General features: G+C 58.2%; 35 protein-coding genes and 2 pseudogenes. 16 read left to right on the top strand and 21 right to left on the bottom strand.

The window, feature by feature from the left end:
• The first annotated feature begins 176 nt into the window (after positions 1-176).
• A complete protein-coding gene (locus ACVWXE_RS08645) occupies positions 177-713 on the top strand; it encodes a hypothetical protein (RefSeq protein WP_457490092.1) in 537 nt (178 codons plus the stop codon).
• 187 nt (positions 714-900) lie between these two features.
• Positions 901-3480: pseudogene (locus ACVWXE_RS08650) on the top strand (plasmid replication protein, CyRepA1 family); the annotation flags it as partial.
• A gap of 300 nt (positions 3481-3780) precedes the next feature.
• Here ACVWXE_RS08650 and pth read toward each other — a convergent pair.
• Complete coding sequence (gene pth, locus ACVWXE_RS08655) at positions 3781-4455, bottom strand: aminoacyl-tRNA hydrolase (RefSeq protein ID WP_457490093.1); 675 nt, start codon at positions 4453-4455, stop codon at positions 3781-3783.
• 215 nt (positions 4456-4670) lie between these two features.
• Between pth and ACVWXE_RS08660 the strand changes: the two genes are divergently transcribed.
• Positions 4671-5888 (top strand): HD domain-containing phosphohydrolase, encoded by a 1218-nt coding sequence (locus tag ACVWXE_RS08660; protein WP_457490094.1) that lies wholly within the window; start codon positions 4671-4673, stop codon positions 5886-5888.
• Between the two features lie 237 nt (positions 5889-6125).
• Entirely contained in the window at positions 6126-7247 is a 1122-nt protein-coding gene (locus ACVWXE_RS08665) for a methyl-accepting chemotaxis protein (protein ID WP_457490095.1), read from the top strand.
• A 60-nt stretch (positions 7248-7307) separates the two neighbouring features.
• On the opposite strand, the gene ACVWXE_RS08670 is transcribed toward ACVWXE_RS08665, so the two are convergent.
• Positions 7308-7631, bottom strand: coding sequence for a DUF4359 domain-containing protein (locus ACVWXE_RS08670; RefSeq protein WP_457490096.1), 324 nt, complete (start codon positions 7629-7631; stop codon positions 7308-7310).
• Positions 7632-8245: 614 nt separating this feature from the next.
• On the opposite strand from ACVWXE_RS08670, the gene prfB reads away from it, so the two are divergent.
• A protein-coding gene (gene prfB / locus ACVWXE_RS08675) for a peptide chain release factor 2 (RefSeq protein WP_414406725.1) occupies positions 8246-9377 on the top strand; the annotation gives its coding sequence in 2 pieces (ribosomal slippage) (positions 8246-8317 and positions 8319-9377; 1131 coding nt in all).
• Here the strand turns inward: prfB and ACVWXE_RS08680 are convergent.
• A complete protein-coding gene (locus tag ACVWXE_RS08680; protein WP_457490097.1) occupies positions 9374-10492 on the bottom strand; it encodes an o-succinylbenzoate synthase in 1119 nt (372 codons plus the stop codon). The genes prfB and ACVWXE_RS08680 overlap by 4 nt on opposite strands.
• Positions 10493-10634: 142 nt before the next feature.
• Between ACVWXE_RS08680 and ACVWXE_RS08685 the strand changes: the two genes are divergently transcribed.
• Positions 10635-11828, top strand: coding sequence for an RNA-guided endonuclease InsQ/TnpB family protein (locus tag ACVWXE_RS08685; RefSeq protein WP_457490111.1), 1194 nt, complete (start codon positions 10635-10637; stop codon positions 11826-11828).
• A gap of 6 nt (positions 11829-11834) precedes the next feature.
• On the opposite strand, the gene ACVWXE_RS08690 is transcribed toward ACVWXE_RS08685, so the two are convergent.
• The 3 genes from ACVWXE_RS08690 to ACVWXE_RS08700 all read right to left on the bottom strand — a co-directional run bounded on the left by ACVWXE_RS08690 (position 11835) and on the right by ACVWXE_RS08700 (position 16153).
• Positions 11835-13124, bottom strand: a complete 1290-nt coding sequence (locus tag ACVWXE_RS08690) for a M16 family metallopeptidase (RefSeq protein ID WP_457490098.1) — start codon at positions 13122-13124, stop codon at positions 11835-11837.
• Positions 13125-13184: 60 nt separating this feature from the next.
• Positions 13185-14489 (bottom strand): M16 family metallopeptidase, encoded by a 1305-nt coding sequence (locus ACVWXE_RS08695; RefSeq protein ID WP_457490099.1) that lies wholly within the window; start codon positions 14487-14489, stop codon positions 13185-13187.
• A 503-nt stretch (positions 14490-14992) separates the two neighbouring features.
• A complete protein-coding gene (locus ACVWXE_RS08700) occupies positions 14993-16153 on the bottom strand; it encodes a site-2 protease family protein (protein ID WP_457490100.1) in 1161 nt (386 codons plus the stop codon).
• Positions 16154-16475: 322 nt separating this feature from the next.
• On the opposite strand from ACVWXE_RS08700, the gene nrdJ reads away from it, so the two are divergent.
• From nrdJ to ACVWXE_RS08715, 3 genes are all read left to right on the top strand, one after another.
• Complete coding sequence (gene nrdJ / locus ACVWXE_RS08705) at positions 16476-19931, top strand: ribonucleoside-triphosphate reductase, adenosylcobalamin-dependent (RefSeq protein WP_457490101.1); 3456 nt, start codon at positions 16476-16478, stop codon at positions 19929-19931.
• Positions 19932-20064: 133 nt separating this feature from the next.
• Positions 20065-21066: a phenylalanine--tRNA ligase subunit alpha gene (pheS, locus tag ACVWXE_RS08710; protein WP_011432376.1), complete on the top strand. Its 1002-nt coding sequence runs from the start codon at positions 20065-20067 to the stop codon at positions 21064-21066.
• Between the two features lie 130 nt (positions 21067-21196).
• A complete protein-coding gene (locus ACVWXE_RS08715; RefSeq protein ID WP_457490102.1) occupies positions 21197-22414 on the top strand; it encodes an RNA-guided endonuclease InsQ/TnpB family protein in 1218 nt (405 codons plus the stop codon).
• Between the two features lies 1 nt (position 22415).
• Here the strand turns inward: ACVWXE_RS08715 and ACVWXE_RS08720 are convergent, their stop codons facing one another.
• The 13 genes from ACVWXE_RS08720 to ACVWXE_RS08780 all read right to left on the bottom strand — a co-directional run bounded on the left by ACVWXE_RS08720 (position 22416) and on the right by ACVWXE_RS08780 (position 34414).
• Positions 22416-22712 (bottom strand): PipX family protein, encoded by a 297-nt coding sequence (locus ACVWXE_RS08720; protein ID WP_011432377.1) that lies wholly within the window; start codon positions 22710-22712, stop codon positions 22416-22418.
• A gap of 210 nt (positions 22713-22922) precedes the next feature.
• Complete coding sequence (locus ACVWXE_RS08725) at positions 22923-23498, bottom strand: TIGR04376 family protein (RefSeq protein ID WP_457490103.1); 576 nt, start codon at positions 23496-23498, stop codon at positions 22923-22925.
• 202 nt (positions 23499-23700) lie between these two features.
• A complete protein-coding gene (locus ACVWXE_RS08730) occupies positions 23701-24456 on the bottom strand; it encodes an ABC transporter ATP-binding protein (RefSeq protein WP_457490104.1) in 756 nt (251 codons plus the stop codon).
• 54 nt (positions 24457-24510) lie between these two features.
• Entirely contained in the window at positions 24511-26286 is a 1776-nt protein-coding gene (locus ACVWXE_RS08735) for an MBL fold metallo-hydrolase (protein ID WP_457490105.1), read from the bottom strand.
• A gap of 256 nt (positions 26287-26542) precedes the next feature.
• Positions 26543-28033 carry a cellulose synthase gene (locus ACVWXE_RS08740; protein WP_457490106.1) on the bottom strand — a complete coding sequence of 497 codons (1491 nt, stop codon included), beginning with the start codon at positions 28031-28033 and terminating at the stop codon, positions 26543-26545.
• 505 nt (positions 28034-28538) lie between these two features.
• A complete protein-coding gene (gene rpmA, locus ACVWXE_RS08745; protein WP_011432382.1) occupies positions 28539-28808 on the bottom strand; it encodes a 50S ribosomal protein L27 in 270 nt (89 codons plus the stop codon).
• Between the two features lie 76 nt (positions 28809-28884).
• Positions 28885-29310 carry a 50S ribosomal protein L21 gene (gene rplU / locus ACVWXE_RS08750; protein ID WP_011432383.1) on the bottom strand — a complete coding sequence of 142 codons (426 nt, stop codon included), beginning with the start codon at positions 29308-29310 and terminating at the stop codon, positions 28885-28887.
• Between the two features lie 285 nt (positions 29311-29595).
• Positions 29596-30345: a PRC-barrel domain-containing protein gene (locus tag ACVWXE_RS08755; protein WP_457384160.1), complete on the bottom strand. Its 750-nt coding sequence runs from the start codon at positions 30343-30345 to the stop codon at positions 29596-29598.
• A gap of 45 nt (positions 30346-30390) precedes the next feature.
• Positions 30391-30672, bottom strand: a complete 282-nt coding sequence (locus ACVWXE_RS08760) for a chaperone modulator CbpM (RefSeq protein ID WP_011432385.1) — start codon at positions 30670-30672, stop codon at positions 30391-30393.
• Positions 30669-31604, bottom strand: a complete 936-nt coding sequence (locus tag ACVWXE_RS08765; RefSeq protein WP_011432386.1) for a DnaJ C-terminal domain-containing protein — start codon at positions 31602-31604, stop codon at positions 30669-30671. The genes ACVWXE_RS08760 and ACVWXE_RS08765 overlap by 4 nt, the downstream gene beginning before the upstream one ends.
• Before the next feature lie 156 nt (positions 31605-31760).
• Positions 31761-32522 (bottom strand): ChaB family protein, encoded by a 762-nt coding sequence (locus tag ACVWXE_RS08770; protein WP_414342452.1) that lies wholly within the window; start codon positions 32520-32522, stop codon positions 31761-31763.
• 258 nt (positions 32523-32780) lie between these two features.
• The gene (locus ACVWXE_RS08775; protein ID WP_457490107.1) at positions 32781-33635 is read right to left on the bottom strand and encodes a M28 family peptidase; all 855 of its coding nucleotides are present in this window, start codon (positions 33633-33635) and stop codon (positions 32781-32783) included.
• Positions 33635-34414, bottom strand: a complete 780-nt coding sequence (locus ACVWXE_RS08780) for an HAD family hydrolase (RefSeq protein WP_457490108.1) — start codon at positions 34412-34414, stop codon at positions 33635-33637. The genes ACVWXE_RS08775 and ACVWXE_RS08780 overlap by 1 nt, the downstream gene beginning before the upstream one ends.
• A 125-nt stretch (positions 34415-34539) precedes the next feature.
• On the opposite strand from ACVWXE_RS08780, the gene lpdA reads away from it, so the two are divergent.
• The 5 genes from lpdA to ACVWXE_RS08805 all read left to right on the top strand — a co-directional run bounded on the left by lpdA (position 34540) and on the right by ACVWXE_RS08805 (position 39320).
• On the top strand, positions 34540-35922 hold the full coding sequence (lpdA, locus tag ACVWXE_RS08785) for a dihydrolipoyl dehydrogenase (protein ID WP_457490112.1): 1383 nt from the start codon (positions 34540-34542) through the stop codon (positions 35920-35922).
• Between the two features lie 163 nt (positions 35923-36085).
• Positions 36086-37414 carry a class I SAM-dependent methyltransferase gene (locus ACVWXE_RS08790; protein ID WP_457444321.1) on the top strand — a complete coding sequence of 443 codons (1329 nt, stop codon included), beginning with the start codon at positions 36086-36088 and terminating at the stop codon, positions 37412-37414.
• A 233-nt stretch (positions 37415-37647) separates the two neighbouring features.
• Entirely contained in the window at positions 37648-37785 is a 138-nt protein-coding gene (locus tag ACVWXE_RS08795) for a hypothetical protein (protein ID WP_011432392.1), read from the top strand.
• A 94-nt stretch (positions 37786-37879) separates the two neighbouring features.
• Complete coding sequence (gene mutY, locus ACVWXE_RS08800) at positions 37880-38944, top strand: A/G-specific adenine glycosylase (RefSeq protein WP_457490109.1); 1065 nt, start codon at positions 37880-37882, stop codon at positions 38942-38944.
• Positions 38945-39044: 100 nt separating this feature from the next.
• Positions 39045-39320: a hypothetical protein gene (locus tag ACVWXE_RS08805; protein ID WP_099812344.1), complete on the top strand. Its 276-nt coding sequence runs from the start codon at positions 39045-39047 to the stop codon at positions 39318-39320.
• Between the two features lie 325 nt (positions 39321-39645).
• Here ACVWXE_RS08805 and ACVWXE_RS08810 read toward each other — a convergent pair whose 3' ends face one another.
• On the bottom strand, positions 39646-39978 hold the full coding sequence (locus ACVWXE_RS08810; RefSeq protein ID WP_457444323.1) for a hypothetical protein: 333 nt from the start codon (positions 39976-39978) through the stop codon (positions 39646-39648).
• A gap of 153 nt (positions 39979-40131) precedes the next feature.
• On the opposite strand from ACVWXE_RS08810, the gene rnc reads away from it, so the two are divergent.
• Both rnc and ACVWXE_RS08820 read left to right on the top strand, forming a co-directional pair.
• Positions 40132-40854: a ribonuclease III gene (gene rnc / locus ACVWXE_RS08815; RefSeq protein WP_011432396.1), complete on the top strand. Its 723-nt coding sequence runs from the start codon at positions 40132-40134 to the stop codon at positions 40852-40854.
• Entirely contained in the window at positions 40851-41078 is a 228-nt protein-coding gene (locus tag ACVWXE_RS08820) for a hypothetical protein (protein WP_457490110.1), read from the top strand. Before rnc ends, ACVWXE_RS08820 begins: the two co-directional genes overlap by 4 nt.
• Positions 41079-41151: 73 nt before the next feature.
• Here ACVWXE_RS08820 and ACVWXE_RS08825 read toward each other — a convergent pair.
• Positions 41152-42147: pseudogene (locus tag ACVWXE_RS08825) on the bottom strand (AI-2E family transporter); the annotation flags it as partial.
• Positions 42148-42238: the final 91 nt, after the last annotated feature.

Below are 42238 nucleotides of genomic sequence, written 5' to 3' on the forward strand. Positions count from 1 at the left end.
TTCTCGTTTTGACAAATTGGCCAGGAACTTCTTGAGTTTTCTCTATCTCGTCAGTGCTCTCTTTTGGCTCAAATGAAAGATCAACACAACCTAGTACACCTCTATCCCTACTGTTTTTGCTGTTGGGCTGGCGCCAGGGGGTTCGCTATGAGAAGGTGCGGCGGCTCGTAGAGTTGATGAAGGAGTTGGATGAGGCGTTCAAAGGTCAAGGGCTAGAAATGACTGCCCTGGTAGAACATCCCACTAACGAGCCAGTGGATCTTTTGTTGCGGTTTCCCGGCAAGCACTTCTTTTTGCTTGGCATCCGTTCTTATGGGGATGCGGAGGTGGTTTTTAATGAAAAGCGGCAAAGATTCTTCCAAAAAAAGCCCGATGACAAGGGTTTACGCTCAATTCTTTTAGACCCGGTTGACACTTTAATGCAACACGTTGTCTGGTTGCAAAAACACTACCGCCCATTTTTCGGCGGGACTTCCCGCGCTGCCAAACGACCTTTGCCCCGCATCCTGGTGATCTGGAAGCCCAGCCGTTTAGCACAACATCGGGAGGAATTGTATGAAACCTTTGGGTCAGTGAGGGTCTTGTCAGCTCGCTATGAAAAAGGTGGTAGTCTTTTTGCGGTGAACCGGGAGGATGTGATAATGTTTGTCAAAGAATATTTAGCATTTCGTATCAACAAGGAGCGAGGCGATGAAAAGATTTCTTTGAAATAGGGGGAAGAGATTAGGTCTGGTACAGACACTCTCTCCCACTGAAGTCGCGCCCACTACGACAAGGGCTTGCTAACGAAACACCGACCTCTTAGCGGGGGTTTTAGGTGTTAGCCCAAATATAGCATAAGCAAGCATCTTTTCGCAGTGGTGACGTGACGCAGGCAAAAATCCTGACCAGTCACCAGTGATGCTAGCTTCCAGAACTGTTCCCCAAACCATAGAGAGTGTTGTCGCACCTGCCCTACCCGAGCCGGTACTGCGGGAGTTTCGGGCATCCGCCATCCCCGATGACCTGACCCTCGCCAATATCGAGATACTCAGCGGGACAGCTTTATTAGAGGAATTGACGGGGCCTGCCCTCAGCCAGTTGGGCGGTCACAGCCAGCAGTATTGCACCCAGGCAGTCAAGAAAATCCTCGCCAAATATGAAACGGTAGCGGCGGGGGGTGCTTGGGTCTGCTACGGGCAGACGCTCGACGGGGAGAAGGGGAGCATCCCGGTCATCAAACCCTTTCGCCCCCGCAGGGTCACCCAGGGCACCGGCATTAGCCAAAAACAGAAGGTCATCAAGTATGAAACGCCCGTCGGTGCCAAAGGCACGCCCATCCTACCCGTCGTCCCAGAAAAATACATCCAACTCATTGAACAGCGATTTGGGGTGAGCATTCGCCGGGATATACCCTTCTGGCAGGCAGTTTTAGCCAATCCCGCCATCCCCTTGTCCATTCACGAGGGACCCAAAAAAGCCCTAACCGCCATTGCCCAAGGTCTGCCTGCCATTGCCATCCGGGGGGTGACCATGTGGCGGTTAAAAGGTACAGATGAGCTTTCAGCGGAGTTATTGCCCTTTGCCCAGAAGGGACGCCGGATTTTCCTGTTTTTTGACCAGGACAGCGCCCCCAAGACCCGTAGAAATGTGTTCAAGCAGGCGGTGAAACTGGGGCAAGCCTTCACCCGCCACGGTTGTGATTTCCGTGCCGTCACCTGGGAACCAACCCTCGGCAAAGGCATTGATGATGTACTGTTCACGATTGCCCCGGAACACCGCTGGGAGTGGTTGGGCACCCTGTTGGACAACACCCGCAACATCCGCCAACTCAACCGGGAACAGGCGGTGGAAACAGCTTTGACCCGCCTGGAATCTTTACAAAAATTAACCTATCCGGTGGAACGGCATACGGAGGGTGCCTATCTGCCGGAATTGCCCGCTTTGTCGAGTCATGCCATTCACGGGCTATGCGCCCCCATGAATAGTGGCAAGACCTATCGCATTGGTCAGGATTGGGTCTCCGCCTGGAAAGCCCAACGGGAGCATTTTGTGATTGTGCTGACTCCTTTGAACAGTTTGGGGGAACAAACGGCAAAGCACTGGGGCTTGCCCCACATCCACAGCTTTCCCAACAGTGAGGCGGGGCAAAAAGGGTTGGAAGCCTGTATGCGTCATGCAGGGGGGTTGGTGTTGTGCCCCGATTCCCTGCACCGGCTCCCGGAGTGGGTCTGGCGACAGCAAATCTTATTGGTGCTGGACGAGGCTAACCAGGTTTTGGAACACCTGGTGCGGGGGCAAACCTTGGGCAAGCGTTGGTCGTGGATTAATTGTCGGTTTGTCGAACTAGCGCAGAGTGCCCAAGCCATCGTCGCTTCCGAAGCCAATTTGCCCGACCGTGCCCTCGACCTGCTCAAAGTGCTGAGCAAAAAAGAGACGGTGCGGCTGTTTACGCATAGGAAACACCAACAACCCTGGCAGGTCACCTTGTACACCGGTTGTAGCCAGCACAAGTCTGGGTTTTTCGCCGAATTGCTTGCCCAGTTGTCAGCAGGTCACAAGCTGATGTTTGTCAGTAGTTCCAAATTTGCGGGGCAGAGGCTTGAGGGGATGGTGCAGGCGATGCTCCCCCACTTAAAGGTGGTGCGGATTGATTCGGATACCAACGAGGGCAGTGCCTTCACCGCCTTTTTTGAGGACCCCGACCAATGGCTACAAGACCAGCAACCGGATATACTCATCTGTTCCCCGTCGGTGAAATCGGGGGTGAGCATCCAGGGGGGTCTGCCGCCAGAACAAGCCTACTTCCATTCCGTGTGGGGTTATTTCCCTTCCGGCACCACGGATATTCATCTGCAATTGTTGGGGCGATTCCGTCCTGCCGTGCCCCGTCATATCTATTGTCCGCCGGTGGTGTTTTCCGACTCGGACGAGAGTAGTTTGTATCCCCAGGCGATTGGGCGGGAATTACGCAAGGAAGCCCAGGCACTCACCCAATGGCTGGGGTTGAGTCATTTACTGGACATCCCGGATGAAGCAACCGAGCGCATCCAAACGGCGATATTCGAGTTTTACGCCCAATCCTATGCGGTTCACAGTGCCATGCGGCGGGCGAGTTTGGACTACCTAGTCCAGCGATTGCAACAGGACGGACATCAAGTCACCTACCAAGCCCTGGTGCCAGATGCCCCAATCAGGGAATTGATGGAAACCGTGCACCGTGCCATCGAGTACCAGGAAGCGGAAAACCTGGCAAACGCCCACCTGGAGCCAGAGCACACGGTGGACTGGGCACAGCAAACCCTGCAATCCCAGTGCAGTTTGGCGAACCGCTACCGTGCCCGAAAGGTGTTGTTGCAACAGGACTTTCCCGGGGTGGATTTCAACGATGTGGGTATCTGCCTGCAAGCGGTGGTGGAGAACTACAGTGCCCTTATCAAGGGGGTGAAGTTGCAGGTGCACGCCGAAAACCCAGAGCTGGTGAAACTCCAGGATGCTTACAAAGTGCGGGAGATTTTGCACAACCAAACCCTCAAGGGCATCCACAAACTGCCCAAGGGCACCATCTGCGCTGTGCTTATCCAGGCACTACGGGTCTTGGAACTGCTGGACAAGACCTACAGCAACCAAACCCCGTTGGTGCAGGAGATAAAGGCACTGGCGTTGCAACACCGGCGTTTAATTGATACTTATCTGGAGTATTGCCCTTCATCCCTTTGCATCAGGGGGACGAAGCCCTTATCACCCCGCTCCTGGAAAATCCCTCAGAGCCAACAACCCAGGTGGACGACGAGCTGCTCCTCAGGAGGAAGCCTCGCCTTGGCCCGGTGCAGGGTTGGATCCATCCAAATCGGACGATGGCCCAGACAGATCCAGAGGATTAAAGCGGTTCATGGCTGTCCTCAGTCCCTCTTGCAAGCAGCGCTCCACGGCCTCTACCGCCGTATTCAACACCCGCTCCAGCACCTCTTGTTCTGCAGGGGCGAATCCACCCAACACATGCCCGACCACATCTTGGCTGCCCTTGGGTTTGCCCACCCCCAAACGCAGCCGTGGAAACGCCTCGCTCCCCAAGTGCTGAATGATGGACTTCATGCCGTTGTGCCCACCGGCAGAACCGGATCCCCGCAGGCGCAGACGACCCAGCGGCAGATCCATATCGTCGTACACCACCAGCACAGAGGCGAGATCTAACTTGTACCAATCCAGCACCGCCCGCACCGATTGGCCGGAACGGTTCATGTAGGTTTCCGGCTTGAGCAAGCGTCGCTTTCCTCCCAGGGCAAACCCTTCTCCGTAGCTACCTTGGAATCGCTTCTCCAAAACCAACGGGATCCCCCAGCGCTGCGCCAGCCGATCCACCACCATAAAGCCGCAATTGTGGCGGGTATTGGCGTATTGAGGGCCGGGATTGCCCAGGCCCACAACGAGCTGCAGGGAAATCTCATCGGTTCCCTTGGGCTTGACCTGGGTCACAACGTTTCTCGCCTCCTCGAGCTAAAGTAAGGCATCGCTGCTTTGAGTGGTGTTGGCGTGTTTTTGGGCTGCTGGTCGCCCCGAAGGTGTCAGATACCCAGCCGGACTGAGTCGGGACAGCGGTGAGGATCCCTGGGGGCAAATGGCTCGCCGCCCATGACTCTGCCATTGTTTATTGTCAACGCTCATTGTGAACGCTTCTGACCAACCCTGCTATGAGCCTGCCCACCCCCTTCGGTCTTCACCCCAGCACAACCGAATTCGATGCCTCGGATGCCCTGCGCCTCAGCCAGCGTCTGATTCAGGTGGGGATTGCCCTCTCCTCAGAAACGGATCTGCAGCGGCTGCTGGAGTTGATTGTTGCTCAAGCCCGAGAACTGACCCACTGTGATGGGGCCAGCCTTTTTGTCCGAGAGGGGGAGGAACTGCGCTTTTTCGTGGTCAACCGCCATGAGGAGCTGCGGGATCTGCGCCTGCCCCTCAGCCCTTCCAGCATTGTGGGCTATGTGGTGCTCACCGGGGAGAGCCTGAATCTGCCAGATGTCTACCACCTGCCCGCCGACCGGCCCTATGCCTTTAACCCACAGGTGGATCGGCAAACCGGCTATCGCACCCGCTCCTTGCTCACTGTGCCCATGCGGGATCCCTCAGGAAAGATCCTCGGCGCCCTACAACTGTTGAACCGCCTAAAGCCGGATCACCCCACCCCCCTAGCTCCTGACCAGGTGGCTGAGTGGAGCCAACCTTTTTCTGAGCTGGAAGTTAGCGTGGCAGAAGCCTTGGCCTCCCAGGCGGCGGTTGCCTATCAAAACGCCCAATTGCGGGAAGAGCTCAAATCTGCCCACTTCGAGACCATCTTCTGTCTGTCTGTGGCCGCAGAATACCGAGATCAAGATACCTCTTTTCACCTGAAGCGGATGAGCAACTACTCTCGCATCATCGCCAAGCACTTGGGCCTATCCAGCCATGAGCAAGAGCTGATCTTCTACGCCAGTCCTATGCACGATGTGGGCAAAATCGGGATCCCGGATGCCATCTTGCAAAAGCCGGGGCGTCTGACCCCAGAAGAGCGGCAGATCATGAACCGCCACCCTGAGATCGGCTACGAAATTCTCAGCAAGTCCGACTCCGAGCTGATGAAAAAGAGCGCCATCATCGCTCTGACCCACCACGAGAAGTTCGACGGCAGTGGGTATCCGCGCGGCCTCAAAGGAGAAGGGATCCCTCTAGAAGGGCGGATTGTGGCCTTAGCCGATGTATTCGATGCCTTGGCCAGCCGTCGCCCCTACAAAGAAGCCTGGGCTTTGAATGAGGTCTTTCAGTTTGTAGAAGACAACAGAGGCAGCCATTTCGATCCGCAAGTGGTGGCCGCCTTTAACCGAGGACGCAGCGAAATTCTGGAAATCTACCACCGCTATCCAGAAACCCGCTAAATCCAGCTTCAAAGGGATCCGTCCCAGCAAACCGCAAAGAAGGGATCCCAGGCCATCCTTCCCGCACAATTCTGCAAAATCCTATGGGCAGGAGATGGGATCCCAGGGCAAACTGAAGGTGGTCGATTTTCTGCAGGAATCACCCCATCAAAGGCCGATTTAGGGCCGACTTTTTGTGTTACTCTACACATTAGCATCCAACCCATCTGTACCCAACGTGTGCCGCGGATCCCTGTGATGGCTCCCCTGACAAATCCACCCACTCCTACCCTATCGATCAACACCAAGCTGCGCGATTTGGCCTTGGTGGAGTTTCAGGTGAGCGAGTCCACCCCTTGTGAGAACGTGGTGCGCCGCCTAGAAGATGACAGCAGCCTTTCAGGAGTCATCGTGCTGGACGAGCGGTCACAGGTGCGGGGAATGTTGACCCGCCGCGCCATTCTGGAGTGGATGCTTAGCAAGCCCTACGGCCTGGATGTGTTTTTGAAGCGGCCCATCAGCTCCATGGTGGAGTTCCATAGCCGGGATTTTCTCTTGCTCCCCGGCGACTGCGATGTCATCCAAGCAGCCGACCGAGCTTTCCAACGGCCCGAAGAAACCGTCTACGACCCAGTGGTGGTTCAGCTGGGATCCCAGGACTACCGCCTTCTGGATGTGCCGGTGTTGTTGGTGGCCCAGGCTCAGGTGCATCTGGCCACCCAGCGCAAGCTACAGGAGCAGCAGGAAGAGATGAAAAGGATCTTGGCAGAGCTGGAGCAGGAAAAAAACCGCAGCCTCCAGTATGCCCGGGATCTGGAGCGACAAAAAGCCGAGATCCTCAACCAAAACCTGGCCCTAGATATGGAACGCCGGCGGGCCCAACAGCGCTCTGAGGAGCTGGCTCGCCTCAACGCCCGCATCATTGAAATCAGTTCTGTGCTCTCTGAGAGAGGCAAATCCACCTTTGCCGCCACCTTTGCTGGGGTAGAAGCGGTGCGCACCCTCTTCCAGGAAATTGCCGACAACAACCAGGAGCTATCCCGCGAACTCAAGGAGATCAACACCATCGTGGATTTGATCGTGGAGGTGGCAGGATACATTCGCCTGCTCTCTTTCAATGCGGCTGTAGAGGCCAACCGCAGCGGTGGTGCCGGTGGCTTTGGAGCCATTGCCCAGGAGATCCGCAAATTGGCGGGACGAACCACCGAGGCCAGCAACCGTATTCGCGGCCTAGCAGATCGCATCCAGCGACAAAGCCAATCCACACTGCAATCGGCCCAGAGCAGCGCTGAGGTGGTGCAATCCCTTTACCAGCAGGCCCAGTCGGCCCAGTTGGCCCTGGAAGAGCTGCAAACCCTGTTGGAACAGGCCCAGATCTAGCCTCCCTTTTGGGTTTGAGATTCTTTTGGATCTGTCTGATCCCTAAGGTTGCCATGGTGGCTAGGGGGCAGCTTTCCCCTCTCGAATCTCATAAGTATAAAATTGCCCAGCCACGGCAAGGGTTTCAAAGTGGTAGGTGGGCAAGGAGATCCCCAGTGGGCCAAAGTTGAGCAACGACAAATCGGTGGTGTAGAGGCTGAAAAGGATAAAATTCTGCCGGCGGGTTTGGCGCATGAACAGAGCTTCTAGTTCGGGCTGGAGCTCTCGGACAAGGGCATGACATTCCTCAATCAAAGTGACCAAGAAAGACGGGATCTGAGCGCAGTATTCTCGCGTAGCGTAGGCGGCCAGTTGTTGCCCTGCATGGGTTCTGTACTGATACATTCACGCTGAACTCTCCTGAACATGGTTCAGGAAAGAAGCGATCGCATCCTGCCTATCTCTGTTCGCGTCAGCGGGACGGAGTCCAAACAGGAAGGCGGTATCCCGCAAAGCCCTGAGGAATACCCCCCGAGCGCTTTCCCCCTTCACTTCCCGGCAACCGTTGCGGTGGACTCAAGGATCAGGGGGAAACTTGGTCTACTATATCCCTCTCAATGACTTTTGCCAAACCGCCTAAAGCTCAGTAAATTCAGCAAAGTTCAGGGTTTTGGGGGTTAGAGGCATACTCTTCTAAGGTGGGATTGGTGATGGCCAAAGCAGCCACTCCTCCCGCCAAAACCAGCCCGGAAAGCAAGAAAAGACCTTCAGCATCGCAGCCTCCGAAACCGAACTCTTTATTCTGCTATAGGCTTGAGCCACCTCAACAGGGATCTTTCGGCAGAAGCCAAAGGACTCCGTCCTGCCTCTGGCGGGGTTGTTGCTATGGAAAAGGGATCGCAATGCTGTTGCAATGGGAACGGCCAGGAACTGCCCCACAGAAGGGCTCCATCCCTTGATTGAGTTGCCGGCCCACAGGTTAGGATGGGATCCGACGCGCAAACAGCTTGCTGCTCTCTATGGAACTTGCCGATCTAAGACGCACCCTAGAATCGCTCACCTTGCGCCTGAGCAACGCTCAGGACTATCTTTGACCTGCCCCACTTGGAGCAACAGATTGCCATCCTAGAGCAAGAAGCCTCGCAGCCGCAGTTTTGGAATGATGTAGAGGCAGCCCGCCGCCACCTGCAAAAGCTCAACAGCCTCAAGGCCTCCTGGGATCAGGTGCACCGCTGGAAGGATCGCCTGGAAGATGCCGCCAGCGCCCTCGAGCTGCTCCAAGAAGAGCCCGATCCGGAACTCTTAGCCGAGACAGCAGGATCCCTGGCAGCGGTGGAGCGGGAGTTGGGCCAGTGGGAGCTACAGCAACTGCTCTCCGGCCCCTACGACAAAAACGGTGCCATCCTCACCATCACCGCCGGCGCAGGGGGAACCGACGCCCAGGACTGGGCGGAAATGCTCCTGAAAATGTACACCCGCTGGGCCGAAAACCAGGGCTACAAGGTCAGCCTCTCGGAATACTCCGAAGGCGCCGAAGCCGGTATCAAGTCCGCCACCCTGCTGATCGAAGGCCCCTACGCCTATGGGTATCTTTCTGCCGAGAAGGGCAACCACCGCATGGAGCGCATCAGCCCCTTCAACGCCAACGGCAAACGGCAAACCAGCTTTGCTGGCGTAGAGGTGATGCCGATCCTGGAAGAGGAAAGCGAGTATGAGCTGAAGATGGAAGATCTGGAGTTCGAGACCTCCCGCTCGGGTGGAGCAGGTGGCCAAAACGTGAACAAAGTGGAAACAGCAGTGCGGGTGATCCACAAGCCCACCGGCATTGCTGTGCGCTGCACCGAAGAGCGCTCCCAACTGCAAAACAAAGAGCGGGCCATCCAGATCTTGAAGGCCAAGCTGATCGAGATGGAAGAAGAAAAACGCAGACAAAAGCTGGCCGAGATTCGCGGCGAGATGGTGACTCAGGGCTTTGGGGGGCGTATTCGCACCTACACCTTCGATCCCTACAAGCTGATCAAAGATCACCGCACCAACGCCGAAACCTACAATGTCGAGGCCTTTATGAACGGCGAGCCGGAGGAGCTGATGCATTTTATCCAGGCCTATCTGCGGCAGGAATACGCCAAACAACAGGCCGCCGCAGTCTAGGGCCGGCTGTAGCGCTCCCACACCGCCTGCATGAGGGCAGCCCGCTCCTGGGCTGAGAGCTGGGTCAAGGTCAGGGGATCCCCTTCCTGGAAAAACTCCCCTACCCCCCATCCCACGGCCCGGGGAGAGGCGGTTTTGGCTTGCAGGGATCCCGCCCAAGCCAACCCGTGCCAGGCGCCGATGGCAGTCTCCAGCGCAGAAGAAAAAACCAGATCCAGGCCGGGATGTCGGCTGAGATACTCCCGCAGCGCGATGCAGGAGCCCACCAGAGACGGCTTCACCACCAGGATCCCTTTCCATCCTGACCGATGGATCGCTTGCAACTGCTCCAGGCAGGCCACCGATTCATCCAAAGCAATGGGGGTCTGGTACTGGCGGCTGAGCTCCACCAGATGGGCGTGCTGATCCGGCGGCAGAGGCTGCTCCAAAAACTCAATCTTGACCGGCGAGGCCTGGTTGAGCCGATCACAAACCATCAGCCACCGGTGGGCCTCCGCAAGCCCTAGTCCCCCATTGGCATCCAAACGCAGACGGGATCCCGGCGGCAACCGCTCCAGCCATTGCTCCAGCTTCTCCAACTCCTGCTGCATGGGATCCCTCCCCACCTTGAGCTTGTACACCGACCGCGTGAGTGGGACGGAGTCCTTGTAGGAGTCCTTGTAAGATTCCGGCGGCAGGGTCTCCCCCAAAAGTTCACAGAAAGAGAGTAGAGAGAGATCCTTGTTCAACCAATCGGGATCCCGACAGGCCAGCCAAGCGCATTCAAACCCAAACCGGCAGGTTGGCAGTGCTTCTGGGATCCCCAAAATATGCGCCTCCGACAAAAGAGGGGGCAACTGCCGACAAAACTCCAGAGCCTGCTCCAGGGTTTCGCTGCCAAACCAAGGGATGGGAGCAATTTCCCCATATCCCTGACAGCCTGTCTCCCGATCCGTAAGCCGGATCAGGATCCCTTCCCGGATAGACCACAGGCCGTGGTGGGTGCGCAGGGGCTGCCGAAAGGGACGCCAGTAGGGGCAAAACGCAAAGGAAAACCGCTTTTCCAGCCGCCCAAGCGGCACGGATCCCTCTTTTTGGGTATCCCCTGCAGATGATCTGCTGTGCCTACCAGCCACAAAAAGCTCAAGCAAGATAAAGAAAGGGAAAACGCCAGTTTTCTCAGAGGGCTGCTATTCAGCTTACTAGCGCAGGAGCCCCGCACTGTACCCGTAGGGTCAGTGTCGGGAGGAATGCGCTTTGATGAAGTACAATGAACTTATGAGCCAAGTCCTGACCATATCCTGCAAGCTCAAGGTGTCCCAGTCGCAAGCCGCTAAATTGGACGCGACGATGGATGCCTTTGTGCAGGCACTGAACTGGGTCAACCAGAACACGCCGGAGAAGATCGTCAATGCGGTCAAACTGCAATCCCTTTGCTACTACGAGATTCGCGCCCGATTCGGCTTGTCCAGTAACTTGGCCCAGCAGGTCTGCAGACGGGTGGCCGGCGCCCGCAAAGTGGCGAGACAGCGCAACCGTCCGGTTAAAGAGTTCAAGCGTAGGTTCGTTACCTACGACGCACGCATCTTCTCATTTCGTGAGAGAGACTGGACGGTGTCGCTGACCACGGTGGAAGGGCGAGAGCGCTTTGGACTGGCCATTGGTAACTACCAGCGTGGGATGCTGGCTGGCTCCAACCCAAAAGCCGCCACGCTAGTCAAGCGGAAAGACGGCTCCTACTACATCCAGATTTGCGTAGAGGAAAAGCCACCCAAGCAACAAGAAACCGACAAGGTGATCGGGGTGGATTTGGGAAGGACGGATATTGCTCATACGTCAGAAGGGGATAACTGGAATGGACAGCAGTTGAACCGAATCCGAGACCACTACTCCAAGCTGAGGGCGGCACTCCAACGCAAAGCCAGTAAGGGCACACGCAGTTCGCGGCGCAGATGCCGTCAACTGCTGCAACGGCTGTCTGGCAAGGAGAGACGCTTTCAGGCGTGGGTCAATCATCGCATCTCCAAAGCTGTTGTCTCTAGGGCAAAAGCTACCAACAGCGCTATCGCTCTGGAAGACTTGACAGGGATTCGGGAAAGAGTCAATCAACAACCCCGCAGCAAAACCGAAAGGCGCAGGGCCAACAGTTGGGCGTTCTACCAACTACGTCAATTTCTGGAATACAAGGCGAGGGTTGCAGGGGTTTCTCTGATTCTTGTGCCGCCTGCTTACACGTCGCAGACCTGCCACCGGTGCTTACACATCCACCCTGAGCAGGGTAAGTCCTACCGCAGTGGCAAGTCGTTCAAGTGTGGGCACTGTGGATGGGAAGGGGATGCGGATTTGAATGGTGCGAATGTGATTGCGCTTTTGGGGGCTGCTGTAAACCAGCCTAGAGGTTCGTGGTTGGCTTGCCAACTGCAGGGCTACCGAAAGCCCGCCCTGTACTGCGAAGCAGTCAGGGTCGGGTAGTTTACCTTAAAACACCAGCTCAACCTCTGCCAAGGCGGCTTCCGGCCCCACCAGAGCAATGGCCGGGGGGGTCAGGTAGGTCTTTGCGGCTTGGTGGAGCTGCTCTGGGGTGAGCTGCCTGACCCTCTGCAAATACTGCTGGTCAAACTCCATGCCCAAGCCCAAAATCTCGTACCAGCCCGCCAGTTGAGCCACCTGGGCATTGGTTTGTTTGCTGAGGGCATACTGGCCCAGAAGTTTGCGCTGCGCCATTTCCACCTCTGCCAGGTCGAGCGGATTGGCCTGCAGACGGTGGATTTCTGCTTGTAGGCGCTCCAGGGCCACCTGAGTATTCTCTGCCGCAGTGCCCATGTAAACCCCAAAAGGGGCGGGATCCCGGCGGGTGGCAAAAAAAGCCGAGACCTCATAGGCCAGGCCACAGCGCTCCCGCAGTTCCACAAACAGACGGCTGGATAGACCGCTGCCCAAGTAGGTGGCCAGCAACTTCAGGGCCGGATAATCCGCAGAAGCAGCAGGGGATCCGCGAAACCCGATCAAGATTGTTGTCTGCTGAGTGGGCTGGGGCAACCTCAGCAGTTGGGGATCCCTCAGAGGGGGCAGGGGAACATCCCGATCCTCTGGAGAGGGGCCGGGAACAACCCAGTCCCCCAAAGCCGCTTCCACCTGGGCAGCCATTTGCTCCGGCGGCTCTGGGCCGATCACCACCATCACCATTCCATTGGGACGACAGTAGGCCGCGTGATAGGCCACCAAATCCTCGCGGGTCAGGGATCCCACCGTTTCCAGCCGTCCCAACCCCGGCAGAGCGTAGGGATGATCCCCATAGAGGGCTTGTTGCACCTGCTCGAAAGCCAAGCTGAAGGGCCGTTCCTGTTGGGCGCGGATGGCCTGCAGCATCAACGCCTGCTCTCGCGCCACCTCCTCTTCAGGAAAACTGGGATCCCGCAGCGTCTCCGCAAGCAAATCCAGCAACTCCGGGAAATCGGCAGCCACACAGCGCAGGCTCACCTCGAAATAGTCGGCAGAACTGTCCACCGATAGCGAGGCTCCCAGCGATTCCACCGCAGCAGCAATGGCCTGGGAGTTGCGCCGATGCGTGCCTTTGGTGAGGACAGCCGCCATCAAGTGGCTCACCCCCGCCTGTTGCGGCCGCTCTGCCCGGCTACCACCGCGGAAAAAACAGTGGGCAGCCAAGATCTCCACCGTTGGGTTCTGGCCCAGCAACAGCGTGATGCCATTGGCCAAAAGGACGCGCTGTAAACGGCCACGTTGGGTGGCAAGCAGAGCAGAGTTCATGCAGGCAAGGGATCCCGTCCAAAATCCGAAAGTCAAGAGTCCAGAGCGTCGAGGCAGCGCTCACCGACAGGCCAGTTGCAGCTCCGAGGCCATTGCTGGATCGAGGGCAGTCGGCTTGAGAACGGTGACCACATAGGCCTCCAAAGACAAGTACTGCTGGGCCAATTCCCGGATCTGAGCCGGAGTAAAGGATTGCAACAGCTCCAGGTACTCTTGAATGCGCTGCACCCCGCCCAGCGTCTCGTAGTAGCCATAGATGCCCGCCAATTGACTGGGAGACTCGGCGGAGAACAGGAACTCATGGGTGAGCATACGCCGGGTGCGATCCAACTCCGCTTGGCCGATGCCATCCTGCTGCAGCTTTTCAACCTCGTGCAGGATCGTCGCCTCCACCCGCGCCACATCCTTCGGCTCCAGCTGAGCCCCAATACAAAACAGTCCCCCCTCCTTCAGCACCAGCGAAGAACAGCCAATGGCCCTCACCCAGCCCCGCTGTTCCCGCAGCAGATGCACCAGCCGCGAAGTACGGCCATCTCCCAGCAGAGAAGCCAACATCTCCAGGCCACAGGCTTGTTGCCAATCGTCAATGCCAACGGTAGGCCAGGCCAATTTCAGACGGGCTTGCTCCAAGCGGGCATGGTCGCTCTCCCGGCGCAGGATCCCTTGGGGACGAGGCTGGGGCGGAATGGGGGGGCTGACCGGTGCTGGCCCAGCAGCAGAGCTGCCAAACTGCTCCTCCACCAAGGCCAACGCTCGCTCAGGATCGATGCCACCCGTCACCACCACCGTCATGGATTCAGGCCGATACCAAGCGCGGTGGTAAGCGCGCATCACCTCAGGGGTCAGTTGCATCAAGCTTTCCGGTGTGCCCAACACCGGTCGTCCATAGGGATGCTCCCCATAGGCGGTCTGCATCAAAAGCTGATAGGCCGTGTAATCAGGGTTGTCGGCGGCGCGGCGAATTTCCTCCAGAACCACCTGCCGCTCCCGCTCAAACTCTGGATCCGGGATCCCGGCCCGCAAAACCACCTCTGCCAGGTAGGGCAGGGTATCCGCCAGGTCGGCAGCAGCCACCGTAATGTAGTAATGGGTGTAGTCTTGGCCGGTGGCAGCATTGGTAACTCCGCCCCGTCCTTCCACGGCCCAATCCAGCTCACCAGGGGTCAGCCGCTCGCTGCCCTTAAACACCATGTGTTCCAGAAAATGGGATAGGCCCAGCCACTCCGGCGGCTCATGGCGTCCGCCTGTCCGTACCCAGACGTCAACGGTTACAGAATCGGCAATTGGGATGGGATGAAGGATAACGCCTAACCCGTTGCTCAGTCGGTGGGTGTAGGCGGGCAAAAGACGAGGAGAGCGGTTCAAAATTCTTAACTGATGGAGAACAGTCTTAATTGTAGATGGAGAGGGGCTCCGGGAAATAGTATCTGAGACTACTTTTCTTGGTCTTCTCTCCCCACCTTGCAGATCCCAACCCCTTTTGTGGTAGAGGGAGAACCTAGGTACCTTGGGCTGCTCCCTGTCCAGATATCCCCCTAAGGCTCATTGCGCAGATCCGGGGATCCCTGCCAAGCCAGACTGGGGGATCCCTCTCCGGCCAGATTGTCCTGATACATTTAGGCTGAACACTGCTGAACATCACTGTTCAACTATGCAGCGATAGCATTCTGTTTGTTTCCAAACAGAATGGCGGTATCCCGCAAAGCTTTGAGTAGAATACCCAAAGCGCAGTTTCCGTGTCGTCTTACTACCAATTTTCTGCTTTGCTTTGGCTACCATGTTGGCAGACTCGAAAGTAAACAGAAAGATCAACTGGTAGTAATCCGTACTGAACATATTATACATTATTTTCAGTATAGTTGAGCTTATTATTGACTAGAGTCATGCTCCACCTGAAATCCAGGGGGCCATTCTTCGCTATCGCGCACCCGCTGCACCACCTCTTGGGGCAGCACGACCCCCAACTGCCGGGCAGCCATGGCCACCACATCCCCGCGATCGATCAAGCCGGCAATGGCGCCGGTGGGCGTGAAAACCAAAATGCGGCGCGGTTCCGCCTGGCGCATCATCTGAATCACCTGGGGAATGGGGGTCTCTTCTCGTACCCCCTGCAGTTGCTCCATCGGCTTGAGAATAGCCTTGAGGGTGAGGCGATCCCACTGGCTGCGCTCGATGTCGTTGAGCAATTCTGGCCTGACCAGCCCACGGTAGCGGCCATCTTCCTCAGCAAAATAAACGTCCGCCGGTTGAGTTGGGGCTTCCGGCCTGAGAGAAGAAGGCACCAGATAGCGATCCACAAACTCCCGCAGGCTCATGTTCGCGTCCAAAACCCGAAACTGGCGGGTCATCACATCTGCAGCTTTCAGGCGGGCCAGCACCTGCTGCAGTTGCGCGTACTGGCTGTAGCGGCGGGCGGTGTTCAAAATAAACAGGCCGATCAACCCCACCCAGAGGCCGTTGAGGCTCCCCCAAAATACCACCAGCAGACCTAGCCCCACCAAACCCCAGCCCACCCCCTGGCCGGCTCGGGCCGCCCACAGCATACCCTTTTGCCGATCCCCTGTCCAACCCCAGATGGCCGCCTTGAGCATTTGCCCCCCATCCAGAGGCAGGCCCGGCAGCAGGTTAAACAGGGCAATCGTCAGGTTGATGGCAGCCAAGCTGGCAAGGGTTGAGGCCAGCATCGACTCCGGCACAGCCCAAGCCCGGGCCATGCTGAAGAGCACAAACAGACCCAAGCTGAGGAGAGGGCCTGCCACGGCCACGCAAAAAGCGCCAAGGGGGCGGGGAACTTCCCGCTCAATCGCCGCCATACCCCCAAAAATAAACAGGGTGATGGAGTTAACCCGTACCCCATAGGCGCGGGCCACCAAGCTGTGGGCCAACTCATGGGCCAGCAGAGAAAGAAACAACCCCATCGCCGTCAACACCCCGTAGGAGAGCACCAGCAGGAGGGCCGCCGGGAACCAGGTGTAGTCGATGAAAAAGGGGATCCCCCACAAGCTACCGATGCGCAGGCGACTGGTCATGACGATACAACTCCTTACACAGCTCTCACTGGGGAGAAGGCCCAGGAAGGTGCCGTTGAAGACGACAAGCAGCCCCTTAACTTGGGATCCCTCTCCTCCACTGTAGCCCTTCTGCCGGGCCTTCCGTTCCCTTGCGGCTCCCCCGGCAGACAGCGGGCCTGCCCTATCCCTAGAGGCTCTTAAAGATCTTCTCAGAGCACAACACTACCTACAACACCGGATCCCTGAAGATTGTGATAACGTGGTTGGGCATTGGGTCGGCGGGGTTGCCAACCGGCGCTCAAGAGTCGGAACTACCGAGCTTTGCAGGAGGGGTGTGGCTATGGTGTGGATTTCGTCCCACTCAGGCGAACAGAGCAAAGAAGTACAGGGACTTGATCCCGCTGAAACGACGGGATCCCTGCCTCTGGGCGAGTTTCCGGCCACAGCCCCGGCGGCCAGCCCGGTGTTCTACCGCACCTACAGCCGTCGCCGCCCGGATGGCAGCCGCGAGACCTGGGGCGATGTCTGCGAGCGCACCCTGGCCGACATCGCCCGGCTGGGGCGTTTTACCCCCCAGGAGCGGGAGCTGGTAGAGCGCATGCAGCAGCAGTTGAAGGCGTTGATCTCCGGTCGAGCCTTGTGGGTGATGGGCACCGACTGGATCCAGAAGCCGGAAAACTTCTCCGGTGCCTACAACTGCACCAGTTTGGCGGTGGTGGACTGGCGGGCCTTTGGCCTGATGATGGATCTGGCCATGATGGGCTGCGGCACGGGAGCGGTGCTGGAACCCCAGTTCATCCGCCAGTTGCCCCCCATTGTCAACCGCCTGCGGGTTCACGTGAAGGGATCCATCGGCACCACCCCTCCCGAAGAGCGGCAGGAGCACACCCGCATCCACCGGCAGGGATCCCAGGTGCACATCCAGGTGGGGGACAGCCGCCGCGGCTGGGTGGAGTCCTACCAAGCGCTGCTGGAGCTGGCGTCGGATCCCAGCTTTGGGGGCCAGGTGGAAGTGACAGTGGACTTGAGCGATGTCCGCCCGGCTGGGGAGCGGCTGAAAGGGTTTGGGGGCGTAGCCAACCCCATTAAGCTGCCCGGCTTGTACGAGCGCTGTGCCGCCATCCTCAACAGGGCGGTAGGTCGGCAACTGAACTCGGTGGAGTGCTGTTTGCTCATCGACGAGGCGGCGGTGGTGGTGGTGGCGGGAAACATTCGTCGTAGCGCTGGCATTCGTCAGTTTGCTGCCGACGACCAGCTGGGATCCACCGCCAAAGACAACCTCTGGCAGCAGGACGAAAACGGCAACTGGAGAATTGATCCCGAGCGAGATGCCCTGCGCATGGCCAACCACACGCGGGTGTTTCACCGCAAGCCGACGCGGGAAGAATGTGTTGAGGCCGTGCGCAAGCAGTTTTACTCAGGCGAGGGGGCCATCCAGTGGGCCGGGGAAGCCGTAGCACGGGCCAATTGCGACCTTATCCCACCCGACCTAAAACCCGACTTTCTCAAAGCCTATGAGGCAGGAACGGCCCGAGAATGGCTAAAGGGACGGGATCCCTCCCTAGGGGAAGAGGAACTTCAGGATCGCCTGTGGCGCTATGGGCTGAATCCCTGCGTGACAGCCGATACCTGGGTGCACACGGGCGATGGGCCGCGCCAGGTGAGAGACCTGATTGGGAAGCAGCACAGCACCTATGTCAATGGAGAACTATTCAGTACCACACCGGAGGGGTTCTTCTACTCCGGTACCAAGCCTGTGCTGAAGCTTTTGACCAAGGAAGGGTTCTCTCTGCGGCTGACAGGCAACCATCGGGTTCTCAAAGTCACCGCTCAAACCCAAAAGGCACAATACACCGAGTGGGTACCGGCAGAAAGCCTACAACCGGGCGACCGCATCCTGCTGCACAACCATCGCGATCTCACCCCGTGGGATGGGGCGGGTACCTGGGAAGAAGGCTGGCTTTTGGGGAATTTGCTGGGTGACGGTAGCCTTACGGCAACCCCGTGGAACGACACGGCTTTATTACGCTATTGGCAAGATACCCAAGCCGAAATGAGCCAGTATGCGATTCAGCTTTTGCAAACGGCAGTGGGTTACGAGCCCCGCCAGCCAGAGGCATATCACTATGCGCAGCTTGGGTTGCGGGTTATCGGCTCCAGGGGGTTGGCAAAACTGGCGGCCCAGTTCGGCATGAGGCCCGGACAAAAGCAGATGACAGAGGCGCTCGAAGCCACCAGCTTCCAGTTTCATCGAGGCTTCTTGTGCGGGCTCTTTGATGCGGATGGCAGCGTGCAAGGTAATCAGGAGAAAGGGGTTAGCGTGCGGCTCTCTCAAAGCCATCTGGGTACCCTCAAAGCGGTTCAGCGCATGCTGGCGCGGCTGGGCATCATTGCAGTTTTGTATGAGAATCGCCGTCCTGCTGGATATCGCCTGCTGCCGAACAGTGCTCGCCAACCTGCACCATACGCTTGCAAAGCCCAGCACGAATTGGTTATTGCCAACGACAACTTGCATCTGTTCCAGGAATGGGTCGGCTTTCGGGAACCGCACAAAGCCCAAAAGCTAGAGGCACTGCTGAATGGCTACAAGCGCCAGCTCAACCGAGAGCGGTTTGCTGTGACGGTTGCTGCCCTTGAGGCAGACGGGGTAGAGCCGGTGTATGACTGTACTGTCCCCGGCCCAGCGTGCTTTGATGCCAATGGGTTTGTTGTCCACAACTGTGGCGAGATTATTGGCCACACATTCCATTGCAACTTGGCCGAGATCCACCTCAACCGTTTGGATCCCCACAACCGGCAAGAGCAAGAGGAAGCCTTCACGGCGGGAGCCCTCACGGTGGCAGCTCTGCTCCACCACCACTTTGTGGAACCTCGCTTCCAGCGCTCGCGGGAATGGGATCCCATCGTCGGCGTCTCGTTCACAGGCCTGTTCGACTTTTGCGTCAAAGCCTTTGGGGTTGAATGGCTGCGCTGGTGGCAGGAAGGGAGACCCGATACCCCCATCGGGAAGGAATTCAAGCAGCAGGAGCGGGAATACCTCAGCCGCTGGAAGGAGATCGTCCACCGCGTGGTCTGGGACTACTGCGACCGCCACAGCCTGCGCCGCCCCAACCGCTGCACCACGGTTCAGCCCGCCGGCACCAAGTCGCTGCTCACCAACGCCTCTCCCGGCTGGCACCCGCCCAAAGCCCAACGCTACATCCGCCGCATCACCTTTGCCAAAAATGACCCGGTGGCGCTGGCCTGTCTGGACTATGGCTACTCGGTGGTACCTGCTCAGGCGGACAAAGATGAAAACGGGAACTTGCTCAACGACCCCTTTGATCCCCGCTGTACCGAATGGCTGGTGGAACTGCCTGTGGAAGTAGAATGGGCCAACCTGCCCGGTGCTGGCCAGATCGAGATCGAGCAATTCTCGGCCCTGGCCCAGTTTGACTTCTATATGCAGGTTCAGAAGTACTACACCACCCACAACACCTCCGCCACCATCGAGCTGCGGGAGGACGAGGTGGAAGCTCTGGGATCCCGTATCTACGAAGCCATCCGCGATGACGAGGGATACATCAGCGCAGCGCTGCTGGCCCGCTTCGATGCCCCCTTCCCCCGCCTGCCTTTTGAGAAAATCGACAAGCCCACCTACGAACGACTGGTGGCCGAGGTCAAGCAGAGACGGCGGACAGATAACTTCTTCGCGGCCCTGGCCCGCTACGACCGCAACTTTACCTTGGCAGCAGAGGGACCGGCAGGGTGTGACGCTCTGGGGTGTCTGTTGCCAGATTCGGCGCCTCAGAGCTAGTTCCCCAAAAGGGTTCCCCCTGCTGCCGACCAACCCCATCGGATGCAAAGGCGCGACCGAGCTCCCTCCTGTGATACCTTTGTAGGGATTCCTCACAACCCCAGGGATCCCTTCTGCCCTTGGAATCGGCCCCATGCAAGACGAAAAAGACACGCTTCGCCAACAGCTTCTCACCCTGCAAAGCGAGGCCCTCGCCCAAGTGGAACAAGCTGACGGTCTGGAGGCTCTGGAACAGATCCGCATCGACTACCTGGGCAAGAAAGGTAAGCTCTCCAAAATCTTGGGGGGAATGGGGAAGCTGCCCCCAGAAGAACGGCCTGCCATTGGCGCTTTGGCCAACACCTTTAAAGAGGCCCTCCAATCCAGTCTGGAGCAGCGCAAACAGGCCCTTGGTGAAGCTCAACTGCTGGCCCGCCTAGAAGCAGAGCGCCTGGATGTCACTATGCCCGGGCCCCGTCGGCCTCTGGGGCGGATCCATCCGCTGCAGGCCACCATCGACCGCATGCTCGATATCTTTGTGGGAATGGGCTACACCGTGGTGCATGGGCCTGAGCTCGAGACGGAGTACTACAACTTCGAGGCCCTCAACACCCCTGCCGACCATCCGGCGCGGGATATGCAGGATACCCTCTACCTGGCCAATGGCTACCTGATGCGTACCCAAACCTCCTCGGTGCAGGTGCGCTACATGGAGCAACACCAGCCGCCGCTACGCATTGTGCATGCCGGTCGCGTGATGCGCCGCGATACCGTGGATGCCACCCACTCCGCCGTGTTTCACCAGATGGAAATTTTGGCGGTGGGCGAGAACCTCACCTTTTCCGACCTGAAGGGCACCCTCAACACGTTCATCACCCGCCTATTGGGCAAGCGAGAAACCCGCTTTCGGCCCAGCTATTTTCCCTTTACCGAGCCTTCTGCTGAGATGGACGTGCGCTTTGGCTCGAAATGGCTGGAAATCTTCGGCTGCGGCATGGTGGATCCCAATGTATTTCAAGCGGTGGGCTACGACCCGGAGCGCTACACCGGATTTGCGGCAGGGATCGGCATTGAGCGGATGGCCATGCTCCTCCACGGCATTCAGGATATCCGCCTGTTTTATACCAGCGACCTGCGCTTTCTGTCTCAGTTTTAGGTGGCTATCTTATCTGAGGAACAAAACCCTCGTCCTGAGCCCTGCAAGACCTTCAGCTAGAAATCGCAGGAGCCCCGCGCTGTACCCGTAGGGTCAGTGTCGGGAGGAATGCGGAAGTTACGATAGAACCATGACCCAAGTTCTGACCGTCTCCTGTAAGCTCAAGGTGTCCCAGTCGCAGGCCGCAAAGTTGGACGCGACCTTGGATGCCTTTGTGCAGGCGTTGAACTGGGTCAACCAAAACACGCCCGAGAAAGTCACCAACGCCGTTAAACTTCAATCTCTGTGCTACCGCGAAATCCGTGCCCGGTTCGGCTTGTCCAGTAACTTGGCAAGGACTACGTCCCGCTTACGCGACCAGCAGGTCTGCAGACGGCTGGCCGGTGCCCGTAAAGTTGCCCAACAGAAAAACCGCCCCGTCAAAGCGTTCAAGGGTGGCTTCGCTACCTACGACGCTCGTATCTTTTCGTTCCGCGAGAAAGACTGGACGGTGTCGCTGACCACGGTGGAAGGGAGAGAACGCTTTGAGCTAGCCATTGGCAACTACCAGAGGGGAATGCTGGCTGGCTCTAACCCCAAATCGGCCACTCTGGTCAAGCGCAGAGACGGCTCCTACTACATCCAGATTTGCGTAGAGAAAAAACCACCCAAGCAACAAGATACCGACAAGGTGATCGGGGTGGATTTGGGAAGGACAGATATCGCTCATACCTCAGAGGGGAAGAACTGGAATGGACAGCAGTTGAACAGAGTCCGAGACCACTACTCCCGGTTGAGGGCGGTACTCCAACGCAAAGCCAGTAAGGGCACACGCAGTTCGCGGCGCAGATGCAGAGAACTGTTGCAACGGCTGTCTGGCAAGGAGAGACGCTTTCAGGCGTGGGTCAATCATCGCATCTCCAAAGCTATTGTCTCTAGGGCAAAGGTCACAAACAGCGCTATTGCTCTGGAAGACTTGACAGGGATACGGGAGCGTATCAACCAACAACCCCGCAGCAAAGCCGAGCGACGCAGGGCCAACAGTTGGGCGTTCTACCAACTGAGGCAGTTTCTGGAATACAAGACTCTGCGTGCAGGAGTTGCTTTGATTCTGGTGCCGCCTGCCTACACGTCGCAGACCTGTCACCGGTGTTTGCACATCCATCCCGACCCTGCGCAATCCTATCGCAGTGGAAAGAAGTTTAAGTGTGGGCACTGTGGATGGGAAGGGGATGCGGATTTGAATGGTGCGAATGTGATTGTGCTTTTGGGGGCTGCTGTAAACCAGCCTAGAGGTTCGTGGTTGGCTTGCCAACTGCAGGGCTACCGAAAGCCCGCCCTGTACTGCGAAGCAGTCAGGGTCGGGTAGTTTACGAAAAGGTTTGCTTGTAGATCAACTGCAATTGTTCTAGCTCATCTTGGCGGGCAGCACGGCGCAGCAGGCGCATTTGCTCTTCGATGAGCTGGCGAGCCTCATTACGGCTAATCGGATCGAAGACCAACTCCTCCATGGCAGCAGGATCCCCGCTGTTATCCGGCGGCCTGAAGTAAACCCGAAAAAAGAGCCTTTGGGCGTAGAGAGTGGTGAAGAGAGCCTGATTTTCGTCGACCTGACACAGGCTGTAGAGCAGACCAAATGTGGGGTGATTCAGATACAACTCATTCATGCCCAATAGCGTATCACTCTTGGGGGAGAGGAGAGACTTTTCTTCCCGGTCGGTGCCAGAGAAAGTTCTGGAAATGATGTGGCTATGGCTCTTGAGACCAAGGGCTTAAATCACAAGTTCCGCCCAGAATCACAAGTTCCGCCCAGCTCGATTTTGGCTGTTGCGACTGGATTCAACATTAGCAAACTAACAAGATTTTGGGTCAGGCTGTTACCGCCGCTGCTGTTCCCGCACCTTCCTCTTCGTGTCATTCAATTCGTTTTCCACCTCTAGCTGACGAAATTGCTCTTCCAATTCATCCCAAGCCTCGAAAGGTTTTCCCCAAGGGCTGAAATTCCGGTCCGGGTTGTCCATGCCTTTGGCTTGCGCGGCTCTTACCTCCTGCAGCTTAGCCTTCACTTCTTGGCGGCGCTGGCGAATCTGCGGCAGCAGGGCTTCCATTTGTTGGATTTTCTCCTTTTGGGCTTTCATTTGACCCCATAGCTGGCTGCCCCTCTCCAACAGCTCAGCCTCCCGGCGTCGCGCTCCTTCGGCTAGATCGGGACGATTGGCCCGCTGCGCCTTCTCAATGCGAAAGTGCCAGGTTTTAATCTCCTCGGCTAAGTTGAGAATGCTTTTTTGGAGAGCCTCCTCTTGGACGCGGCTTTCCTGCAACAGCCGCAGGGTATCGGATTCCTGCTGGCGCAACTGCTCATCGAGGGCTTGCAGCTCGATCTCGGGGTGGGCCCTGAGAAATTCCTCCAGGCGGGTTTCCAAAAATCGGATGATATCTTCGATCAGTTTCATGGACGGATCCTCTTCCCAAGCCCTCAGTTGCGTTTAGAGTAGCCCAAGCTGGGCCATCATAGATAGGGTTATCCCATGCCCGTTTAAGACATTCCCTTCGACCTTCACCCAAAGTGAGGCCAGGGATCCATCCGGCACGCCAGTTCACCGCAACTGGGAACTCTCCTGAACCCAACTGCCCCCAGGCGGATCCCTGTCTTCCTCAATCCAGCAAACGGCCATCCCCAACCCGGATAATGCGCTGGGCGGCCTGGGCTACTTCAAGGTCATGGGTGACCACGACCAGGGTGATGCCCTGCCGGTGGAGCTCCGCAAAAAGGTTCAGCACTTCCTGGCCGGTATGGCTATCCAGAGCCCCAGTCGGCTCATCAGCCAGCAACAGTTGGGGTCGGTTGACAATGGCACGAGCAATCGCCACCCGCTGCTGCTGGCCGCCGGAGAGTTGGGCCGGACGCTGCTGCAGTTTGCTCCCCAAGCCCACTTGTTCTAGGGCTTGCTTGGCCCGCCGGCGTTGCTCCGGCTCCGGGATCCCAGCATAGGCCAAGGGCAGCATGACGTTCTCCAGCGCCGTCAAGACGGGCAGGAGATGGAACTGCTGGAAGACAAAGCCGATTTTTTGGTTGCGAATGTGGGCCAAATCGCGATCGGTCAGGGTGGAAACTTCCACCCCATCCAGCCAGTAGCGCCCTGAGCTGGGCCGATCCAAGCAGCCGATGAGGTTCATCAGGGTGGATTTGCCGGATCCAGAGGGCCCCATAATGGCGCAATACTCTCCCGGCTGGATCGCCAAGTCGATATCGTAGAGGGCCTGAAAACTGCCCTCCGGCAGTGGATAGACTTTGTTCACCCCAACCATCTGCACTACGGGTGGGCTGGCCGCAGCCAAGGCCTCGGCTGGGCGCTCCAGGGATCCGACCGGCCTACGGCGATGATTTGCCCAGGAATCTTGCTCAAGCATGGTTGGCACCGCGACTTGCCCCATTCTAGCCTTTGGGCTTCCCTGGCTTGACGGCTAACCGGAAGAGCGGATCTCCTGCGGCTGATGGTAGGGGCAGCTCCCCTGGGGATCCACCCTGAGGCGGTAGAGGGGAGAGCGTTCCTGATCGCAGCGAAAGGCTTGGGCTTGGGAAGTCAAGATCTGGCGGGCAAAGCGACAATTTTGGCACTTTTTGCCACCGTGATGACTGGATACAGAAGGCTGTTTTGGACGCGGCACGATCCCTGCTGGAGAAGGGGCAGCCTCTGCCGGGCGGATCAGCTCCCGTGGAGAAAGGCCGCGCAGCACCAGTTCGGATCCCTGCCAGCGGGCTTCCACTAAGCCGGTATCGGCCCAGGCCGGCCAACGGGGATCCTGGGTAATCTGGGGGGGCAGACGCACCTGTACCCCCGCCAAAGCCCGCGGCGAGCCCTGCTCCTGCCAAACTTCTTCCACCTCCCCCTCGTAGCGCACAGCGGGATCCGTGACCTCGGCAGGAGAATCCGGGAGCTTGACCGGGGTTTGCAGGCGGCCGTCGGGTAGCTCCAGCCAATGTCCGGGCTGGGGGCAGTGGACATGGTAGCGATTGCACAGCTCCGGCAGATCCGCCAGATCTTGAGCCTGCTGGGGGCTGGTGTTTGCCAAGACTACATGTTCGGGGCGAAAGGTGTGGACGATCTGGGTGAGATGCCCGACATCGTTGTGGCTGTGCCAGGCCAGCCATTCCACCGCAAGGCGGGAGCGCAGCGGCGCCGGCCAACGCTCAAACGGGGTGGCCAGCTCCACTTCCGGCAGCCGCACCAGCAGACAGGAGCGCTGCGGTTGGGCCAGCAATCTCGACCAGATGGGATCCCAAGCCTCAGGCCGGGCATCGGCGTCGCACAGCAGCAAGCCTTGGGGCAGAGGATCCGCTTCGGTAAGGGGCTGAACCCGCGGCTGCAGGCGGTCTTCCCAGAACAAGGGCTGGTAGGTGGCGAAATTGCGCACCGGCTCCGGCAGGTAGGTGAGCAAGCGCTCGTAGAGATTGCAGCCTGCCGCCAGCCCCGGCGCCACCCATATCTTGAGCTCTTGGGGGGCTTGGGTAAAGCGGTGGTGGGCTTTGAGGAGAAAGATCAGCTCCTGCCCCAACCCCAGCACCGGCAGGGGAAACAGCACCGTTTGCCCCGCTTCCAAGGCGCTGAGCAACCGCTCCACCAGGCGATTTTCCAGGTGACGACGGGGTGGATGGCGGGTGGATCCCAGCGAAGCCTCGATGAGCAACACGTCCGGCTGCCAGTGGCGCAAAGCAATGAGATCCAAGCCAGGGGCAAAGCGAGTTGAGGCCAGGGAACAGTCGCCCGTGTACACGCAGGCTTGGGCCGGAGTGGTTTGGGTATTTTGCAGCAGGGTTGCCGCCGCTCCCGGCAGATGCCCAGCCGCAAAGAAAGTGAGCATCAGATGGGGCAAAATCTCTCGCGCCCGGCCCAAAGGCAGCGCCCGAAAGGGGGGAAAGCGAATGTCCCGGTCGTAGCCTGGCCAAACGCCACACTCCCACAGACCAGCGGCCAAATGAGCAGTCACCGGCGTGGCGTAGAGAGGTACCTGAGGGTAACGACGATGAAAAGCAGGTAGCCCTTGCACATGGTCAAAGTGAGCATGGCTGCAGATTACCGCATCCGGGATCCCTGGCAGAGCCTTAAAGAGGGCAGGAGCGGGCAACCCGCAATCGAGAAGCAAACGGTGGGATCCCATCTCCACCCAATAGGCACAGCCCTGTTGACGGGGATCCGTACCCAGGGGAAGCAGTCGAAGGGGGGGTCTCTCTGACTCCACAGGTGTGTCGTTCTGAACCTAGAAGACCGCGTTCAATCCTGCAAACAGGAGGGGCGACTTGGCCAGGGATCCCCCCTCTCCACCGGTACACCTCCCCGGAGAGTTGGAGACAACCTGTGCCGATCCACTTATCCTACACTTCTCACAGCATAGCGTTTGCCCACCATCTGCCGCGGCAGCCTGCCATTTCATCCATGCAGCAGCTGAATGGATGTGGGGATTTGGTTTTGCGATGAACTTGTCTTGGCTTGGCAGCCTATGGGTCGGCGCTCTCTTCTGTCGCCGCAGCGGCGCTGCTGCTGGGAAAAGCAAAGCCGGCAAAATCGTGATCGTCGGGGCGCACCGTCAGGATCATCAGGTTGTAGAAGGCCCAGACCAAGCCAAACAGCAGCTCAGGCCAAGAGGGATCCCAACTGCCGGCAGAACGCAGGGATCCCACCCCCATAGCCAGAAAAGTCAGCACAATAGCCAGAGCCTGAGGTCCTAAGGAGAGCTGGGAAGGCTGCTCGGGATAGGGGGGCACTCCCCGCAGACTTTGCACCAGCGCCTGGATGGACTGAAAAAACTGGCTGCCCGTCTGCCGTTCCGACTGCCAAGCTGCCCCCCACAAATGCGGGGGAAAGGCCAAGAGCCAACTGATGCGCCCTAGGAGAGCATAAGGCAAAAACCACGCGAAGAAGACCCGGTTGAAAGCCGGCACCGGCATCCACCCCGTGCAGAGAAAGACCATCGGCACCGCCAAGTAGACCAGCTCCGCCATCCCACCGGCAGCCCAGAGGGCCAGCCACAGGTATTGAAAGCGCTGCTGCTGTGTGGTCGGCTTGCCCCAAAAGGGGTTTTCCCTCAAGGCCGAAAACAAAGCCAGCAAAGCAACGCGGCGGTTGCGCAAGGGCAACAAAACACCCGTAACCTGGGTTTGGCGAACCAATTGAGATTGCCAGCCACGGCAGTGCATCTGACACCCCAACTGCACAGGGCGACGAATGTCGATCCGCGGGATCCCTTCCAAAGCCTTGCGCCGGATGAGACAGCCAGAACCCAACAGGGGTGCCGCCTGGTAGCCCTGGGATCCCACCGCCAAGAGCTGTTGCAGGGGGTGAACGGCTCTGGGCTGGCCTAGGGTGCGCAGCATCGCCTGCACAAACCCGATACGATTGGCGATGGGAGCCCGCTCCGGCGAGTCGTAAAAGCGGGGCAAGGTCTGCCACAGGAAGTCCGGCTCGAGAAAATGGCCCGGCTGTACTAGGAGGAGATACTCCCCTTGGATATGAGGGGATCCCATCGCGTAAGCCAGGGGGTCGGTTGTGGGGCTAGGGCAGGCCCAGTATTCGCAGGGAATGGCCCGCGCCGCCTTGGCCATCTCCTCATCTTCTACCCGATCCACAATGTGGACAAACAACCGCTCCCAAGGGTAGTCGAGGTGCAGAGCCGAAAGCACTGTTTGCCGGGTTGCCTCCAGAGAATCCCACTGGCGCAGCACCAGTACATCCACCCGCGGCAATTGGAAAAACGACCGCCGCAGGACCTCTGGGGATGGGATCGTCTCTCTCGGCACTTGGGGATAGCGGCTGAGGGTAAAGCCCACCGCCGCCAGCCAAACATACAGCTCTGCCCCCCAAAACAAAAGGGATCCCAAATCCATCAGCCCGGCTGTCAGTCGCCAGTAGAGGTACATCACCCCGGCAATGAGGTGAAGCAACCCTGCCCAGCGAAACAAATACACCCGCATCAGCTTTCTGCCTTCCACGCTTTTGCCATTTTCGCCCCTAAGTGGTCAGGGATCCCTAGCTCCTCTCCTCTTCCGGCTGGCCCCAATCCTCAAGAACGAAAAAAGTTCAGGAATCAGCAACAGCAAAACCCTGTCTGCTCTGGAGCAGACAGTTTTCAGCCCGGCAAGCAGCTTGGTCGACAGAAGCGAGAATCTTCTCTTGCGGAAGAAACTGATACATTTACGCTGAGCACTGCTGAACATCACTGTTCAACTATGCAGCGATAGCATTCTGTTTGTTTCCAACCAGAATGGCGGTATCCCGCAAAGCTTTGAGTAGAATACCCAAAGCGCAGTTTCCGTGTCGTCTTACTACCAATTTTCTGCTTTGCTTTGGCTACCATGTTGGCAGACTCGAAAGTAAACAGAAAGATCAACTGGTAGTAATCCGTACTGAACATATTATACATTATTTTCAGTATAGTTGAGCTTATTATTGACTAGAGTCATGCTCTCCCAGGCAGTTTCAAAGCTGGGCCTTTCCCTACTGGGCAGCCACCTCAGCTGGGTAGACACTCACCTTTTGCCGCCACTTGCCATAGCGCTCAAAAGTCACAATGCCGGTGACCACAGAATACAAGGTGTCGTCGCCGCCGATGCGCACGTTCACCCCTGGGTGAAACTTGGTGCCCCGCTGCCTGACCAGAATGTGGCCGGGATGCACCAGCTCGCCCCCATAGCGCTTCACCCCCAGCCGCTTGGCATTGGAATCTCGACCGTTGCGAGTGCTGCCCGTTCCCTTCTTATGAGCCATAACGCCTCCTATGCAACTGCGTGATCAACAGAAACGAGATAAAAAAATCGGGATTCAGGACACCTGAGTTCAGAGTTTATTCCTCATCCGCAGGGATCCCTGTCGCCGCTGCCGAAGGGGCTGCCTCTGGGTTAGACTCTGGAGCCGCTTCCGTACGGGATGGTGCCGTGGCTAGGGGCACCCCATTGAGTTCAATAGACTCGATCAGCAGACGGGTCAGCGGTTGCCGATGACCCCTCTTTTTGCGGGTCTTTTTCTTCGGCCTCATCTTGTAAACGATGATTTTATCGCCGCGCCGATGCTGTAAAACCCGTGCCCTGACGACCGCCTCCGAAACGTAGGGATGCCCCAACGTGATTTGTCCCTCGTGGTTGATCAACAGCACACGAGACAAATCGAAGGGGCTGTTCTCCTCCACTTCCGCCAGGCGATCGACCTCGTAAAAACGCCCCGGCTCCACCCAAAGCTGCTTACCGCCGGTTTCCACAATTGCGTAAGTCATCTTTCTCCCTGCCGTACAGGTGCCCTGCGGGGGTCTTGAAACCTGATCCGAGCATTGACAGCGATCTTAGATCGTAGCCGAAAAAGCCGCCGTCCGTCAGCTGGGTTTGGTCGAGGACTGGCTTGCAACAGTTCCGGTCGAGCAGTGGGACGGACTCCCCAAGCACCTCATGCTGTTGCCCCCCAGCCCCTTTCCCAGAGGAAGAGGGGAGTTGGGAAGCAGTTGGGAAGCAAATGTGCAGCATCTGAGGCGACCGCAGGCCAGAGGTTGCAGAGTCATTCTTTGCTATTCGGTCAGCTTCTCCCAAGCAGCCTGAAGGGCAGCCTGCATGCGCTGAGCGGCGCGGCTGAGGCGATGTTGCCAGGTTTCCCACTTGTGTTGCAGAAACTCTGCCGCCTCGTCCAGTAGGGAGAGATCGAACTTGCCCCCTTTGGCCAGCTCGTCCCGCACCTGCTTCACCTTAACGCGCACCACCTCCGGCGGATCCTGTGGGCCAACCAACGCCTTGAGGCGATCCCCCATGCGCTGGATAAGCTGTTTCACCTGCCGAGATTTTTCGCTCCAAAAGTTCTTTAAGCCTTCTGCTTCCGATTTCAGCCGCTGCGGAGCATCCTCCTTAACCACCACCGCGTCCACATCAATGGCTTCCACATCCTCAGGCAGGAGAACGGCGCGCCCCCCCCAAGGCTCGGCAATGCTGCCACCCAGAATATAGGCGGCAATGGATCCGGTCTCCCAGTCGAAGAGAAAATCCTCAATCCAGCCGACCTCTCGATTCCCAATGCGCACTGTGCGGCGGTAAAGAGAGCTGATGGGGGTTAGGGGGGTAGCAAAAACGGTAGAGTAGGTCAGCAGCGCGTCTGGCCCGATGAGAGAAATCTGCTCCAGGGGGGTGTACCCCTGCTGGCTGGTGAAGTAGCATACCCGCCCTGTTGGGTCAACCCAGATTTCTTCTACGGTACCCAATGCGGTAGCAGTGCTGCCATCGAGGGCCAGCAGGCCCACCACCTGGCTACGTCGGATGATCTGTTCCATAGGGTTCATCGAAGTTTATCTCCTTGATGGGTTAGCTGGGCAGCCTCAAAATCCGCGGTAGTGGCGCAGTTGCCCCCTGAGCCGGGCAATTTCCTGAGCCATGTCCAAGACCATCGCTGCCCCCGTCCAGTTAAGCCCCAAGTCTCGGTGTAGGCGGCTCATTTGCAACAACCGCCTGAGCTGTTGGGGGGTCAGGTAGCTGCTCTCGGCCTCCACTAAGCCTTGGGCCAGCAGCCATTCCAGCAGGTGGGGAGGGATCCCCAACAGTTCCGTGGCCTGCTCGAAGGTATAGAGCCGTTCTTCTACCCGCACAATGGCCAAACTCATAGACTCACCTCCTGCAAGTGGGCGCGGGGATCCCAGCTACGGCTTTGGCGCAGCTTTTCGTAGAGATCCCGTTCGGTCTGGGAAAGGGATTTGGGTGCCACCACCTTCAGCCGCACCAGCAGGTCGCTCCGCTGGCCTTGGGGATCCCGCCAGCCTTGGCCCCGCAGCCGCAGGGTTTGGCCGCTGTCTACCCCGGCAGGGATCCTCAGTTGCACGCGACCCGTAGGGGTGGGAACTTCCGCCGTCCCTCCCAAAGCCGCCTCGTCAGGAGTAATGGGCAGCTCGCAGAGCAGGTTGTCTCCGTCAAAGCGGAAGAAGGGATGGGGGGGCAGCTCCAAAGTGAGGTAGAGATCCCCTCTTGGCCCGCCAAAGGGGCTGACCTGGCCTTTGCCCTTGACGCGGATGCGACTGCCCGGCTTAGCGCCGGGGGGAATGCGGATGGTTAGCGTTTCTCCATCTAGGTTCAGCCGTTTCTGGGTGCCGTGGAAAGCTTCTGCCCAGCTGAGACCCAGAGTGCCCTCCACATCCTGCCCCGGCAGATCCACCGAAACAAACGGCCCAAAGCCGCCGGCGAAGCCCTGGAACCCGCTGCGGCGGGAGCCCATACGGCCCAGCAGCTCGTTGATAAACTCCTCGAAGCTGGCGTATTGGGCGAAGCCCTCCATGCCGGGCATTCCAGCAGCAGAACCAGTACCCACCCGCTGCCAGTACTGCCCAAACTGGTCGTAGCGCCGCCGCTTCTCTGGATCAGAGAGCACCTCGTAGGCTTCGTTGATCTCCTTAAAGCGCTCCTCTGCCGCCTTGTTGCCGGGGTTCACGTCGGGGTGATACTGGCGGGCCAACTTGCGATAGACGCGCTTGATTTCCTCGGCAGAGGCATCTCTGCTGACGCCCAGGATCTTGTAGTAATCCTTGAAGTCACTCGCAGCCATAGGCTCACCCCTGCAAGGTTAGGTTAGAGTTTTTCGGGCTATTCTCAGGATATAAGGTTGCAGCTAAAAAAAAATTGGAGCAGACCCAGAACACGTACAGGCAGAGCGGCGAGATGGCGCTTTACTGTGCTCTCGCTACTTCGGAAACTTTTTGGGCTAGGGCTTGCGTTTGGAGAAGATCCCTTTCTCATCTCGTGTGAAAATTTGCTTGACCTTTTCCCAAGCTTTGAGGAGTGCATGGGTGGAGTTATTGCTCTCTTGTTTGGCTTGGTTGTAGGCTTCCACAAAGGTTTGCTGCGCTTCTTCCGAGAGGTCAGCGCGGATTTCCGGCGAGATGCTCTCTGGGGTTAAGTCTCCCTCTGGCTCACCGGGCAAGTTCAAGTCGGCAATGGAAACTTCCTCTCCGCCAGCACTCTGCAGCAGCAAGTAAATTTCGCCCGACTTCTCTTCCGGTACTTGCACCACCAACAAGAACTCGCCCGCCTGTACCCGGGTTTGGTAGATGGCGGCTTTCTCCTGCGGCATACCCAAGGCAATCAGGGCGGATCCCAGGCCCGCTCCCAGTGCTCCGTACAAAGCGCCGCCCGTTGCCCCCAACAAAGCGGCTCCCAGAGGCCCAGCGGCCACCACTGCCCCCAAAAAGGGAATGAACAGCACCCCCACGCCAGTGAGCAGCCCCAGCAGGGATCCGAACAGGGATCCATAGATGGCCCCATTGGTCAGACCGTCCAGAACCACCTCTTTGCGGGTGATAAACCCGGTAATTTTGGCTTCGGTTTGAAAGTTGCGGCCAATAATGGAGATGCGATCGTTGGGAATGCCACGGTTCAAAAGCCGCTGGATACACTCTTGCAGCTTGCCCTCTTCTTTGAAGGCGGCGGAAACACACTTTTTGGGAGCTTGGGCAAAAGCGCTCATACGCAATCTCCTGCTGAGTTTTACAGTGCCAAGGCAGGTTTTTTAACCTTTTCCCTGCTACTACTCTCGTCTTACTACTCTCGTCTATTGTCTCCCCTCTTCAGCAAAGGACTCGGTCGCAGAATCGCGAACCCCCTGGAGAAATCTCCGTACTGAGGATGCCAATTCCATCCTTACCCCTAGCCTCCTTCCAGGAGAGGGGAGTTGGGATTCAACGCACGCTACTTGCTGCCGGAATGACTGGGGGGTTTGGAGGAGCTACAGCAAGCGGATCCCGGCCATCAAGCCCTGGCAGACCCCCGTCAGGAAGTCTTGATCTAGGGTTTCGAGGGTGTCGCTTGGCTTGTGGTAGTGAGGGTTGCGCAAGAAGGCGGTGTCGGTAACCATAACGGCAGGGTAACCCGCATCCCAAAAGGGGGAGTGATCGCTCAGGCGAGTGGCAGGTAGGATCAAGCCTCGCTGCCCGGCCAACAACCAACAGCAAGGGATCCCCACTTTTTGAAAATCACGCTGCAGCTTGAGCAGATCCCCCCAGGTGGGCCAGTTGCCAATAAGGCCAATGTAATCTCCCCGGTTGGGGTAAAGCTTCTCAAGGCCGGCGGGATAGTCCTGGGATCCGGGGGCGGGATCCCGGTAGCCCAGCATCTCCAGAGAGAGCATCAGCCGCAGGGGCTGGCGCTGCTGTTTAAGAAAGCGGGCGTAGGCTGTGCTGCCCACCATTCCCCGCTCCTCCAGGTCAAAAGCCACCAGCCACAGCGGAGAAGAAGCCGGCTCGGCAGCAAAATGGCGGGCCAACTCCAGCAACACCGCCACGCCGCTGGCGTTGTCGTCTGCTCCAGGGGTTGCCGGGGCAGCGTCAAAGTGGGCTCCGATGAGGATGGGTTGGCGGCCAGAACGGGATCCCGGCAATTTCAAGATCCAGTTGCGGTGCAGGCGGCCACCGGCCTCAAAGGGGAAGGACTCCAGGGATCCCCAGCCAGAGAGCTGCTCTTGGATGTAGCGCTCCACCTGCTGATGGCCCAAGGGCGACCAGTCGGGATCCCGCGGCTGGGCCACCTGGCGCAGATGGGCCTCTAGGCGCTGCTGCAGGTCTGGGAGCTCTGCTGCTGACATCAGTTTCCCACCTCAGAGGGAATGGCTTGGGCATGGACTTGGCAGGCCAACTCCAGGGTGAAGTAGCGGTGGGATCCCACCGTTCCCGCCAACACCCGAAAGGGATTCTCAGGATCCCCTAGGTGATCCAACACCAAAGCTGCCCCGGAAAAATCCTGATCCCGGGTATAGTCGTTTACTGTCACCACAGTGGGGACCCCCGCTTGTTGGGCAGAGCGCAGCCCATTCTCCGAGTCTTCAAAGGCCAGGCAGGCTTGAGGGGGCAGCCCCATCTGTTCCAGGGTGTAGAAGTAGATGTCGGGGGCGGGCTTTTTGGCGGGGACAATATCGCCGGCAGCGATCACTTCAAACCAGCTCAGGCTCTCCGGCAGCGCGTGCTCCAAAAGGGCCGTTACATTTTCCGGCGTGGTGGTGGTGGCAATGGCTAGACGGATCCCAGCAGCTTGGGCCTCCTGCAGGAGGCGCTTCACCCCTGGGCGGAGTGGGATCCCCCCTTGGGCCAATAGGGCAGTGTAGTGGCGGGTTTTGGCCTGGTGCAGCCGGGCAATGAGGGCATTTAAATCTTCACCAGGGGGTAGCGGCGGCTGGCAGGTTGCAACGAAATGGCGAATGCGCTCTTTGCCCCCCGTAATGGCCAGGAGTTGGCCGTACAGCTCCACCGACCAGTGCCAGTCCAGCCCTGCCTCGGCAAAGGCGGCGTTGAAGGCCACGCGATGGCCATCCCGCTCCGTGTCCGCCAGCGTGCCGTCCACATCGAAAATCAAAGCTTGCAGTTCCATGCGTACCCCCGCTCCCCCCCAGCTACAAGCGACCCTATGCTACCCCATGGTTTGGGTGCTCTCAGCCTGGTTTCTGGGAAGGCCGACAAGATGAGAGAATGAAGCACCGGTTATCCAATCTCGCCATGAGCTTCGATTTTGACTTGATCATCATCGGTGCCGGCGTCGGCGGTCACGGCGCTGCTTTACATGCGGTCGAATCTGGCCTGAAGACCGCCATCGTTGAAGGTGCAGAAATGGGCGGCACCTGCATCAACCGCGGCTGCATCCCCTCCAAGGCTCTCTTGGCCGCCTCCGGACGCCTGCGGGAACTGCAACACAGCTCTGAGCTGGGCATCCAAGTGGGATCCCTTCAGGTGAACCGAGAGGCTATTGCCAATCATGCTGCCCAAGTGGTGGAGAAAATCCGCGCCGACATGACCCGCTCCCTGGAGAGGCTGGGGGTAACAATCCTGAGAGGGCGGGGCAAGTTGGTGGCACCCCAGCAGGTGGAAGTCCAGGAAGAGAAGGGATCCTATACCTACACGGCGCAGGATGTTATTCTTGCTACGGGCTCCCGCCCCTTTGTGCCCCCTGGCATCGAGGTGGATGGCCGGACGGTGTTCACCAGCGACGAGGCGGTGCGGCTGGAGTGGATCCCGGAGCGCCTAGCGATTATCGGCAGTGGCTACATTGGCCAGGAGTTTGCCGACATCTACACTGCCTTGGGATCCCAGGTCATCCTCATCGAAGCCCTAGAGACCCTGATGCCGGCTTTCGACCCAGACATTGCCCGCCTGGCCCAGCGAGTGCTGATCAAGCCCCGCTCCATTCAAACCTTTGTGGGCGTGCTGGCTCGGCAGGTGATCCCCGGCCAGCCGGTGACCATTCACCTCTCCAACGGCGAGACGCTGCAGGTGGATGGCTGCTTGGTGGCTGCCGGTCGGATCCCGGTCTCAGAGGGGCTGGGCTTGGCCGAGTTGGGCATCGACACCGGCAAACGGGGGTTTATTCCTGTCGATAGCCGCATGGCCACCGATTTGCCTCACCTCTGGGCTATTGGGGATGTGACCGGCAAGATGATGTTGGCCCACGCGGCGGCAGCTCAGGGGAGAGTGGCCGTGGAAAACATCTGTGGCCGTACTGCCTACATGGACTACCTCAGCATCCCGGCCGCGGTGTTCACTCACCCGGAAATGGGTTTTGTGGGGCTGACCGAACCTCAGGCCAAGGAGGAAGGCTACAGCGTGGGCACGGTGCGCACCTACTTTGGCGGCAACTCCAAGGCCATTGCTTCGGGAGAGACAGAGGGCATGGTCAAGCTGGTCTTTGACAAGAGCACCGGCCTACTGCTGGGATCCCATATCTTCGGGCCCCATGCGGCGGATTTGATTCACGAGGCAGCTCAGGCCATTGCTCGCCGGGCCACGGTGCGAGAACTGGCCGGCTTGGTGCACGTTCACCCCACCTTGGCAGAGACGCTGGAGGAAGCCTACAAGCGGGCAACTCACGCTCTGGCAGGGCCTTAGCCAACGGCTCGGCAGAGGGTCGCCTGCCTCACTCGGTTTTGTGAGGACTCCGTCCCGCCCGCTCTGCCTCCGGCGGGGTTTACAACCAGGCTGTGAAGGGCCAGGTTCTCAGACGGGCAACCCAGCAAGATCTCCCGGCTCAAAGCGTCAAGAAGACCTTAGGATGGGGGGGAACGCGTGGGAGGAAGTGCTTTTGGTGAGCGAAGCCGAGATTACCCGGGCGGTGCAGGCCCAGTACGAGACGTTCCCCTACCCTCCTATTCCTTACGACCGGCCCTTTGAGGGCTTCTCCAGTCTGGGCAGCTATACCTTGGCGCAGTACGCCCGCACCCGCACCTTGCAAGAGCCCACAGGATCCAGGTTTTTGGTGGCAGGGTGTGGCACCGGCTGGGAGGTGCATGGCATTGCCGCCAGCAACCCCGGCTATGGGTCGGTGGTCGGGATCGACATCAGCCGCCCGGCCCTAGAGATTGCCCAAAAGCGAATTAAGCACCACGGCCTACGCAACTGCTCTGTGCAGTACGGGGATCTGCTGGATCCCTCTACTTGGCCCGAAGGCAGCTTCGACATGATCAGCTCCTACGGGGTAATCCACCACACTGCCGATCCCGTCAAGGCTTTGAGGAACTTGGCCTCGCGCCTAGCTGCCGACGGGGTGATGGCGCTGATGCTCTACAACCGTTCAGGCCGTTGGCATCTGTACCGCATTCGGCGAGCCTTGGAGTTGTTGGGCATCACCCCACCTGCAACCCCAGAAAAGATCGAATTTGTGCGGCAACTGCTGAAGGGAGCCAGCCCCAATTCCCTTTTGGCCAAGCACGCCAAGGCTCACCAAGAATACTATGGACAAGATGAAAACATTGTCGATAATTTCTTCCATGCCAATGATATTCCTTTCGACATCGGCGAGATTCCCGACTTGCTTGCCCAAGCCGGGCTGGAGTTTATCGATGTAGCCCCCTACTTGGACTATTGGAATGCCAGGCCGTTGATTGCCGCCACCCACCCGGAGTTCCATCGCCGCTACGAGGCCCTTGCTCGCATCGACCAACTGCGGGTCATCGAGTATCTGGAGCCCCTATATCACACGCAAAATCTCTTTTGGTGCTGCCATCAAGGTCAAAAGATAACAACTTGGGATCCCTTTACAGTCGAATTTTTTAAGGGATCCCGCTGGCAACTCAACCCCTTGTTCGTCCGCTATGGCAGCGTGCGCTACTGGGATCAAAAAATCCCCTTTTCAGATCTGTTGGGCAAGCTGGATCCGGCCCAGATCCTGACCCAGAAGATGGATATTTTCTGGCCCGTCGCCCGCATCCCGGGCAAGATGATAGCCTCTACCCGCTACCAAGTGGTGGAGCTGCTGCTGCCCTTGGCCAATCAAGCCCGTTCTGGCGCTGAGATCCTGGCTGCCCATGAAGAGAGAGCCGACCACCTTCTCAACCTATTTCGACAGTGGGAAGCAGACCGGTTAGTCCTGCGGGTTGCCTAGCTTCTGGTTATTCCAAACAGTCCAAATCACCAGGGTCAAAGTCTGTTCCATGCTAAGGTTGTATCATGCATGACCGAGGACGGTGCTTCTCCCCAGGCATGTTTGCGCCGGCGGTGCGGAGCACCTCTACTGGGACATCTTCGCCACAGCTTTCCCTGTGAATAGAGCTGGCAGATCTGGATCCCGATCAACATCCCTGACAACCCCAACGCCAGAGCTGGTAGGAGGCAAGGATGGCTGACTACAATCGCGGCATTATGAAGTTCAAGGGGGCAGATAGCCCAATTGTCGTTTTGATCTCGGCAGGAATTGTGGCCGGTGTGGTTTCGGCCCTGATCTGGTGGGCTTTGCACTTTGCTTACGCAGCTTGAGTCTCAGCCCATATCAGAAGCCGAGGTCAGTTTTTCCTACATTGCCAGCCTTCCGAGCAAAGGAGGGGAGTGGGACGAGGCTTTCTTGCAACGCTTGCGGCAGTCTCTTCAGCGTTGGTACCGTGAACACGGGCGGGATCTGCCCTGGCGCCGCACCCGGGATCCCTACGCCATTTGGGTTTCGGAAGTGATGTTACAGCAAACCCAGGTGGCAACAGTTATCCCCTACTTTCAGCGCTGGATGCAAACCCTGCCCGGGATCCCAGCATTGGCGGCAGCCCCCCAGCAGCAGGTGCTGAAACTGTGGGAGGGCCTAGGCTACTACCGGCGGGCCCTGAACTTGCACAAAGCCGCCCAAATCCTGGTGCGGGAACGGAACGGCGAGTTCCCCAGGGATTTGGAGCAGGTGCTGGCTCTGCCGGGGATCGGGCGCACCACAGCCGGCGGCATTCTCAGCGCTGCCTTCGATCAGCCTTTGCCCATTTTGGATGGCAACGTTAAGCGGGTGTTGGCTCGCTTGGTGGCTTTGCAACAGCCTCCGGCCCAGTGTCTGCCCCTGTTGTGGCAGCTTTCCCAGCAATTGTTGGATCCTGTGCAGCCACGGGCTTTTAACCAAGCCCTGATGGATTTGGGAGCTACCGTCTGTCGTCCCAAAAAGCCTCACTGTGGCCGGTGCCCTTGGCAAGCGGATTGCAGCGCCTACAATCGAGGTCAACACCAACAATTGCCTATGTCTGCACCCCGTGCCTCTCGTCCTCATAAGCAAATCGCGGTTGCCATTGTTCTGCGGGGAAAAGAAATCCTTATCGATCGACGACTGGAAAGCTCAATGCTCAGTGGGCTGTGGGAGTTTCCCGGAGGGAAAATCGAGCCGGGAGAAACGGCTGCTGAGTGTGTAGTGCGGGAGGTGAAGGAAGAAATCGGCATCGACATCGAGGTGGTCGCACCGCTGGCCACCATCGAACATGCCTACACCCATTTCACCGTTACTCTTATTGCTTTTATCTGCCGCTACCTGGGCGGAGAAGCTCAAGCCCTGCAATGTAGCGAGGTGCGCTGGGTCAGCCCGGCGGAACTGTCGGAATTTCCCTTCCCGGGAGCCAATCAAAAGTTGTTTCCCCACTTGTATGCTTGGCTGGCAGAGCATGGCAACCCATGATGAACCCACCCAATCCGCCAAATGGCTTAGACCCTTCTGGAACGTTTGCCCCAAGACATTCGATAGGATAGTAGATGTCCTGCTGCCGTGAGCTACGGATATGCTTGTCACTCTGGAAAAAGCTGGGGAGATTCTGGCTAAGGGATCCCATACAGCCATCACAACCACAGATGGCAAGATCGCGCTGGTGCCCAAAGGAAAAGAAACCCTCAAACTGACGGCCAACGAAGCCATTAACCTAATGTTTTACGTCGTCCGCTCCGCTGAACCGGCAGAGACGGTGATGGCCCAACTGGAGGAGGCAGTTGCCAAAGCTCAAGCCCCCGATCCAGCCGAGGAACGGGCCAGAAAATATCGAGAACTTCGTGGCGTCTAAAGGGGTGGCATTCGTGCCGGGTGGAGCCTTTCGCCAACTGGAGAGCATGCCTCTAACCCCCAAAACCCTGAACTTTGCTGAATTTACTGAGCTTTAGGCGGTTTGGCAAAAGTCATTGAGAGGGATATAGTAGACCAAGTTTCCCCCTGATCCTTGAGTCCACCGCAACGGTTGCCGGGAAGTGAAGGGGGAAAGCGCTCGGGGGGTATTCCTCAGGGCTTTGCGGGATACCGCCTTCCTGCTCAGAGATAGGCAGGATGCGATCGCTTCTTTCCTGAACCATGTTCAGGAGAGTTCAGCGTGAATGTATCAGAGACTCCAAAACTTAAAAGCAGGAGGAGCTGAGGGCGACAAACTTCCCATCGGTGGTCCACCCCAGCAACATTGGCTCCTGCGGTTGAATGGCCCGTCCGGTGAGAGCGCAGCATTGGGCTTGGTGGGCCGTGGCCGGGAAGCTGGCCCGAATATCCTCAGGACTGAGGGCAGCAGCCCCTTGGGAGTGGCGTAGGACATAGCTCCAAAGAATTTCCCGTATGAGGGCCTGGTAACCCTGATTTCCGGCCAACGCCTTCAGTCGCTGCTTCAGCTCACGTTCCAGCCGAATGCTGGTCACTTCCATCTGGGTCGTGGGAATGGGGGAATTGGCGCGAATGGGCATGCCGAGATCCTCCCTCGAAAAGCCTATACTACTCCTGTAGCATAGCTGGCTTACCGCCTGAGCGGGGATCCCGGCCTGGGTGAGATGGCTCAGGTCAAAATGGTTGCAAGCTGTGCAGTTCTGACCGCTAAGGCAACGTCAGCACCTGAGTGTATGGTTGAGTTGATCCCGCCCCGTCGCCGTGCCTTGGAGCATTTGCTGGCCCGCCTTGGATTCAGGGATCCGGCTTTGCTGGAACAACTGCGTTGGGATCTGCTGGATCAGGCTCTGATTCACCCTTCTCTGGATGGCCGACGGAACAACGATCGGCTGGAGTTGTTGGGGGATTCTGTCCTGCGAATTTTGGTTACGGAATTCTTGTTTCAGTCCTATCCCCATCTGTCGGTGGGAGAGCTGACCGCGATTCGCTCCGACCTGACCAGCGATGCTTACCTGGCAGAACTGGCGGATCTGCACGGCTTGGATCGCTACCTGGAGGTGGGATCCAGCTCTCAAAACGACTTGGCCGGACGGGGTCGGCGGCTGGCGGATGCTTTCGAGGCTCTCCTGGGAGCCTTTTATCTCAGTTGGGGTATTTACACGCTGCCCAGGCTGCATCCCTGGCTGGATCCCTACTTACACCGACGAGTGGAGCAATGGTTCCAAGACCCCACTCGGCGCAACCCCAAAGCAGCCTTGCAAGAACTCACCCAACGCCTTTGGGGTAGCCTGCCCGAATACCGCCTGGTGGCCGCCCAGGAGCATCCCCCTCATTTCACCATGGAAGTTTGGGGGCAAGGGCGGTGCTGGGGCCGCGGTGAAGGTCGCTCGAAAAAGGCTGCGGAAATGGCCGCCGCTGCTCAAGCCTACGAACACTTGCAGTCGGAGAAGACATGAGAGGCAACCACCGCTACGAGTTGGCCAGTTGGTTGTTTTTGCTGGGGAGTGGCCTGTTTGCGGTGAGCGAGGTGATGACCTTGGGCAGTGACCCCTCTCCGTGGGATCCCGCAGCTCCAACCCTTCTCAATCTAAAGGTTGTCCAAACCCTGCTGGGAATAGGAGCCAGTCTCCTGTTCGTCGTAGGCAGTGCTCTGTTTATCCTCGATGCCCGTCACCGCTGAGATGCGCCCCTTATCCAGCAACCACAATAGCCCTTCTCCGAGAGCGGAGAGAGGCGAATAGATGAGAAGCTTGCTAATAGGGACTTCTTCCGGCTACAGGATCGGCAGGCGAGAGACTTTCTTCCTGTGGCAACTCTTCCGGCTCATTTGAAGAGCCATTCGGACCAGAGGAAAAAGATGGCTCTGGGTTGCTCGCGTCGGCAGAATCCATCCCCGGCAAAGCCAAAGAACCAGCAGCCTCGGTGGCCCGAGCATACAGCCTGGCTCGAACCTCTGCCTCCTGCTTGGGCTTCAGATAGAGGTTCTCCAGCAGCACCGCCATACCCGCCACCCACGGGGGGGCGATCACCGCCCCAACAATACCCAACAACTGGGTACCGCCCAGCACCGCCAGCAACTGATACAAGGGCTTCACCTGCACCGAGGATCCCACCAACAGAGGATCCAACACATAGGTTTCCAGGTTTTGAACGGCAACGTATAGGATCAGCACCCACAAAAAAGTCCAGCCCCCCTGAACGATTGCCACCACCAAGGCGGGCAGGGATCCCAGTACCGGCCCAATGAAGGGGATAAGGTTGGTAAACCCAGCGATCACCCCCAGCGCCAGAGCGAACTCCGACAGGCCGAGAAAGCGAAGCGAGACGGTGATCATCACGCCCAAAATGGCAGAGACCAGCACCCGCCCCTGGATGTAGCCCCCCATGCGCTGGGCCATCGGGTGTACCTGCTCAGCAAGCCGCTCATTCCAGGGATAAGGAAACAACTCCACCAAGCCCCGCACCAAGTCAGAGCCGCTCACCAGCATGTAGCCGGAAATGAAGAGGGTCAGCACCGTGGTTAGCAGACCACCCAGCAAACCGCGGGTGAAGTCGAAAGACTGCACCAGCACCCGTTGTCCCGAGCGAACCGCCCAGCTCATCAACGACTGAGGATCGAGCAACTGGTTTAAGTAGTCCAGCGCCGCCGGATCCACCCCCGCCAGATCAGCAATCCAGGTGTCCACCAGCAGTTGTAGTCGCTCCAGATAGAAGGGCAACCTCGCTAGCAACCGCTGGGTCTGAGTTACAGCCTTTTAATTTAAAATAGGGTACAGGTATTCAAGAGGAAGGAGAGAAAGGAATGCCGACTCATTCTTTGGATTTGCGGCAAAGAGTTGT

The organism is Thermostichus sp. MS-CIW-41, from assembly GCF_054058915.1.

Bases quoted from the DNA above. Each gene is read 5' to 3' on its own strand.
- ACVWXE_RS08645 (WP_457490092.1), top strand. From the start codon at position 177: ATGAAGGAGTTGGATGAGGCGTTCAAAGGTCAAGGGCTAGAAATGACT.
- ACVWXE_RS08660 (WP_457490094.1), top strand. From the start codon at position 4,671: ATGAGCCTGCCCACCCCCTTCGGTCTTCACCCCAGCACAACCGAATTC.
- ACVWXE_RS08665 (WP_457490095.1), top strand. From the start codon at position 6,126: ATGGCTCCCCTGACAAATCCACCCACTCCTACCCTATCGATCAACACC.
- ACVWXE_RS08670 (WP_457490096.1), bottom strand. From the start codon at position 7,631: ATGTATCAGTACAGAACCCATGCAGGGCAACAACTGGCCGCCTACGCT.
- ACVWXE_RS08685 (WP_457490111.1), top strand. From the start codon at position 10,635: ATGAGCCAAGTCCTGACCATATCCTGCAAGCTCAAGGTGTCCCAGTCG.
- ACVWXE_RS08690 (WP_457490098.1), bottom strand. From the start codon at position 13,124: ATGAACTCTGCTCTGCTTGCCACCCAACGTGGCCGTTTACAGCGCGTC.
- ACVWXE_RS08700 (WP_457490100.1), bottom strand. From the start codon at position 16,153: ATGACCAGTCGCCTGCGCATCGGTAGCTTGTGGGGGATCCCCTTTTTC.
- nrdJ (WP_457490101.1), top strand. From the start codon at position 16,476: ATGGTGTGGATTTCGTCCCACTCAGGCGAACAGAGCAAAGAAGTACAG.
- pheS (WP_011432376.1), top strand. From the start codon at position 20,065: ATGCAAGACGAAAAAGACACGCTTCGCCAACAGCTTCTCACCCTGCAA.
- ACVWXE_RS08715 (WP_457490102.1), top strand. From the start codon at position 21,197: ATGACCCAAGTTCTGACCGTCTCCTGTAAGCTCAAGGTGTCCCAGTCG.
- ACVWXE_RS08720 (WP_011432377.1), bottom strand. From the start codon at position 22,712: ATGAATGAGTTGTATCTGAATCACCCCACATTTGGTCTGCTCTACAGC.
- ACVWXE_RS08725 (WP_457490103.1), bottom strand. From the start codon at position 23,498: ATGAAACTGATCGAAGATATCATCCGATTTTTGGAAACCCGCCTGGAG.
- ACVWXE_RS08730 (WP_457490104.1), bottom strand. From the start codon at position 24,456: ATGCTTGAGCAAGATTCCTGGGCAAATCATCGCCGTAGGCCGGTCGGA.
- rpmA (WP_011432382.1), bottom strand. From the start codon at position 28,808: ATGGCTCATAAGAAGGGAACGGGCAGCACTCGCAACGGTCGAGATTCC.
- rplU (WP_011432383.1), bottom strand. From the start codon at position 29,310: ATGACTTACGCAATTGTGGAAACCGGCGGTAAGCAGCTTTGGGTGGAG.
- ACVWXE_RS08755 (WP_457384160.1), bottom strand. From the start codon at position 30,345: ATGGAACAGATCATCCGACGTAGCCAGGTGGTGGGCCTGCTGGCCCTC.
- ACVWXE_RS08760 (WP_011432385.1), bottom strand. From the start codon at position 30,672: ATGAGTTTGGCCATTGTGCGGGTAGAAGAACGGCTCTATACCTTCGAG.
- ACVWXE_RS08765 (WP_011432386.1), bottom strand. From the start codon at position 31,604: ATGGCTGCGAGTGACTTCAAGGATTACTACAAGATCCTGGGCGTCAGC.
- ACVWXE_RS08770 (WP_414342452.1), bottom strand. From the start codon at position 32,522: ATGAGCGCTTTTGCCCAAGCTCCCAAAAAGTGTGTTTCCGCCGCCTTC.
- ACVWXE_RS08775 (WP_457490107.1), bottom strand. From the start codon at position 33,635: ATGTCAGCAGCAGAGCTCCCAGACCTGCAGCAGCGCCTAGAGGCCCAT.
- ACVWXE_RS08780 (WP_457490108.1), bottom strand. From the start codon at position 34,414: ATGGAACTGCAAGCTTTGATTTTCGATGTGGACGGCACGCTGGCGGAC.
- lpdA (WP_457490112.1), top strand. From the start codon at position 34,540: ATGAGCTTCGATTTTGACTTGATCATCATCGGTGCCGGCGTCGGCGGT.
- ACVWXE_RS08790 (WP_457444321.1), top strand. From the start codon at position 36,086: ATGGGGGGGAACGCGTGGGAGGAAGTGCTTTTGGTGAGCGAAGCCGAG.
- ACVWXE_RS08795 (WP_011432392.1), top strand. From the start codon at position 37,648: ATGGCTGACTACAATCGCGGCATTATGAAGTTCAAGGGGGCAGATAGC.
- ACVWXE_RS08805 (WP_099812344.1), top strand. From the start codon at position 39,045: ATGCTTGTCACTCTGGAAAAAGCTGGGGAGATTCTGGCTAAGGGATCC.
- ACVWXE_RS08810 (WP_457444323.1), bottom strand. From the start codon at position 39,978: ATGCCCATTCGCGCCAATTCCCCCATTCCCACGACCCAGATGGAAGTG.
- rnc (WP_011432396.1), top strand. From the start codon at position 40,132: ATGGTTGAGTTGATCCCGCCCCGTCGCCGTGCCTTGGAGCATTTGCTG.
- ACVWXE_RS08820 (WP_457490110.1), top strand. From the start codon at position 40,851: ATGAGAGGCAACCACCGCTACGAGTTGGCCAGTTGGTTGTTTTTGCTG.